Annotated in this window: 39 protein-coding genes (1 of these 39 running past the window's edge); 24 read left to right on the top strand and 15 right to left on the bottom strand. The window is 67.6% G+C overall.

Translation table 11 applies throughout. The features are described from left to right. Positions 1-2,163, top strand: the 3' portion of a protein-coding gene (gene clpA, locus HMPREF3113_RS07025) for an ATP-dependent Clp protease ATP-binding subunit ClpA (RefSeq protein WP_070471583.1). 117 nt of this gene lie to the left of the window's left edge; only the last 2,163 of its 2,280 coding nucleotides appear in the window; the start codon falls outside the window, past its left edge; it ends in the stop codon at positions 2,161-2,163. An 82-nt stretch (positions 2,164-2,245) separates the two neighbouring features. Here clpA and HMPREF3113_RS07020 read toward each other — a convergent pair whose 3' ends face one another. The 5 genes from HMPREF3113_RS07020 to trxB form a co-directional block, all read right to left on the bottom strand. Then, complete coding sequence (locus HMPREF3113_RS07020; protein WP_070471582.1) at positions 2,246-2,608, bottom strand: hypothetical protein; 363 nt, start codon at positions 2,606-2,608, stop codon at positions 2,246-2,248. Between the two features lie 215 nt (positions 2,609-2,823). After that, positions 2,824-3,042 carry a translation initiation factor IF-1 gene (infA, locus tag HMPREF3113_RS07015; protein ID WP_005409596.1) on the bottom strand — a complete coding sequence of 73 codons (219 nt, stop codon included), beginning with the start codon at positions 3,040-3,042 and terminating at the stop codon, positions 2,824-2,826. Between the two features lie 86 nt (positions 3,043-3,128). Beyond that, positions 3,129-3,878, bottom strand: a complete 750-nt coding sequence (gene aat / locus HMPREF3113_RS07010; RefSeq protein WP_070471581.1) for a leucyl/phenylalanyl-tRNA--protein transferase — start codon at positions 3,876-3,878, stop codon at positions 3,129-3,131. Further along, complete coding sequence (locus tag HMPREF3113_RS07005) at positions 3,875-5,002, bottom strand: GNAT family N-acetyltransferase (RefSeq protein WP_070471580.1); 1,128 nt, start codon at positions 5,000-5,002, stop codon at positions 3,875-3,877. The genes aat and HMPREF3113_RS07005 overlap by 4 nt, the downstream gene beginning before the upstream one ends. 114 nt (positions 5,003-5,116) lie before the next feature. Beyond that, entirely contained in the window at positions 5,117-6,079 is a 963-nt protein-coding gene (gene trxB / locus HMPREF3113_RS07000) for a thioredoxin-disulfide reductase (protein ID WP_070471579.1), read from the bottom strand. A 256-nt stretch (positions 6,080-6,335) separates the two neighbouring features. On the opposite strand from trxB, the gene HMPREF3113_RS06995 reads away from it, so the two are divergent. From HMPREF3113_RS06995 to HMPREF3113_RS06970, 6 genes are all read left to right on the top strand, one after another. Next, positions 6,336-8,693 (top strand): DNA translocase FtsK, encoded by a 2,358-nt coding sequence (locus HMPREF3113_RS06995; protein WP_046272445.1) that lies wholly within the window; start codon positions 6,336-6,338, stop codon positions 8,691-8,693. 80 nt (positions 8,694-8,773) lie between these two features. Continuing rightward, positions 8,774-10,756: a DUF3857 domain-containing transglutaminase family protein gene (locus tag HMPREF3113_RS06990; protein WP_070471578.1), complete on the top strand. Its 1,983-nt coding sequence runs from the start codon at positions 8,774-8,776 to the stop codon at positions 10,754-10,756. A 106-nt stretch (positions 10,757-10,862) separates the two neighbouring features. Beyond that, positions 10,863-11,501, top strand: a complete 639-nt coding sequence (lolA, locus tag HMPREF3113_RS06985; protein WP_070471577.1) for an outer membrane lipoprotein periplasmic chaperone LolA — start codon at positions 10,863-10,865, stop codon at positions 11,499-11,501. A gap of 121 nt (positions 11,502-11,622) precedes the next feature. Beyond that, positions 11,623-12,924 carry a replication-associated recombination protein A gene (locus tag HMPREF3113_RS06980; RefSeq protein WP_254665253.1) on the top strand — a complete coding sequence of 434 codons (1,302 nt, stop codon included), beginning with the start codon at positions 11,623-11,625 and terminating at the stop codon, positions 12,922-12,924. Further along, entirely contained in the window at positions 12,924-13,322 is a 399-nt protein-coding gene (gene crcB / locus HMPREF3113_RS06975) for a fluoride efflux transporter CrcB (protein WP_070471575.1), read from the top strand. Before HMPREF3113_RS06980 ends, crcB begins: the two co-directional genes overlap by 1 nt. 95 nt (positions 13,323-13,417) lie before the next feature. Next, positions 13,418-13,690 carry a hypothetical protein gene (locus tag HMPREF3113_RS06970; RefSeq protein ID WP_019184750.1) on the top strand — a complete coding sequence of 91 codons (273 nt, stop codon included), beginning with the start codon at positions 13,418-13,420 and terminating at the stop codon, positions 13,688-13,690. Between the two features lie 75 nt (positions 13,691-13,765). On the opposite strand, the gene HMPREF3113_RS06965 is transcribed toward HMPREF3113_RS06970, so the two are convergent. Both HMPREF3113_RS06965 and HMPREF3113_RS06960 read right to left on the bottom strand, forming a co-directional pair. After that, a complete protein-coding gene (locus HMPREF3113_RS06965) occupies positions 13,766-14,668 on the bottom strand; it encodes a LysR substrate-binding domain-containing protein (RefSeq protein ID WP_070471574.1) in 903 nt (300 codons plus the stop codon). A 51-nt stretch (positions 14,669-14,719) separates the two neighbouring features. Then, positions 14,720-15,715, bottom strand: a complete 996-nt coding sequence (locus HMPREF3113_RS06960) for a helix-turn-helix transcriptional regulator (RefSeq protein WP_070471573.1) — start codon at positions 15,713-15,715, stop codon at positions 14,720-14,722. Between the two features lie 114 nt (positions 15,716-15,829). Between HMPREF3113_RS06960 and HMPREF3113_RS06955 the strand changes: the two genes are divergently transcribed. Beyond that, positions 15,830-16,435, top strand: coding sequence for a glutathione S-transferase family protein (locus HMPREF3113_RS06955; protein WP_070471613.1), 606 nt, complete (start codon positions 15,830-15,832; stop codon positions 16,433-16,435). Positions 16,436-16,546: 111 nt separating this feature from the next. Next, positions 16,547-17,992: an amidohydrolase family protein gene (locus tag HMPREF3113_RS06950; RefSeq protein WP_070471572.1), complete on the top strand. Its 1,446-nt coding sequence runs from the start codon at positions 16,547-16,549 to the stop codon at positions 17,990-17,992. An 89-nt stretch (positions 17,993-18,081) separates the two neighbouring features. On the opposite strand, the gene HMPREF3113_RS06945 is transcribed toward HMPREF3113_RS06950, so the two are convergent. After that, entirely contained in the window at positions 18,082-20,244 is a 2,163-nt protein-coding gene (locus tag HMPREF3113_RS06945; protein ID WP_070471571.1) for a glycoside hydrolase, read from the bottom strand. A gap of 199 nt (positions 20,245-20,443) precedes the next feature. Continuing rightward, positions 20,444-21,037, bottom strand: a complete 594-nt coding sequence (locus tag HMPREF3113_RS06940) for an NAD(P)H-dependent oxidoreductase (protein WP_070471570.1) — start codon at positions 21,035-21,037, stop codon at positions 20,444-20,446. Between the two features lie 119 nt (positions 21,038-21,156). On the opposite strand from HMPREF3113_RS06940, the gene HMPREF3113_RS06935 reads away from it, so the two are divergent. The 7 genes from HMPREF3113_RS06935 to HMPREF3113_RS06905 all read left to right on the top strand — a co-directional run bounded on the left by HMPREF3113_RS06935 (position 21,157) and on the right by HMPREF3113_RS06905 (position 28,099). Continuing rightward, entirely contained in the window at positions 21,157-21,717 is a 561-nt protein-coding gene (locus HMPREF3113_RS06935) for a TetR/AcrR family transcriptional regulator (protein ID WP_237393533.1), read from the top strand. Positions 21,718-21,802: 85 nt separating this feature from the next. Beyond that, a complete protein-coding gene (locus HMPREF3113_RS06930) occupies positions 21,803-22,555 on the top strand; it encodes a hypothetical protein (RefSeq protein ID WP_070471569.1) in 753 nt (250 codons plus the stop codon). Between the two features lie 109 nt (positions 22,556-22,664). Continuing rightward, a complete protein-coding gene (locus HMPREF3113_RS06925; protein WP_139146312.1) occupies positions 22,665-23,672 on the top strand; it encodes an alpha/beta hydrolase in 1,008 nt (335 codons plus the stop codon). Positions 23,673-23,793: 121 nt separating this feature from the next. Beyond that, entirely contained in the window at positions 23,794-25,176 is a 1,383-nt protein-coding gene (locus tag HMPREF3113_RS06920) for a YncE family protein (RefSeq protein WP_046272436.1), read from the top strand. A 69-nt stretch (positions 25,177-25,245) separates the two neighbouring features. Continuing rightward, positions 25,246-26,280 carry a heme/hemin ABC transporter substrate-binding protein gene (locus tag HMPREF3113_RS06915; RefSeq protein WP_083298739.1) on the top strand — a complete coding sequence of 345 codons (1,035 nt, stop codon included), beginning with the start codon at positions 25,246-25,248 and terminating at the stop codon, positions 26,278-26,280. A gap of 11 nt (positions 26,281-26,291) precedes the next feature. Next, entirely contained in the window at positions 26,292-27,335 is a 1,044-nt protein-coding gene (locus HMPREF3113_RS06910) for a FecCD family ABC transporter permease (RefSeq protein WP_070471568.1), read from the top strand. Beyond that, a complete protein-coding gene (locus HMPREF3113_RS06905; protein WP_046272435.1) occupies positions 27,332-28,099 on the top strand; it encodes a heme ABC transporter ATP-binding protein in 768 nt (255 codons plus the stop codon). Before HMPREF3113_RS06910 ends, HMPREF3113_RS06905 begins: the two co-directional genes overlap by 4 nt. Positions 28,100-28,179: 80 nt before the next feature. Here the strand turns inward: HMPREF3113_RS06905 and HMPREF3113_RS06900 are convergent, their stop codons facing one another. Next, the gene (locus tag HMPREF3113_RS06900; RefSeq protein ID WP_083298741.1) at positions 28,180-30,378 is read right to left on the bottom strand and encodes a TonB-dependent siderophore receptor; all 2,199 of its coding nucleotides are present in this window, start codon (positions 30,376-30,378) and stop codon (positions 28,180-28,182) included. A gap of 568 nt (positions 30,379-30,946) precedes the next feature. On the opposite strand from HMPREF3113_RS06900, the gene fusA reads away from it, so the two are divergent. Beyond that, positions 30,947-32,995, top strand: a complete 2,049-nt coding sequence (fusA, locus tag HMPREF3113_RS06895) for an elongation factor G (protein ID WP_070471567.1) — start codon at positions 30,947-30,949, stop codon at positions 32,993-32,995. Positions 32,996-33,160: 165 nt separating this feature from the next. Continuing rightward, positions 33,161-34,087 (top strand): M14 family metallopeptidase, encoded by a 927-nt coding sequence (locus HMPREF3113_RS06890; protein ID WP_070471566.1) that lies wholly within the window; start codon positions 33,161-33,163, stop codon positions 34,085-34,087. A gap of 70 nt (positions 34,088-34,157) precedes the next feature. Here the strand turns inward: HMPREF3113_RS06890 and HMPREF3113_RS06885 are convergent, their stop codons facing one another. Continuing rightward, positions 34,158-35,711, bottom strand: a complete 1,554-nt coding sequence (locus tag HMPREF3113_RS06885) for a thioredoxin family protein (RefSeq protein WP_070471565.1) — start codon at positions 35,709-35,711, stop codon at positions 34,158-34,160. 343 nt (positions 35,712-36,054) lie between these two features. Here HMPREF3113_RS06885 and HMPREF3113_RS06880 point away from each other — a divergent pair, with 343 nt between their 5' ends. Then, positions 36,055-39,048 (top strand): TonB-dependent receptor, encoded by a 2,994-nt coding sequence (locus HMPREF3113_RS06880; RefSeq protein ID WP_046272431.1) that lies wholly within the window; start codon positions 36,055-36,057, stop codon positions 39,046-39,048. A 131-nt stretch (positions 39,049-39,179) separates the two neighbouring features. Next, complete coding sequence (locus HMPREF3113_RS06875) at positions 39,180-39,875, top strand: hypothetical protein (protein ID WP_139146311.1); 696 nt, start codon at positions 39,180-39,182, stop codon at positions 39,873-39,875. Between the two features lie 6 nt (positions 39,876-39,881). On the opposite strand, the gene HMPREF3113_RS06870 is transcribed toward HMPREF3113_RS06875, so the two are convergent. Next, complete coding sequence (locus HMPREF3113_RS06870) at positions 39,882-41,279, bottom strand: sensor histidine kinase (protein ID WP_070471563.1); 1,398 nt, start codon at positions 41,277-41,279, stop codon at positions 39,882-39,884. After that, the gene (locus tag HMPREF3113_RS06865) at positions 41,272-41,946 is read right to left on the bottom strand and encodes a response regulator (protein ID WP_070471562.1); all 675 of its coding nucleotides are present in this window, start codon (positions 41,944-41,946) and stop codon (positions 41,272-41,274) included. The genes HMPREF3113_RS06870 and HMPREF3113_RS06865 overlap by 8 nt, the downstream gene beginning before the upstream one ends. A gap of 62 nt (positions 41,947-42,008) precedes the next feature. On the opposite strand from HMPREF3113_RS06865, the gene HMPREF3113_RS06860 reads away from it, so the two are divergent. Genes HMPREF3113_RS06860 through HMPREF3113_RS06850 form a run of 3 tightly spaced genes read left to right on the top strand, consistent with a single transcriptional unit; the run spans position 42,009 to position 47,535 of the window. Continuing rightward, positions 42,009-43,259, top strand: a complete 1,251-nt coding sequence (locus tag HMPREF3113_RS06860) for a TolC family protein (RefSeq protein ID WP_070471561.1) — start codon at positions 42,009-42,011, stop codon at positions 43,257-43,259. Next, the gene (locus HMPREF3113_RS06855) at positions 43,256-44,434 is read left to right on the top strand and encodes an efflux RND transporter periplasmic adaptor subunit (RefSeq protein WP_070471560.1); all 1,179 of its coding nucleotides are present in this window, start codon (positions 43,256-43,258) and stop codon (positions 44,432-44,434) included. The genes HMPREF3113_RS06860 and HMPREF3113_RS06855 overlap by 4 nt, the downstream gene beginning before the upstream one ends. Next, positions 44,431-47,535: an efflux RND transporter permease subunit gene (locus HMPREF3113_RS06850; RefSeq protein WP_070471559.1), complete on the top strand. Its 3,105-nt coding sequence runs from the start codon at positions 44,431-44,433 to the stop codon at positions 47,533-47,535. Before HMPREF3113_RS06855 ends, HMPREF3113_RS06850 begins: the two co-directional genes overlap by 4 nt. Before the next feature lie 112 nt (positions 47,536-47,647). Here the strand turns inward: HMPREF3113_RS06850 and HMPREF3113_RS06845 are convergent, their stop codons facing one another. After that, a complete protein-coding gene (locus HMPREF3113_RS06845; RefSeq protein ID WP_070471558.1) occupies positions 47,648-47,908 on the bottom strand; it encodes a hypothetical protein in 261 nt (86 codons plus the stop codon). Continuing rightward, the gene (locus HMPREF3113_RS06840) at positions 47,905-56,616 is read right to left on the bottom strand and encodes a glycoside hydrolase family 94 protein (protein ID WP_083298738.1); all 8,712 of its coding nucleotides are present in this window, start codon (positions 56,614-56,616) and stop codon (positions 47,905-47,907) included. Before HMPREF3113_RS06840 ends, HMPREF3113_RS06845 begins: the two co-directional genes overlap by 4 nt. A gap of 179 nt (positions 56,617-56,795) precedes the next feature. On the opposite strand from HMPREF3113_RS06840, the gene HMPREF3113_RS06835 reads away from it, so the two are divergent. After that, positions 56,796-57,581: an EAL domain-containing protein gene (locus HMPREF3113_RS06835; protein ID WP_070471557.1), complete on the top strand. Its 786-nt coding sequence runs from the start codon at positions 56,796-56,798 to the stop codon at positions 57,579-57,581. Positions 57,582-57,671: the final 90 nt, after the last annotated feature.

The following is a 57,671-nucleotide window of genomic DNA, read 5'->3' as shown; positions in this document are numbered from 1 at the left end:
GCCCAAGCCGTTCTCAAGGCCTGCGGTGCGGACGCCGAGCGCCTGCGCCAGGAACTGGAGCAGGCCATCGAGGCATCCGTCTCGCGCCTGGCCGAAGATGATGGGCGCGATACCCAGCCGACCCTGGGCTTCCAGCGCGTGCTGCAGCGCGCGGTCTACCACGTGCAGTCCTCGGGCAAGAAGGAAGTCACCGGCGCCAACGTGCTGGTCGCGATCTTCGGCGAGAAGGACTCGCATGCCGTGTACTACCTCAACCAGCAGGACGTGACCCGGCTGGACATCGTCAATTATCTCTCCCATGGCATTGCCAAGCTGGGCGAGGAGGGCGAAGTGCCGCCCGCCGCCGATGGCGAGGGCCGCGCCGAGGGTGCCGAAGGCGAGGGCAAGGGCGATGCCCTGGCCGAGTTCGCCAGCAACCTCAACGACCAGGCCCGCAACGGCAAGATCGACCCGCTGGTCGGCCGTGCCGATGAGATCGAGCGCACCATCCAGGTCCTGTGCCGCCGCCGCAAGAACAACCCGCTCTACGTGGGCGAGGCCGGCGTGGGCAAGACCGCCATTGCCGAAGGCCTGGCCAAGCGCATCGTGGAAGGGTCGGTGCCGGATGTGCTCGCCGATGCGGTGATCTACTCGCTGGACCTGGGCGCGCTGGTGGCCGGGACCAAGTACCGCGGTGATTTCGAAAAGCGCCTGAAGGGCGTGCTGACCGCGATGAAGAAGCTGCCCAACGCGGTGCTGTTCATCGATGAGATCCACACCATCATCGGTGCCGGGTCCGCCTCGGGCGGCACCATGGATGCCTCCAACCTGATCAAGCCGGCCCTGGCCTCGGGCGAGCTGCGCTGCATCGGCTCGACCACCTTCCAGGAATACCGCGGCATCTTCGAGAAGGACCGGGCGCTGGCCCGCCGCTTCCAGAAGATCGACATCGTCGAGCCGACGGTGGGCGAGACCTACGAGATCCTGCAGGGCCTCAAGCCCAAGTACGAAGCGCACCACGGCGTGACCTATGCCGATGACGCGCTGCAGGCCGCCGTGGACCTGTCGGTCAAGCACATCAACGACCGCCTGCTGCCGGACAAGGCGATCGACGTGATCGACGAGGCCGGTGCCCGCCAGCGGCTGCTGCCGGACGGCGAGCGCAAGGAGCTGATCGACATCGAGGAGATCGAGACCATCGTCGCCAAGATGGCGCGGATCCCGGCCAAGCAGGTCAGCGCCACCGACAAGGACGTGCTCCAGCATCTGGAGCGCAACCTGAAGATGGTGATCTTCGGCCAGGACCCGGCCATCGAGACGCTGTCCTCGGCGATCAAGCTGGCACGCTCGGGCCTGGCCAATCCGGAAAAGCCGATCGGCAACTTCCTGTTCTCCGGCCCGACCGGCGTAGGCAAGACCGAAGTGACCAAGCAGCTCGCGCTGCAGCTGGGCATCGAGCTGGTCCGCTTCGACATGAGCGAGTACATGGAGTCGCATTCGATCAGCCGCCTGATCGGTGCCCCTCCGGGCTATGTCGGCTTCGACCAGGGAGGCCTGCTGACCGAGAAGATCGTCAAGACCCCGCACTGCGTGCTGCTGCTGGACGAGGTGGAAAAAGCCCACCCGGACATCTTCAACATCCTGCTGCAGGTCATGGACCGCGGTGTGCTGACCGACACCAATGGCCGTGAGGCGAACTTCAAGAACGTGGTGCTGGTGATGACCACCAATGCCGGCGCGGCCCAGGCCTCGCGGCGTTCGATCGGCTTCACCCGCCAGGACCATGCCACCGACGCGATGGAGGTCATCCGCAAGAGCTTCACGCCGGAGTTCCGCAACCGTCTGGATGCGATCGTGCAGTTCCAGGCGCTGGGCTTCGAGCACATCCTGCGCGTGGTGGACAAGTTCCTGATCGAGCTGGAAATGCTGCTGCAGGAAAAGCACGTCAGCCTGTCGGCCACCCCGACCGCGCGCGACTGGCTGGCCCACCATGGCTTCGATCCGCTGATGGGTGCCCGCCCGATGGCGCGCGTGATCCAGGACAAGATCAAGCGTCCGCTGGCCGACGAGCTGCTGTTCGGCAAGCTGGTCAACGGTGGCAAGGTCAGCATCGACGTCCGCGACGACCAGCTGTTTGTCGAGACCGAGGCCGAGCCGGAGCGTCTGTTGCCGGCCACGGTGTAATCGGGTCGCAGGTGTTGTCGAGATGAATGCAAAAGCCCCCGAAAGGGGGCTTTTGTTTACGCGGGCGTGGGTGCTTGGCCGATCACTGGCGCGCGCGCGCCTTGCGTGTGAATTCCTCGGCGGTGATCGGATCAACGGCACTGATCGCGCAGCTCTGTCCATTGGTGCGCAGCTTGCTGGCCCCTGCGCCGCAGAGTTGGCCCTCCCGGCCGGGCGTGACAAAGGCGAGCTTCGGCGACATCGCGGCGCTGCTGCAGGAGCGTTCGAAACGCACCAGGTAATGCTGGTCGCCATTGCGCAGCAGCACGTCGCGGTCAGCCCCGTTGCGTACCAGCTGTTGATCCGCAGAGAGCGTGATGCAGTCGCCGGGGGCTGTGGGTTCGGCGGCCTGGGCCGACGCGGCGGCCAGACAGGTGATCAGGAGCAGGGGAGACAGGTACTTCATGGCGGGGGCCATCGGGTCATGATCCGGATTGGATCGACCGCCAGCGTGGACCGTTGCGTGCCAGGGCGAATCTGCATCAAGGCATCCTGACCGACGTCAGGGTGCACTGGGTCAGGGTGTCGCTTGGCAGGGTAAGGCCGCTGCCGGCAGAATGCCGCCCACGCGAAAAGGCCAGCACCTGGCTGGCCTTCTGGCGGGAACAACCCCCGGACCGCTTATTTCATGCGGTAGGTGATGCGACCCTTGGTCAGGTCGTACGGGGTCATTTCGACCTTGACGCGGTCGCCCGTCAGGATGCGGATGTAGTTCTTGCGCATGCGGCCGGAGATGTGGGCGATGATTTCATGCCCATTTTCCAGTCGTACGCGGAAAGTGGTGTTCGGCAGCGTCTCGCTGACGGTGCCTTCGAACTCGATGGAGTCGTCTTTCGACATGTAGTCCTGTGCAGTTCTGTAACCGGCCGAGCTGGCCTGAAGAGCGGGCATTTTACGCGCGTCGGGCGATTGATGCAAAGTTTTGGTTAAGGCCGGTCCGGATCAGCGATTTCGGCGGCGGTCAGTGTGCCGAACAAATCCACCCAATCGCCTGCGGCGGCTGGCTGTTGGACCTGTTCACGGACCAGTGCGAGAAAACGCTGCCGGGGCCAGTGCTCAGCGCCCATGCGCAGGAGATGGTCATTTTCGACCTGCGCATCGATCAGCGGCCACCCCCAGCTGGCCAGCCGATGGGCCAACCCGGCCAGGGCGACCTTGGAGCCGCCCGAGACCGCACTGAACATGCTCTCCCCAAAGAACATCCGCCCGATCGCCACCCCGTAGATGCCGCCGACCAGGGCATCGCCATCGAACACCTCCACCGAGTGCGCGAAGCCGAGACGGTGCAGGTCGACGTAGGCGTCGCGCATGTCGCGCGTGATCCAGGTGCCGTCCTGGCCCGGGCGCGGGCTGGCCGCGCAGGCATCGATCACCTGCTCGAAACAGGTGTCGGCCCGTAGCGTCCAGGCGCTCTGCCGGAGCGAGCGGCGAAAGCGGCTGGACAGGTGCACGCCGTCGGTACGAAACACCATGCGCGGGTCCGGCGACCACCACAGCAGCGGCTGGCCTTCGGAGAACCACGGAAAGATGCCGCCGGCATAGGCGTTGAGCAGCCGCACCGGCGAGAGGTCGCCGCCGAGCGCCAGCAGGCCATCCGGATCGCGCAGCGCGGTCTCGGCGGGCGGGAAGGGAGCGTCCGGCGCATCGTCCAGGCGCCAGGGCAGCCGGCGGGTCATGCCAGGTCGGCCTTGAACGGACTGTGCGACGCCAGTACACGTGCGTAGTGGGCGACCTCGGCGCGCTCCTGTGCGCACCACGCAACCAGTGCCTCGGCAAAGGCGGGCTCGGCGATCCAGTGCCGGCTGCGCACCCGGTGCGGCAGGAAGCCGCGCGCCAGCTTGTGCTCACCTTGGGCGCCGGGCTCGAAGCGGGCCAGTCCTTCGCGCAGGCAGTAGGCGATGCCCTGGTAGTAGCAGGTCTCGAAATGCAGGCCGGGCAGGGTGGCGCCGCCCCAGTAGCGCCCATAGAGCGTGTCCGCGCCACGCAGGCACAGCGCACCGGCGACCGGCTCGCCATCGAGCACGGCCAGGAAGATCACCAGCGCGCGCGGCATCGTGCGGGCGAGATGCTGCAGGAAGGGCAGCGTCAGCGCAGGCGAGTTGCCGTACTCGGCGAAGGTCTGCAGGTAGAAGCCGTGCATGGCGCGCAGATCGGCCTCGGTCGCCTCATCGCCATGCACGATGCGATACGTGACGCCGCTGCGCGCGAGCTTGGTGCGTTCCTGGCGGATGTTCTTGCGGTGCTTGTGGTCCATCGCGCCGAGGAAGTCGTCGAAGGTCTGCCAGCCACCGGGGTTGTGCCACTGGAACTGGATGTCCTCGCGCAGCAGCCAGTCCGGGCTGAAGGCGGGGTCTTCCTCGGCGGGGTGGAAGTTGATGTGGGCCGAGGACCAGCCCAGGCGTGCCACTTCGCCCGCCAGCGATGCCAGCAGCGCGCCGCGATCCTCCGTTGTGCCGGCAAGTAGACGCGGGCCGGTCACGGGCGAATACGGCACCGCGCCCAGCCACTTGGGGAAGTAGTCCAGCCCGTGCTGGGCGTACGCGTGCGCCCAGGCGTGATCGAACACGAACTCGCCGTGCGAGTTGTCCTTGAGATAACCCGGGATCGCCGCGACCAGGGTGTCCCCGTCCCACAGGGTGAAGTGGCGCGGCCGCCAGCCCCATTCGGGGCGCAGGCAACCGTGTTCTTCAAGGCCGGCGAGGAAGGCGTGCGACAGGAACGGGTTGCGGCCGTCGTGCAGGGCGTCCCAGGCGGCGGCGGGGACATCGGACAGGCGATGCAGGAAACGTGGATCGGGCATGGGCAGAGGATAGAGCAGGTGGGACGGGCGCAGGGCGGGCGGAACGTACCGGCCAGTAAAAAGGCCGGTGAATGATTCACCGGCCTTCGTGTGCTGCGCGATTCGGGCGTCAGATCAGCTCGCCTGACCCTTCGCATCCAGATAGCGCTCGGCATCCAGTGCGGCCATGCAGCCGAAGCCGGCCGAGGTGATCGCCTGACGGTAGTGCTGGTCGGCCACGTCGCCGGCGGCGAACACGCCTTCCACCGAGGTCTGGGTGGCGTTGCCGCCCAGGCCCGAGCGGATGTCCAGGTAGCCGTTGTTCATGGTCAGCTGGCCATCGAACAGGCTGGTGTTGGGGTGGTGGCCGATCGCCACGAAGAAGCCATGGGCCTCGATGTCACGGGTGCTGCCGTCCAGCGTGGACTTGACGCGCACACCGGTCACGCCGGCGTCGTTGCCCAGCACTTCGTCCACCTGGTGGTGCCACACGGTCTCGATCTTGCCGGCGGCGACCTTGGCGAACAGCTTGTCCTGCATGATCTTTTCCGCCTTGAGGGTGTCGCGGCGGTGGACCAGGTAGACCTTGCGGGCGATGTTGGACAGGTACAGGGCCTCTTCCACGGCGGTGTTGCCGCCGCCGACCACGACCACGTCCTGGTCACGGTAGAAGAAGCCATCGCAGGTGGCGCAGGCGGACACGCCGCGGCCCTTGAAGGCCTCTTCGCTGGGGATGCCCAGGTACTTGGCGGTCGCGCCGGTGGCGATGATCAGGGCGTCGCAGGTGTACTCGGCGCTGTCACCGATCAGCTTGAACGGGCGCTGGGAAACATCGGCGGTGTGGATGTGGTCGAAGATGACCTCGGTTTCGAAGCGCTCGGCATGCGCCTGCATGCGGCTCATCAGGTCCGGGCCCATCAGGCCGTGCGCATCCCCGGGCCAGTTGTCCACCTCGGTGGTGGTCATCAGCTGGCCGCCCTGCTGCAGGCCGGTGATCACGACGGGCTTGAGGTTGGCGCGCGCGGCGTAGACGGCGGCGGTCCAGCCGGCCGGGCCGGAACCAAGGATCAACAGGCGGGAGTGCTTGGAGTTGCTCATGTAAGCTCGCAATAGAAGGTAGGGCGGGAGTGCCGGCGCAGTGATTGCGCGGCATCCGAGCGAAGTCATAGAGTGGCGGCAGGGGCGGGGCGATTCAAGGCGCGCAGTGGAACGCGGCGACCCGCGCAGCACGACGCCCATTCCGGCGCCGGGGTTTTGACGCTGACCGTGCCGGCCAGCGGCCGGCACCTACCGGGGTGGGGTCCAGTCGTTTATTATCAAGCACTAACAGTGCATTCCCAAGGTGTGGTCTAAGGTGGCGAAACAGGTCCCGGAACGATCCAAGGCGTCCGACAGCAAGGCAGCGCCGCGCAAACCGGCCAGCGTGGACAACCCGCGCCGGCAGCGCCTGTGGCGCGACCTGGGCTTGATCGCGGTCGCCCCGGCGCTGCTGTATCTGGTCGCCAGTCTGTTCACGTATTCGGCCACCGACCCGGGCTGGTCGCATACCGGCAGCGTGGTCGCGCCGGTCCACAACATGGGCGGCCGCGCCGGTGCCTGGATCGCCGACGTGCTGCTGCAGCTGTTCGGCTACATGGCCTTCGTACTGCCGATCGTGCTGGGCGCACTGGCGTGGATCGCGATGTTCGGCCTCAAGCGCGAGGCCAAGGGCGAGCATGACCTGGACCCGGCCCTGCGCCTGGTCGGTCTGGTCGGTTTCCTGATCGCCGGTACCGGCTTCCTGCACCTGCGCCTGTTCGTCGCCGATGTGGCCCACGCCGGCGGCATCCTCGGCAAGCTGGTGGGCAGTTCGCTCAGCGTCGGTTTCGGCGCATTGGGCGCCAACCTGTTCGTACTGGTCCTGCTGCTGGCCTCGATCACCCTGGCCACGGGCATCTCCTGGTTCGTGGTGATGGAGAAAATCGGCAACTGGGTGCTGGCGCTGCCGCCGCTGTTCAACAAGAAGAAGGAGCAGGCCACCGAGTGGCAGCAGACCCGCGCGATGCGCGAGGAGCGCCAGGAAGTGCGCAAGGTCGACGCCGAGGTCCGCGCCAAGCGCGAGCCGGTCAAGATCGAGCCGCGCCCGGAGCCGGTGCTGGAGAAGAGCGACCGCGCCAAGCGCGAGACCCAGATTCCCATGTTCCGCGGGGTCAATGGCGATGGTTCGGATGTGCCGCCGCTGGCACTGCTGGACGATCCCAAGCCGCAGCCCAAGGGCTACGACGAGGGCACGCTGGAAACGCTGTCGCGCCAGATCGAGTTCAAGCTCAAGGACTTCCGTATCGATGCGCAGGTGGTGGGTGCCTATCCCGGCCCGGTCATCACCCGCTTCGAAATCGAGCCGGCCCCGGGCATCAAGGTCAGCCAGATCAGTTCGCTGGACAAGGACATCGCGCGCGGGCTGTCAGTCAAATCCGTGCGCGTGGTCGATGTGATTCCGGGCAAGTCGGTGGTGGGTCTGGAGATCCCCAACGTCACCCGCGAGATGATCTATCTCTCCGAGCTGCTGCGCTCCAAGGAATACGACAAGTCCGCCAGCGTACTGACCCTGGCGCTGGGCAAGGACATCGCCGGCCGCCCGACCGTGGCCGATCTGGCGCGCATGCCCCATCTGCTGGTGGCCGGCACCACCGGCTCGGGCAAGTCCGTGGCGGTCAACGCGATGGTGTTGAGCCTGCTGTACAAGGCCTCGCCGAAAGACCTGCGGATGCTGATGATCGACCCGAAGATGCTCGAGCTGAGCGTCTACCAGGGCATCCCGCATCTGCTGGCGCCGGTGGTCACCGACATGAAGGAGGCCGCCAACGGCCTGCGCTGGTGCGTGGCCGAGATGGAACGCCGCTACAAGCTGATGAGCGCGGTAGGCGTGCGCAACCTGGCCGGCTTCAACAAGAAGGTCAAGGATGCCCAGGATGCCGGGCAGCCGATGATGGACCCGCTGTTCAAGCCCAATCCGGAACTCGGCGAGGCCCCGCGTCCGCTGGAGACGCTGCCGTTCATCGTCATCTTCATCGACGAATTCGCCGACATGATGATGATCGTCGGCAAGAAGGTCGAAGAGCTGATCGCGCGGTTGGCGCAGAAGGCGCGTGCGGCCGGCATCCACCTGATCCTGGCCACGCAGCGCCCCTCGGTGGATGTGATCACCGGCCTGATCAAGGCCAACATCCCGACCCGCATCGGCTTCCAGGTCAGTTCGAAGATCGATTCACGCACCATCCTCGACCAGTCCGGCGCGGAAACGCTGCTGGGCCACGGCGACATGCTGTATCTGCCGCCGGGTACCGCGTTGCCGGACCGCGTGCATGGTGCGTTCGTCTCCGATGAGGAAGTGCACCGGGTGGTCGAACACCTCAAGGCCAGCGGCCCGACCGACTACATCACCGGCGTGCTGGACGAGGTGCAGATGATGGGCGATGGCGTCGTGGTCGGCCCGGGCGGCCTGCCCGAGGCAGGCGGTGGAGGAGGCGACGAATCCGACCCGCTGTACGACGAAGCGCTGCGCATCGTCACCGAAACCCGTCGTGCGTCGATCTCCGGTGTGCAGCGTCGCCTGAAGATCGGCTACAACCGTGCTGCGCGCCTGATTGAAGCGATGGAGGCGGCTGGCGTGGTCAGCCCGCCCGAGCACAATGGCGACCGCAGCGTGCTGGCGCCGCCACCGCCCAAGTAAGGCCGGGTACTGCCCGGCCGTCATTGATCGGCACCCGGCCGGCGACGTCCTCGCCGGCCGCTTCGCACAAGGAACCTGCAATGAAGCCGATGCGCTGGATGATGGTAGGTGCGCTGCTGGTCGCGCCAGTGGTGGCGCAGGCCCAGGCCCAAGCCCAAGCCCAAGCCCAAGCTGCGCCCTCGGCTGCCGAACCGGTCGCACCGGTCGCGCCGGGTGGGCAGGGGGCGGGCACTGAAGCGCAGGCCAGCAACAACTTCAGTTTCGTACGCTATCGTGCCGACTACGTGGTGCGCCCCGATGCGGGCAATACGCAGACCGAAGAGTACGACATCCTGCTCAAGACCAAATCGGCGGTCGAGCAGTTCAGCCAGGTGCGGCTGAGCTACAGCGAGAAGATGGAGACGCTGGAGGTGCTGCAGGCCTACACGTTGACGGCGGACGGCCAGCGCCGCGACGTGCCGGCCGACCGCATCTATACCCAGGAAAGCTATTCCAGCGCGGCCGCGGCGATGTACGCCGACCGCAAGGTGCGCGTGGTGGTCTTCCCGAATCTGGCGCCCGGTACCCGCGTGGTCTACCAGACCCGGCGCACCCAGAACACGCCGTATTTCCCGGGCTACTTCGGCCTGTGGGAAACCTTCAGCGTGTTCACGCCGTATGACGATGCGCGCGTGACCCTCACCGCCCCGGCCAGCCTGCCGATGCAGGTGGAGCAGCGGGGCGTGCGTGGCAGTGAGAAGCCCCGGATCCGCAATGGCCAGGCGCAGTGGGAGTGGACGTACCGCCGCAGTGAGCCGCTCAAGGCGCAGAACTGGTCCGCCGCCGCCTGGGAATACAGCCCGGGCATCATGGCCAGCACGTATCGTGACTGGTCGCAGGTGGCACAGGCCTATCAGCTCAAGGGTGGCGAGGCGGCCGCGGTCACCCCGCAGATCCAGGCGTTGGCGGACCAGCTCACCCGCGGCATCACCGACCGGCGCGAGCAGGCCGCCGTGCTGTACCGCTGGGTCGCCCAGAACATCCGCTACGTGGCGGTCTACCTGGGCAACGGTGGGCTGGAGCCGAACCCGGCGCAGAGCATCCTCGACAATCACTACGGCGACTGCAAAGACCATGTAGTGATCCTGGAGGCGCTGCTGGCTGCACGGGGCATCCAGAGCACCCCGGTGCTGATCGGCGCCGGTGGCGGGCCGACCCTGCCGACCATTCCGCTGCTGGGCCGCTTCAACCACGCGATCACCTATCTCCCCGAGTTCGACCTGTATCTGGACTCGACGACCTCCTACGCGCGCTTCGGCCAACTGCCCGACGCCGATCTCGGCGCACCGGTGCTGCACACCCGCCAGGCCGTGGTGGCGCGCACCCCCGCCAACGATGCCAGCCGCAACGGCACCGGGCTGGAGGCTGATTTCCGCTTCGACGCGGCTGGCAACCTGGTCGGCCAGACCCTGCAGCAGCCCAGCGGCGTGGCCGAGATCGGCATGCGGGCCGCCTTCGCACGGCTCAACGCACAGAACCGGGCGCGGGCGGAAGAATCGATCATGGCCGCCTCCGGTTTCGATGGCAGTGGCGCGCTCACCCTGCTCGGGGATCCGCAGGACCTGACCCGTCCGTTCAACTTCCGCTACGACTTCCAGGCCAGCGACTACGTCGATTTCGCGGTTCTCGGCGGCATGGTGCTGCCCGATGCGCCGGGCGGTGAGTCGTTCCGTGACCTGTACGCCAGCACCTCGGCGCCGGACAACGCTACGCCGTTCTACTGCAACGACAGTCTGCGCGAGGAGCGCTATCGGCTCACCTTCCCGGCCAGCGTGCCGATCGTGGCGATTCCGCGCAGCCAGCAGTTCGACAATGCGGGTGGGCAGTACACGGTGGAGTGGACGCGCGAAGGGCAGGTGGTCAGCGCGCGCCACCGGCTGCATCAACGCGCCGTGCGCGGGGCGGACGCGCTCTGCCAGCCGCAGGACTACGCGGCGTTCCGCGAGCTGTACCAGCAGGTCCGGCGCGGCTTCCGCGGGCAGGTGGTGTACGGCGATCTGAAGACGGTGCAGGCCGGGCCATGAGTACGCTCGGCACACCCGCTTCCAGCGCATAATGCGTCCCTGATCGCCCATTCAGGATTGAATGGGCACACTGCCTCCCATCCTTCCCATTCGCCTGGATACCCGCATGCACACCACTTTCCGCCGCTCCCTGCTTGCTGCCACCCTGGTTGTCGCCAGTGTCGGTTCGGCGTCGGCCTGGGCGGGCGCCCGTGATGAGCTCAACCGTTTCACCCAGGGTCTGAAGGGCCTGGACGGGCAGTTCAGCCAGCAGGTGTTCGACAGCAAGGGCAAGGTCAAGGAAACCACCAGCGGCCGCGTTGCGTTGTCCGCGCCGCGCCTGTTCCGCTGGGAGTACATCAAGCCGCACGAACAGTTGATCGTGGCCGATGGCAAGAAGGTCTGGGTGTATGAGCCGGACCTGGAGCAGGCCAGCGTGCGCCCGCAGGGCCAGGAAGAGCAGAACAGCCCGCTGACCGCCCTGATCAATCCGGCGCTGCTGGACAAGCAGTACGACGTCAGCGAAGAGGCGGCCGTGCGTGATGGCCTGCAGTGGCTGGCGCTGAGCCCGAAGCGTGATACCGATACCGCCTTCCAGTACGCCGCACTGGGCTTCAATGGCCAGGGCCTGGCCCGCATGGAAGTCGTGGATGCGGTTGGCCAGCGCACGGTGATCAGCTTCACTGGCTGGAAGCGCAACCCGAGCTTCGCCTCGGGCACCTTCAGCTTCACCCCGGCCAAGGGTGTGGACGTCATCGGCGAATGACGGTGTAGTGCCGGCCGCTGGCCGGCATGCCCGCTGCAATCTGCCGCGATACACTAGACACGTGGCCAGAAACCGAACGACTTTCAATGGGCCCGATCTGCTGACCGTGGATCGGGACAACATGCGTCCGCTCGCCGAGCGGATGCGCCCGCAGACGCTGGACGAGATGGTGGGCCAGAAGCGCCTGCTCGCCCCGGGCAGCGCGCTGCGCCGGGCGGTCGAGTCCGGCCATGTGCACTCGATGATCCTGTGGGGCCCGCCAGGCTGCGGCAAGACCACGCTGTCGCTGCTGCTGGCGCATTACGCCGATGCCGAGTTCCGCGCGATCTCCGCCGTGCTGTCCGGCCTGCCCGAGGTGCGCCAGGTGCTGGCCGAGGCCGCGCAGCGCTTCGTCGAGGGGCGCCGCACGGTGCTGTTCGTGGACGAGGTGCACCGCTTCAACAAGGCCCAGCAGGATGCGTTCCTGCCGCACATCGAGCGCGGCACGATCGTGTTCGTGGGCGCCACCACCGAAAATCCGTCCTTCGAACTGAACTCGGCGCTGCTCTCGCGCTGCCGCGTACACGTGCTGGAGTCGGTCTCGCCAAGCGACATCGTCGAGGCGCTGGAGCGGGCGCTGCAGGACACCGGGCGCGGCCTGGGCGCCGAGCATCTGCAGGTGGCGCCCGAGGCGCTGCTGGAGATCGCGACCGCCGCTGATGGCGATGTGCGGCGCGGGCTGACCCTGCTGGAGATCGCGGCCGAACTGGCCAGCGGCGATGGCGGGGAGATCAGCCCGGAGATGCTGGTGCAGGTGCTGGCCGACCGCACCCGTCGCTTCGACAAGGGCGGCGAGCAGTTCTACGACCAGATTTCGGCACTGCACAAGTCCGTGCGCAGCTCCAACCCGGATGCCGCGCTGTACTGGCTGACCCGGATGCTCGACGGTGGCTGTGATCCGTCCTACCTGGCCCGGCGGCTGACCCGCATGGCCATCGAGGATATCGGCCTGGCCGATCCGCGGGCGCAGTCGATGGCGCTGGAGGCGTGGGATATCTATGAGCGCCTGGGCAGTCCGGAGGGCGAGCTCGCCTTCGCGCAGCTGGTCCTGTACCTGGCCAGCACCGCCAAATCGAACGCCGGGTATGCCGCGTTCAACAAGGCCAAGCAGGAAGTGCGCGAGACCGGCACCCAGGAGGTGCCGTTGCACCTGCGCAATGCGCCGACCAAGCTGATGAAAGAGCTGGGTTACGGCAAGACCTACCAGTACGACCATGATGCCGACGGCGGGATCGCGCTGGACCAGACCGGCTTCCCCGATGCGATGGGCGAGCGCGTGTATTACGAGCCGGTGCCGCGCGGGCTGGAGATCAAGCTGAAGGAAAAGCTGGACCGCCTGCGTGCCGCGCGCGAACAGGCCCGTGCGGAGAAGGGTCGCGACTGATGGACGGCATCGGCGTCTGGTGGCAGCAGTTGGGCCTGGTGATGGCCGGCGGCGCACTGGGCGCTGCGCTGCGCTTCATGGTGGGCGATGCGATGCTGCGCCAGTTCGGCAATGGCTTTCCGTGGGGCACGCTGACGGTGAACCTGGCCGGTGCGTTCGTCGCCGGTTACGTGATGATCTGGCTGCAGAGTCGTGGCACGGCGGCGCTGTACTGGCGCGCGTTCCTGATCGTCGGGATCGTGGGCGGATTGACCACGTTCTCCTCGATGATGCTCGAATCGCTGGTGTTCACCCGCACCGATCGCAGCGTGATGGTGCCGCTGTATCTGGGCGTGAGCCTCATTGGCGGGATGCTGCTGGTGTGGGCGGGCGCGCGTGTCGCAGAGGCGTGGCGCTGACGCTTGCGTCGCAAATGCAGAAATCCACGGAAAACGCTGGATTAAAGTGATGTCTCACGATATCTTGCGCGCCCCCGTTTGCATCCTCGTCCGTCATGCGCGATGAACAAGACCCCGGAACACTGGAACTGACGCTGCCGCGCAAGCGCGGCCGTCCGCCCACCTTCGGCTACGCGATGACCGATGCACAGCGCGCCGCCCGCTACCGGGCCCGCCGCGCCGGCCAGGCTGGCCACGCCGATGTGCGCAACTGCAGCGACATGGTGCTGCTGGACAAGATCCGCGCCTCGATCACCAGCAAGGACCCGGAACTGACCGGGTTCCTGGTGCACGTGCTCTGGCAGCGCTACCCGCTGCAGCTCAAGTAAGGACAGCCTGCCACGCGTGATACAGCGTGACGTCGTGGTCGATCGACTGGTGCGCGATCCGGATCGATTGCATGCTCAGGCCGACGTGACGTTCTTGCTGGCGCGCTCGTGGTTGAGGAGTTCGCCAAGGCGCATCGCCAGCATCTTGACCAGCGGGTCGGCAGTGGCGCGATGGAGCAGGGCGATCTCGAACGTATCGATCGGTGGCAGGCCTTGTTCGGCGCCCAGCACGGTGTGCTCGCGGCTCAGGGCACGCGCCGGCAGCAGGCTGATGCCCATGCCATCGGCCACCGCGCCCTGGATCCCGCTCAGACTGGAACTGGTGAAGCTGATCCGCCAGCGGCGCCCGAGCGCTTCGATCGCGTCGATGATGTCATCGCGGTAGAGTCCGCGCGGCGGAAAGGTGACCAGGGGCACCGGATCCAGGCCGATGCAGCCATTGCGGGCACTGTCGATCCAGACCATGGTCTCGGGCCAGCAGGCCACCGCGGCACGGCTGTTGCGACGCTGCTTGACCAGGATCAGGTCGAGTTCGCCATGATCGTAGCCGTGGGCCAGGTCGCGGCTGAGGCCGCTGGTGACCTCCAGCTTCACCTGGGGATGTTCGCGGTTGAAGGCGCCAAGCAGCTGGGTGGTCGCGGCGCTGACAAAGTCCTCCGGTACGCCCAGCCGCACGGTGACGGCCACCGTGGTGCCGGCCAGGGCCTCCAGCAGCTGATCGTTGAGCGCCAGCAGTTGGCGCGCATGACCCAGGACGATCTCGCCGGCATCGGTGGGATGCACATCACGGTTGCCGCGCACCAGCAGCGGATGGCCGGCCATTTCCTCAAGCCGGCGGATCTTCTGGCTGATGGTGGATTGGGTGGAATGCAGGCGGGCGGCCGCCGTGGTGAAGCTGGCGCAATCGGCCACCATCACCATGGCGCGCAACAGGTCCAGGTCGAACAGCGTGCGATTCGGTTTTTCACTGGCAGTCATGGCGCCATTGTGAAGCGCAATGACCACGGCCGCTATGGCCATACCCGGTGGCTACACGTCCGCGGGCGTCGGCACGGCGTCGGCGGTGCCGGGGGTCAGGCTGCGCGCCACCCGCTCGCCAGCCGCACGTAGCCGGTCGATCAGTGCGGGTGGCCCCAGCACCTCGAACTCCAGGTCCATGGCCAGCAGCCAATAGATCACCGAGCCCATCGGGTTGGCGCCACAGCGCAGCAGGCAGCGCTGGTCATCCACACCCTCGAGCACCCCGGCCGACGCAGGGATGCGCTGGCGCAGGGCAGCCAGGGGTGCGTGCAGGATGATCCGCGCCTCATCCGGGTACTGCCCGAGCGAGAGCGAGCGGGCCACCCACTGGCGCAGGTCGCCGTCGCCGGGCCCGGCGCGGGGCGCGAAATGCGCGCCCACCACGGGCGTACTGGTGATCCGGTCGATGCGGAAGGTGCGCCAGTCGTCGCGTGCGGGGTCCCAGGCAACCAGATACCAGCGCCGATCGGTGTGCACCACGCCTTGCGGCTCCACCTGGCGAGAACTTGGCTGACCTGTGCGGTCGATGTACTCGAAGGCCAGTTGCAGTTGGTCGCGGCAGGCTGCGGCCAGGGCGGTCAGCCGACCGGCATCGACCAACGGTCCGATCTGATCGGTGGGCAGGATCGCTGAGCGCAGTGCCTCCAGCCGGGGCCGTAGGCGCGGTGGCATCGCCTGTTCAATCTTGACCAGCGCGGTGATCGCGGTCTGCTCGATCCCGCTGATGGTGCCGGCCACCGCCGTGCGCAGCGCGATTGCCGCCGCCAGCGCTTCATCGTCGTCCAGCAGCAGCGGTGGCAGGGCCCGGCCCGGGCGGAAGGCGTAGCCGCCGGCGACACCGGTGCTGGCGTGGATGGGATAGCCCAGCTGGCGCAGCCGGTCGATGTCGCGGCGGAGCGTGCGTGGATGGATGCCCATGCGCTCGGCCAGCATGCCGCCGCCCCAATGCGGGCGCGATTGCAGCAGGGACAGCAGGCTCAGCAGGCGGGCGGAGGCGGTCAGCATCAGGAAAGCGTAGCAGCCATTGCGGGCGGGTTCTGTCCGCAAGGGTGGCTAGCCTTGGGGCCACGGTGCAGGACCGCTTTGGTCGCACCCCTGACCACCCTCAAGGAGTTCCAGATGTCCCTCGTCTTCTATTGGCACCCGATGTCCAGCGCCACCCCGATCGCCTGCGCCCTGGCCGAACTGGCCGTCCCTCATGAGCGGGTCAGGATCGACATCCGCGCCGGCGAGCAGCGCACGGCCGACTACCTGGCCATCAATCCCAACGGCAAGGTGCCGTGCCTGGTGGTGGATGGCACGCCGATGTTCGAAGCCCTGGCGATCCACCTGTGGCTGGGCGAGCACCACGGCGTGGCCAAGGGGCTCTGGCCGCAGGACGGTACACCGGCGCGGCTGGAGGCGATGTCGTGGTGCACGTGGGCATATGTCACCTATGGCGCGGTGATCGGGCGTGTGTGGCTGGCCACCACGGACGATGCGCTGCGCCATGCCGACCATGCCGCAGCTGGCATCCGCGCGGCCAATGAACTACTGGACGTGCTGGAGGCGCGCCTGTCGCAGCAGCCATGGATGTTGGGTGAGGCCTACTCGCTGGCAGATCTCGTGGTGGGCAAGGTGGTCGGCTACGGGACCTTCGTGGGCGCTGCCGTGGACGCGCACCCGGCCGTGGCGGCGTGGCTGGGACAGCTGCAGGCACGGCCGGTGATGCAGGGCGAGATGTGAAACAGCATGCTCATCTGGAATGCACATGACGCGCATTCCAAAATTTAACTGGTGAATGGACCGGGCCCGACCGTAAGGTGGCCCGGTTCTCCATTTTCCGGTGCATTGCCCATGTCCCTGCGTCTTGCCCTTCCGGTGCTGCTTGCACTGGCCCCTTCCGCATTCGCGGCCGAGCAGGCCGACCTGATGATCCGGCATGCGACCGTGGTCGATGTGGAGCATGCCTCCACCGTGCCGGACCAGACCGTCGTGGTACGCGGCCAGGACATCGTGGCGATGGGCAGTGATCGTGCGATGCGCAAGGCGTGGAAGGCCCGCGAGGAGGTCAACGGCAAGGGGCGCTATCTGATCCCGGGCCTGTGGGACATGCACGTGCATTTCGGGGGCGGCCCGGAGCTCATTGAGGAGAACAAGGCGCTGCTGCCGCTGTACATCGCCCATGGCATCACGACCATCCGCGACGCCTCCGGCGATCTGCCCGACCAGGTGCTGCAGTGGCGCGGCGAGATCGCCAGCGGCCGGTTGGCCGGCCCGCAGTTGTTCACCTCGGGTGCCAAGATCGAAGGCATCAAGCCGGTCTGGAAGGGCACCATCGAAGTCGGCTCGCAGGCGGACCTGGATGCGGCGTTCGTGCGCTTGAAGCGCGACCGCGTCGACTTCGTCAAGATCACCGACAGCACCCTGACCCCGGAATTGTTCCTGGCGGCCGTGCGCGGTGCACGCGCCAACGGTCTGCGTGCATCCGGGCATATTCCGATGGCATTGACCGTGCAGCAGGCGGTCGATGCGGGCATCAGCTCGATCGAACACCTGGACTACGCCTACAAGGCGGGCGTCAACGATGAAGCCGCGATCGCCGCGGACTTCGGCGCCAAGCGCATCGATCGCGCGCAGGCCAACGCGCGCTTGGATGCGGGCTTTGACCGTGACACCGCCATGGCCGCCTATCGTGGTTTCGCGGCCAAAGGCGTGTTCGTGACGCCGACCCTCAATGGCGGGCGCATTCTGGACTTCCTGGACCAGGACGACCATCGCAACGATCCCTACCTGGCCTACATCGGCCCGAAGCTGCAGGCCACCTACGCCTGGCGCGTCGAGCGCGCGGCAAAGGCGACCCCGGCGCAGATCGACGCGCGGCACCAGGAGTACCACCAGGTCGCCGCGGTGCTGCCGATGCTGCAGCAGGCCGGCGTGACGATCATGGCCGGTACCGATGCGGGCTTCCTCAACTCGTTCAACTATCCCGGTATCGGCCTGCATGACGAGCTGTCGCTGTTCGTCAAGGAAGGGCTGACCCCGGCGCAGGCCCTGTCCGCGGCCACGCGCGCGGGCCCGGCCTGGTTCGGCACCCTGGATCGTTACGGTGCGGTCGCGCCCGGCAAGGCGGCCGACCTGGTGTTGCTGGAGCGCAATCCACTGGAGGATATCGAGGCCACGCGCGGCATCCAGTACGTCGTGCTGCGCGGCCAGGGCTATGACCGCACGGCGCTGGATGCGCTGTTGACGCAGACCAGGGCCAAGGTCGCTGCGTGGAAGGCGGAAGCGGCGAAGGAGTGACGCCTTGGCGCGCTCACCGGAGCGGTGGGCGCGCACACGTCCGGGGGGGGGGCAGGTCCGCGGGCGCACAGGTCGGGTGGCGTGCCGGCCTACGGCCCCGCCGGCGAAATGAACTCCAGCGTACGGCCGTCTGCCAGGCGGGCGGTCGCGCTGCGCGCCGGAAGCGGACGGCTATCCACCTGTCGTGGTTGATCGGAGAAATTCGCCACGATCACGCTGCCATCGGCAAATGTGGTCTGCTGCACCTGCCCGGCGGCATCGCGCCAGCGGAAGTCGGTCAATGCCTGGTCGAACAAGTGCTCATGCACGGGACGGAAGAACGCGTCCAGCTGGCGCAGGTAGGCGATCCGTGACGGGGCGGTCGCCACGCTGAGGTTGAGCAGGGGTGGTACGTTGTACAGCTGCTGCAGCAGCTCGGTGGTGCTGCGGCTCTCGCGGAACTTGAGGCTGTCCAGGGTCCAGTGATGGGTGCTGACCACGCTGTCGTGGAAGGCCGCCTGCAGCAAGGGCAGGCGACGGGCCGGGTTGAAATAGAGCTGCTGGTAGCGGGGCTTGAGCCGGCTCTGTTTGAAGAAGAAGGCAGGCTGGTGCTCCGGCGCCCACGCCCCGAGGTAGTACGGCGAGTCGCGCTCGCGGCGCATCTGCGGATCGCGCCAGCCAAACCCGGCGGTCTGCGCGCCGTGCGCGAAGACGATATGCCGGTTGACCACGGCCGAGCCGACTTCCGAGCCGACCACCAGTGCCTGGGTATCGGCCAGCCAGGCGAGGGCCGCGTTGCGGTTGGCCGCATCCTGCGCCTGCGGGGTGGGCTTGGCCGGGTCGCTGTCATCGAACAGCATGCCGGTCGCTGCGACATCCAGGAACCAGCTGTTGTAGGGCGTGGTGGCGCGCAGGTCCCGCACCCGACGTTCCATCAATGGCCGGATACAGGCTGCGTTGGTATACACCCCGCTGCCCTGGAACCCTTTGATCCGCTGGCCATCGGGTGTCATGATTCCGCAGCGCTCGAACGCGTCCTGCCCGAGCTGGGCCGACAGCCAGGACGGATTGTCGTTGCCGTCGGGCAGGGCGGTGTCATAGGAATCGTACGGCGCCACCAGGTAGCCGGCCTGTACGCCTGCTTCCACGCCGCCCGGGCTCGCCCAGCCCGCCGTCCAGTCAGGCAGTCCCAGCCACAGGCGCGGCAGGCCCGCGGCCTGCAGGGCGCAGATCATCTGCGGCGACGCACTGTCGCCCCGCAACGCCTCGGGCTGCAGCGCCGTGCCCAGGGTGGCATCCAGCTGGTGCCGGCGCTGCTGCATGGCCTGGGCGGTGTCACCGGGAAACTGTGCCGCCAGCGCGGCATTGATCGCGGCCACCAACACCTGTTGCACATAGGGGCCGCTGTGTGCGGCGGCCAACGCCTCCAACGCCTCGTCATCCTTCTGGATCCACGCGCGTGGCAGCAGCGCCTTCAGCGTCGCCCAGTCGCGTACGTCCTGTTCCACCAGCAGGCGGTCACCCCACAGATACAGGTGGCTGGCACCGATCAGCTTCTCACCGTCCGGCAACGCGGCGAGTTTGTCCTTCAGCGGCACGAAGCCGCCCTGCGCCTGCAGCCACGCCCGGTAACGTTTGGCCGGCGCCAGCCAATCCGGCGCATCCAGGCTGACGATGACGGTATACGGCTCAGACACGTTGAGCGCATTGAAGTGGTGCTCGGCGGCGACCGCGACGCCTGGCCCATCGGCGCTGAAGTGAACGGTGTTGTTGAAGGGTGTCGCGAACAGGATCGACAGCACGCGGTCCGGCCACGCCAGGCCGATCACGGGCAGGGTAAGGTCTTCGGTGGTGTTGATCTCGCCGTAGGCATCAAGCAGTTCATCCCGCCAGACGGTGTCATCGGCGGGAAGGTAGTAGCCCTCGTGCAGCGGCAGCAACAGGGCGTGCGGACCGGCGGGCAGTCGCGGCCAGTGCACGCTGCCCTCGGTGGTCCGGTTGAAGTGCATCTGCAGCGTATCGCCGACCAGCTCGGCCCGTACCTGCGTTGCATCGCCCCATCGCCATCGACCGGTAGCGGCGGTCTGCTTCAGCGCCGATACCGTGCCGGCGTCGCCCGCCGAAGAAATGCGGGTGGTGGTGCCGTCGGCCTGGGTGGCGGTCACCGCCAGCGTTGCAGGATCGATCTCGACGCGCCACGCCGGGTTGGTCAAGGTCAGGGCGTGGCTTTGCGTTGCGGGCAGCAACAGCAACAGAACAAGGAAGTACTTCATGCAGGGTCCGGGCGAAGGTGGCGTGCGGGGCGAGGCGGTCGCCGGAGAGTAAAGCGGCGGCGGTCGCCGGCGCCTGCCGCGCGTCACAGTTGATGCGCGGGGTGCTGTCACGATTCATGAAGCGTGCGGCGCGTCATGCTCGTGTCGGTGCTTCAGCCTCGTCGCACGGCGTGCTGCCTTCTCCGCTACCGCTCACCGCTCACCGCGCTGCCGTTGCGATCCGCTCGCCCAGCGCGAACGCACTGTGCAGGTGGGCCTGAGCATCACCCGTGTCGGTCTCCAGCAGCAGGGTGGACGAGAGCACCGGCGCGCCGCAGTAATGGAAGATGCCGGTGTCGATCTGGGTCTTCATAGCCTCGGAGTAGCCGCGCTTGTGCCAGGTGCGCGCATCGGCGCCCCCCAGGCCGACCAGATGGACGGACAGGTGCCCCAGTTTCTTGAGCACGCCCTGGCCGCTGCTGTCGTCATAGGCCCAGCCGCCCGTGAAGACGCGGTCGATCCAGCCCTTCATCAGCGCCGGCATGCTCCACCAGTAAACGGGAAACACCAGCACGAGTGCGTCGGCGCGGTCCAGGCGGGCCTGTTCGGCCAGTACATCGGCCGGGAACGCGCTCAGGCGGTGGTGGCCTTTCAGGTCGTGCCGGGTGTAGCGGGGGTCGAAGCCCTCGGCATGGAGGTCGGCCAGTTCCACGGTCGCGCCGGGGGCGGTGGATAGGCCGTCCGCGATGCGGCGGGCGACGGCCTGGGTCAGGGCGTCGGGATGGGGGTGAGAGGTGACGATCAGGGTGTGCATGGGCGTCCAAGGGGAGGAGGTTGTATACTTTCGGTAAGTTACGAACTTTAAGTTACGATTGGTATATAGCGATGTCAAGCCCGCTCGACTCTGCCGTTCCGGTGGCGCCTCGCCGCCGCATGACCCGCGACGATCGCCTGCGCCAGTTGCTGGAGGAAGCGTGGCGGCTGGTGCGCGAGGAAGGCACCGACGCGCTGACCCTGGGGCGGTTGGCCGAGCAGGCCGGGGTGACCAAGCCGGTGGTGTATGACCATTTCGGTACGCGGGCCGGTCTGCTCGCGGCGCTGTACCAGGATTTCGATGCGCGCCAGGGCGTGGTGATGGAGGCGCGGTTTGCAGACAGCGGTCCGACGCTCGCCGAGAAGGCGCAGGTCATTGCCGATGCCTACGTCGCCTGCGTCATGAAGCAGGGGCGTGAGATTCCCGGCGTGATCGCGGCGTTGGCCGGTTCGCCCGAACTGGCACGGATCAAGCGCGAGTACGACGTCGTGTTTCTCGAGCAGTGCCGCGCGCTGCTGTCACCGTTCGCACCCTCGGGCGTGCTGGCCCAGGCGGGATTGTGGGGCATGCTGGGCGCGGCAGAAGGGCTCTCCTATGCCGCCACCACGGGCGATATCACCGCGCAGCAGGCCGTGCAGGAGCTGGCGGCGACGATCACCGCGATGGTGACGCGTAGCTGAGCGCTTTGCGCGGTGCAGGGCCATGGGCGTGCGAGTGAGCGATGGCCGGACGCGTATGATGTCCCGCCCTCTTGGACTGGATCCCATGCGCGTTTTCCTGCCTGTGCTTGTACTTGCTGCCGCGATCGGCGCAGCGCTGCCCGCTGCTGCCATGACGATCTCGTTGAACGAGCGTCTGAAGGCGGCGTCGCGTATCGAGGTGAACCAGGTGCCGCCGAGCGGTGCGTCATTGCTGGCCCATGTGCAGCAGTTCCGCAACGGCGACAGCCTGATCAGCCTGGGCGAAGGCGAGGGCACGCCGGTGGTGCTGACGCTGTGCAACGGCAAGGCGCATTTCAATCTGGAGGCAAACTGGCCAGGTGCGCCCGAGGCGAAGACGCAGGAAGAGAAGCAGATGCGTGCGTACGGGATGTACATGGCGGTGATGGGCGGCATAGCGATGGTGCAGGCGGCCGCGGGCGATGCGCTGGTACTGCCTGCCGCAGGACAGACCGCCACCGTGCAGCACGAAACGCCGTGGGCCTATGGCAAGGAGCACTACGCGGTGGCGGTGACCAGTGCGACCAGTGGCGAGCTGCGGATCAGGGCCACCAAGACCGGGACGACCGCCAAGGCGCCCTCCGGGCCGGATGACGTGGTCAGCACCGATGATGACCAGGCCGCGCGGCTGGCCGAGCTGGAGCCGGTGGGTACCTGGCGGGAGCTGGTGATCGGCTCGGCGCCGATGGCGGCGTCGGTGCCGGACAGCTTCCCGCTGAAGGGCTGGATGTCCGTCGCCGGCAAGGGCGGTGCGACGGTGGGTGCGGCGCGCAAGGCGTCGGGCGATTGCGCGCGCTGAGCCCGTGCATGGTGAGCGCGATGGCAGGGCGCTCAGCGCAACGTCAGTGATACCCATTCTCATTTGAGTTACACTGGCGGGATAGCACTGTCTCTCGCTTCGGGTTGTCATGATCGTTTCTTCCTCCCTGATCTCTTCCGTATCGCCGTGGCTGCGCACGCTGGGCGTGGCCACCGCCATCGGCATGGCCGCGTTGTCGCCTGCGGCGGCGCAGCAGCGCAATCCCGAACAGAAGGTTGGCGAGACGGTGCTGGACCAGCCGGCGCAGAGCTATCGCTTTGAACATTTCGTGCTGGACAGCCCCGACAAGGCCCGCCGCTGGCGCGTGAACATCGGTGTCCCGGCCAAGGCGGCCGCTACGCCCGCCCCGGTGCTGTACATGCTGGATGGCAATGCCGCGGCGATGGTGCTGGACCAGGCCATGTTGGCCGACCTGGCCGCGCACGCCGCGCCGGTGCTGGTGTTCATCGGTTACGACAACGACCTGCGCATCGATTCCCCCGCCCGTACCCGCGATTACACCGCATGGATCGACACCGCCGACGATGAGAACGGCACGTCGCAGTCCAGCGGTGGCGGCGCATATGCGTTTCTGGATCTGATCGAGCGCCGGATCAAGCCGGAAGTGCAGCGCCGCGCGAGCATCGATCTGCAGCAGCAGTCGCTGTGGGGCCACTCGCTCGGCGGTCTGTTCGTGGTCAGTACGCTGTATACCCGGCCGGCCGCCTTCCAGCATTACGTGTCGGCCAGCCCGTCACTGTGGTGGAGCCAGGGCGCACCGCTGGGCGACATGGAACGCCAGTTCATCGCCAACAACCAGAGCCAGCCGGCGCAGGTGACGGTGATGCTCGGCGGTGACGAGCGCACGGGCAACCGCGGTGTGCGCGACATGACCAATCCGCGCGTGGTCGCGCACCTGCGCCGCATCGGCGGCGCGACCCCGGATGCCGCGCAGCAGCTGGCCAGCCGGTTGGCGAAAGTGCCCGGCCTGACGGTGCAGTACCGCGAGTTCCCCGGCCTTGGCCATGGGCCGATGCTGCCGGCCTCGCTCAAGGCCACGCTGAGCCAGCTGTACGGCATCGCCGATCGCAGCGGCACGCCCGCGCCGGCGCCCTGATTTTTCGATACCCAGGCAGTTCCGTGGCCTTGTGCCACCGCCGCAACGGACCGCGGCCACGCCAAGGCAAGCACTGTGACAACGCGCCAACCGGCGCGCCCCCAACAGAAGGAGTCTGCTGATGTACACCCTGAAATCCCTCCCGCGTGTCGCCACCCTGGCCCTCGCGCTGTCCCTGGCCAGCCCGTCGCTGTTCGCCCAGCCTGTCTTCGATGCCCCGGCCAACGGCTTCCGCGGCGAAGTGGTCAGCCGCGGCCAGAACGTGGTGCCGGGCAGCGATGCCGAGGTGATCGGCCGTCAGTTCGTGCCGGGCCAGCAGGTCACCCTGCTGCGTGGCGAGACGGTGCTCAATGCCACCCCGTACGTGGTCGATGCCGAGGGCAACTTCAAGGGCAAGGTTGCGATTCCCTCCGATGCGGTGCCCGGCCAGCAGCCGGTGATCGTGCGTGCCAGCCAGCCGTCCGCGGCGACGGTGTTGTCGCTGCGCGTTTCGCCGAACCTGCCGCTGAGCGGCCAGCAGAACTTCAACCAGACCTCGGCCAAGCTGGTCCAGGGGCTGTATCAGTCCGCGTACAGCGCGGCCAGCAACGCGGTGTTCGTCACTGCCGCCGTCGGTCGCCCGCCGGTGACCCAGTCGCAGCTGCTCAAGCTGGACCCGAAGAGCCTGAAGGTCACCGCCAGGATCACCCCGGCTGAAGTTCCGGGTGGCAAGGGCGGTGCGGTGTTCGCGGTGTATGGCGTGGGCGTGGATGATGCCAACGGCAACGTGTGGGTCACCAACACCCGCCAGGACACCGTGGCCGTGTATCGCCAGAAGGATCTGTCGCTGGTGCGCCAGTTCGATGTCGGCGCCGTACCGCATGCCCGCGACATCGTGGTCGATGGACGTCATGGCAAGGTGTTCGCCTCGGCCGCCGGCGAGGATCATCTCTCGGTGTTCGATGCCCGCACCCTGCAGCCGCTGGAGCCGATCACCCTGGCCTCGGGCGTGGACGACAAGAAGTTCGTCCCGATGAGCCTGGTGCTGGATGAAGCGTCCGGCAAGCTGTTCACCGTCAGCATCGGCACGCCCGAAGCGGCCGTGATCGACACCACCACCGGCAAGGTGGAGAAGGTGATCGATCTGGGCAACTCGATCAGCGCCTCCGGCGTTGCCTATGATGCCGCGGCGGGTCGCCTGTACGTGGCCTCGCAGGGCACCGACAACCTGTTGATCGTCGATGTCGCCAGCGGCAAGGTGCTGCACGACGTGCCGGTCGGCGCGGGTGCGCTGAACGTGGCGTTCGAGCCGGTCTCCAAGCTGGCCTACGTGACCAATCGCGGTGCCGGCACGGTGACGGTGGTCGATGGCAACGGCAAGGTGGTCGGCAACCTGGATGGCGGCACCTTCCCGAACCATGTGCGTGAGGATGGCAAGGGCAACGTCTTTGCCGTCAACAAGTCGCGTGATGCCCAGGACCCCAAGGGCGACCGCATCACCCGCATCAGCACCCGCGCGAACTGAGTTCAGCGCACTGCGTTGCTTTGACGGCGGGGCGGACAGCCCCGCCGTTCTGATTGAAGAGGAACTGCCATGAAGTCCAATGATGTCCGCCGCAGCCTGCTGGCCCTGTCCCTGGTCGCGGTGATCGCCGGTTGCTCGAAAGAGCCCGCCGCCCCTGCCGCCGACGCCGCTGCGGCACCCGTCGCGCAGTCCGCCGAAGCACTGCCGGAGGGTTGGCAGCGCGTGGTGGGCGTGGACGTGCCGGACATCGAGGGCGCCACCCAGCAGTTGCCGGCGCAGGTCACCTCCGACGATGGCGTGGCCACGACGGTGATCGATACCTCGAAGATCATCGCCGGTGGGGATGACATCATCGCCGTGCTCGAAGCCCTTGGCCTGGATGATCAGGTGTACGCCGCGCCGCTGCGCTCGGCCACCGAGTCCGGCCGCAAGGCCCCCAAACAATTCCTGTTCAACCGCACCACCGGCGTGGAAGGCGTGTTGAGCCTGCAGGGCACCCTGTTCCTGGGCAACAGCCTGCGTCGCCATTCCGATCTGGCCGCCAAGCTGCGTGGCGCGGGCGAGGCGGCGGTGATCGTCGACGATCTGCAGCCGGCGGCCGACAAGGTGCGCAAGGTCGCCGCGGCGGTCGGCATGGCCGAGCAGGGTGAAGCGCTGGCCTCGAAGGTGCAGTCTCAGCTGGATGCGGCCAAGGCGAGTGGTGCCGCGCTGGCGTGGCATCCGCGCGTGATCCATGTTTCCGCGACCGGTGCCGGCGGGGCGCCGACGGTGGCCGGCTCGGACAGCGCCTCGGGCAAGCTGATCACGCTGGCCGGTGGCATCAACATCGGCGATGAAGCCGGCGTGGCCAACTATTCCGCTTTGAGCAATGAAGGCGTGGTGGCAGCAGCGCCCGACGTGATCCTGGTGACCGAGAACGATCTGGCCCTGTTCGGTGGCCAGGCGGGCCTGTGGCGCGCGTACCCGACGCTGCGCCAGACGCCGGCCGGCGCGGCCAACCGCGTGTGGGTGATGCCGGATGTGGAACTGAAATCGGCCAGCGTCGCTTCCGGCAGTGGCGCGGTCGCGCTGGCGGCCGCCTTCGCCACGGTGCCGCGCCCGTGAGGGCGTAAGGCATGGTGGTGTCGAGTCCTGCGCGTCGCCGTGGCGCGACGGTGTTGATCTGGGCCGCGGTCGGTCTGCTGATCGCGGTGATCGCATCCTTCGCGGTGGGTCCGTTGCGGCTCCCACCGATGGAGGTGCTGCAGGCGATCGGGGGGAAGCTGGGGCTGGGCGATCCGGCCAGCGTCAGCACCCGCGATCTGGCCGTGGTGTGGCAACTGCGGATTCCGCGTGCCTTGCTGGGCGCGATGGTGGGCGCCGCACTGGCGATGGCCGGTGCGAGCCTGCAGGGCCTGTTCGGTAATCCGCTGGCCGACCCCGGCATTGTCGGTGTGACCCAGGGCGCCGCCCTGGGTGCGGTCTCGGCCATCGTGCTGGGTGCCGGTGCTTTCGGCGCGTGGACGTTGCCGCTGGCGGCGTTTGCCGGTGCCGGTGGCGCGATCACGCTGACCTACCTGCTGGCACGGCCGGGGCAGGGCAGCGGCACGGCGACCTTGCTGCTGGTCGGCATCGCGATCGCCGCGTTCTGCTCGGCCGTGATCGGCTTCCTGACCTATATCGCCAGCGAGAGCGAACTGCAGTCGCTGGTGTTCTGGCAGATGGGCTCGCTGGCCCAGGCCGACTGGATGGATGTGATCGCGGTGGCGCCGGTGTTCGTGCTCGGCACGATCGCCCTGTTGCGCCTGGCGACGCCACTGGACATGCTCGCCCTCGGTGAGCGCCAGGCCCAGCACTTGGGCCTGGATGTAAAACGCATCCGGCTCAAGCTGATTGCCTTCAGTGCATTGCTGGTGGGCGCTGCGGTCGCCTTCGCCGGCTCGATTGGTTTCGTGGGTCTGGTCGTGCCGCACGTGGTACGTCTGCTGGTCGGTCCGGGCCATCGCTGGCTGCTGCCGGTCTCGGCCGTGGCCGGTGCCCTGCTGATCGTGGTCGCCGATACCGCCGCGCGCACGCTCGATCCGCCGTCGGAGATTCCGCTGGGGCTGTTCTCGGCCGCGCTCGGCGCGCCGTTCTTCCTGTGGCTGGTGATGCGCCGGCGCCACCGGAGCGGTTCATGAGCGCGCTGCTGCAGCTGCGGTCGGTGCAGCTCAGCCGCGGTGCGCGGCGCATCCTGGATGACATCACGCTGGACTTCCTGCCCGGCTCGGTGACGGCACTGGTCGGTCCCAACGGTGCGGGCAAATCGACGCTGCTGGCGGTGGCTGCAGGTGATCTGGCGGCCGAGCAGGGTGAGGTGCTGCTGCAGGGGCAGCCGTTGGCCGCGTGGAAGGCCAAAGCGCTGGCCCGCGAGCGCGCGGTGATGCCGCAGGAGCATGCGGTCCGTTTTGCCTTCCGTGTGCACGAAGTGGTCGCGATGGGGCGCCTGCCGCATCCGCCGGACCCGGTGAAAGACGCAGCCTGCATCGCCGACGCGCTGGCGCGTGCGGACCTGCACGCCTTGATCGAGCGTGAGGTGGAGCATCTGTCCGGTGGCGAGGCGGCGCGGACGACCTTCGCCCGCGTGCTGACCCAGGACACGCCAGTGCTGCTGTTGGATGAACCCACCGCCGCACTGGATCTGCGCCATCAGGAACGCACGCTGCGCGCGGTCCGTGAACTGGCCGATGCCGGCGCCTGCGTGATCGTGGTGCTGCATGATCTGAATCTGGCCGCCGCCTATGCCGACCGGATCGTGCTGCTCGAACAGGGCCGTGTGGCGGCCGATGGCACACCGACCGAGGTGCTGACCCGTGAGCATATCGAGCGGGTCTACCAGCAACCGGTGCTGGTGCTGCGTCACCCGCAGCGTGATGTACCACTGGTCGTGGTGACCGATCCCTAGCGCCGGGTATTTCTCCCGGCGCGTTGAAGGTATGACGGGCGCCGGCCAGCGGCCGGCACTACCGTTGTCGGGAGGGTCGGTTACCAGCCGAAGCGCGCGGTTGCCATCACGGTGCGGCCGCTGCCGTAGTAGCACGACGACACGCCGGTGCAGGTCGACACGAAACGCTTGTCGGACAGATTGCTGGCATTGAGTGCCAGCTGCACCTGGGTGCCACCGATCTGGCCCACGTCATAGCGGATCGCCGCATCGAACAGGGTGTAGGACGGAATCCGGTACACGTTGGCGCTGTCGCCGTAGCTCACGCCGTTGTAGCGCGCGCCCGCCGCCAGGCTCAGGCCCCGCAGTGCACCCGCCTGGAAGGTGTAGTCCGCCCAGAACGAGGCACTGTAATCGGGCACCATCGCCAGTTCCTTGCCCTTGTAAGGCGCCGAGCGGGTCATTTCCGAGTCCATCCGCGAGGCGGCGCCGATCAGGCTGAAGCCCTCGATCGGCGTGATCCGGCCTTCCAGTTCAATGCCGCGCACCCGTCCTTCGTCGCCCTGGATCGAGCAGGTCGCCGTGCCCGTGGCGCCGCAGTTGCGATGCGACGCCACCGGATCGTCCACGATCATGTTCTGCTGGCGCAGGTCGTACACCGACAGCGTCACCAGGCCGTCCGCCGAGGCGGGCTGGTACTTCAACCCCGCCTCCCACTGCGAACCGGTCACCGGCTCGAACGCGGTCTGGGTGAAGCTGTCCAACGGCGACTTGGTCGAGGGCTGGAACGATTCCGCGTAGCTCACATACGGGGTCAGCCCGTTCTCGAATACGTACAGCACGCCCGCGCGACCGGTGAAGGCCTCGTTCTTGATCACATTGCGCCCGCCCGGCGTGGAGATGCCGGTGGCGATATTGCGGTTGGCGCTGCTGCTGTCGTCCTTGGTCCAGTCGTAGCGGCCGCCCAGGGTCATGCGCCAGTTGCCGAGCGCCAGCTGGTCCTGCAGATACACACCCCTCTGCCGGTTGATGCCGGCGGTCGGGGTTTCCGTGGTCACTGTCGGCCGGTAGGTCGAATAGACCGGATTGAAGATGTCGATCGGGCGCGGGCTGCTCATGGCGCTGCGTACGCCCTCCCAATCCGCACGTTGCCAATCCCAACCGAGCAGCACGGTGTGATCCACCGCGCCGGTACTGAAACGGGCCTGCAGGCGGGTGTCGAAGGTGTCGCCATCGGAGTCGCCGGTGCCCATCACGCCGCGACGGTTCTGGGTGCGGCCATCGGCGTTGAGTGCGCCGAAGGTGACCACGCTGCGGAACAGCGAATCGACATGGGTGCGCCGCGCGCTCTGGGTCAGCGTGAGGTGGTCGTTGAACTGGTGCTCGAACATCCAGCCGGCGGTCCACAGGGTGCGGTCGAAGGTATTCCAGTCCGGCTCACCAATGAAGGTGCTGTTCTTCATGTAGCCCGACGCCGTCGGGTTGAGCGTGCCGGCAGCCGGCAGGAACTGGTAGGTCGAGCCACCATCGTCCTTCTGGTACATGCCCAGCAGGGTCAGGCGGGTACGTTCGGCAAGCTGCCAGGTGTAGCTGGGGGCGAGGAACCAGTGCTGCTGTTCGGTGCGCTTGATCTGGGTCTGGCCGTCGCGATACAGGCCGACCAGGCGGAACAGGTGATCCTCGCCCGCGGTGCCGGCACCGACGTCGAAGGCGGCGCTGTACTGGCCATTCGCATCCACGCCCAGGCGCAGCTGCTGCGCCTGGTCCGGCATCGGCGTCTTGCTGACCTGGTTGACCATGCCGCCGGGGGCCACCTGGCCATACATCACGGCGGACGGACCCTTGAGTACTTCCACGCGTTCCAGATTCCAGCTGTCGAACATGCTGCGGTTCCACTGGCTGCCCTGCGGCGCACGCATCCCGTCCAGGGTGACGTTGTTGGACCAGCTGCCGGCATCGAAGCCGCGGATGCGGAAGTCGTCCACGCGGTTGTCGATGCCCGAGCTTTCCAGGCTGACGCCAGCGACGTAGCGCATCGCATCGTTGAGCGACTGCACGCCGCGGGCGTCGAGCTCGGCGCGCTCGATCACCGACACCGATTGCGGGGTTTCCGCCAGGGCGGTACTGGTCTTGGTCGCGCCGCTGGTGCTGTTGGCGGCGCGATAGGCGTTGACGCGCACGGCATCCAGCTCGGTGGCGGTCTGGGCGTGCGCGGCGGGGACGAGGGCGGCGGCCACGCAGGCCAGGGCCAGCAGGTTGGGGCGCAACCGGCGCGGATTCAGGGGCAGAGAGCAGGACATGGGCAACAACTCGACAACGCGGAGGAAGGGGCGCGGGCGCCGGCTCGATGCCTCATCGGCAGTGCCGGCCTCGCGGGCGTCGCCGAAGCGACGCATAGGCCGCCATTTTAAGGATTTGCGCCGCCTACGCAATTGCGACACATTCGCATGTGCGAACGGGCAGCGACCATTGCCGTCCCATCCATGGCAGGCATGCGGACCAATTAGACTTCATTGTTGCGCCGATGTATCCAATGAGGGCTTGTGGCGACCCGTCAGAGGTCTACAATGCCGGCTACAGCCCAGGTGACCCCATGACTTCGATGCCGCTTCTGACGTTTTTTACCCTGACCCGCGTTTACGCGGCACGGGCGCGTCTGCCAATCGGAGTGCGAGGCTGCTGACCGGAACACCGGTCACCCTGGACCCCGAGCAGAGCGCCCACCGGGCGCTCTTTTCGTTTCCACGTACCAGAACTGTTTGAAGGAGAACGTGCCATGCACCAGATCGCCGAGCCCCAAACCTGGCCGCACGCCCGTTAGCCAACGGCGGCGTGCGGCTCCTCGATGTTGGCAGCGAGACCCATTCCATGAACACCCATACCCCGCACCAGACCCTTTCCCTCCGGCGCAACCTCGGCATCATTGCCCACATCGACGCCGGCAAGACCACGCTTACCGAACGCCTGCTGTGGAAAACCGGCGAGATCCATCGCGTCGGCGAAGTCCACGACGGCGCGGCGACCACCGATTTTTCGGCGATCGAGCGCGAGCGCGGCATCACCATCGGCGCGGCCGCCGTGCAGGCGCATTGGGCGCCACGCGATGAGCCGATCCATCACCTGACCCTGATCGACACCCCGGGCCATATCGATTTCGCGATCGAAGTGGAACGTTCCCTGCGCGTGCTCGACGGCGCGGTGGCGGTGTTCTCCGCCGTGGACGGCGTGCAGCCCCAGTCCGAATCGGTCTGGCGCCAGGCGCGTCGCCACGGGGTGCCGCTGATCGCCTTCGTCAACAAGATGGACCGCACCGGTGCCTCCTTCGAGCGCGTGCTCACGCAGCTGCGCGAGAAGCTGCGCGCCACCCCATGGGCGCTGGGCGTACCGGTCGGCACCGAAAGCCAGTTCAGCGGCTGGGTGGACCTGGTTGACCGCAGCACCGTGCAGTGGGACGACAAGGGCGGCGCCTTGCGTCACGCCTGGACGGCCGATGAGGCTGCCCAGTGGCTGCCGCAGCGCGAGGCCCTGATCGAAGCCGTGGCCGATGCCGATGACGTGCTGGCACAGGCCTGGCTGGAAGGCGAGGCGATCGACAACGCACAACTGCGCGCGGCGATCCGTCGCGGCGCGTTGGCGGGTGCGGGCGTGCCGGTACTGGCGGGCTCGGCGTTCAAGAGCAAGGGCGTGGAGACGCTGCTGGACGCGGTGGTCGACTACCTGCCTTCGCCAGTGGATCGGCCAGCGGTGGTCGCCACGGAGAACGGCACCGACGTGCGGCTGCCGCCCGACCCGGATGGCCCGCTGGCGGCGCTGCTGTTCAAGATCACGCACCAGAACCACGGTGCGCTGAGCTTCGTGCGGGTGTACTCGGGCACGCTGAAGGTGGGCGACGCACTGGCCAGCTCGCAGCACGCACACGGGCGACGCGTCAGCCGCCTGGTGCGGGTGCAGGCCGACCAGACCCACGACATCAAGCAGGCCGTGGCCGGTGACATCGTGGCGGTGCTGGGCTGGAAGGATGCGGTCAGCGGTGAAACGCTGAGTGCGCCCTCGCGCCCGCTGCTGCTCGATACGATCCAGGCGCAGCAGGCCGTGCTGGCGTGGCGGTTGACCGCGGAAAAGGCGTCCGACCTGATCCGCATCAGCCAAGGCCTGGCCAGCCTGGCGCAGGAGGATCCGTCGTTCCGTGTCCAGACCGATGCGGACAGCGGTGAAACCCTGATCTGGGGCATGGGCGAGCTGCATCTGGAGGTCATGGTCGAGCGCCTGCGCACGGAGTGGGGCGTCAACATCCGCACCGGCGAGCCGCGCGTGGCCTACCAGGAAACGCCGAAGCGCGCCGTGCAGCAGGTGGAAGGCAAGGTCGCCAAGCAGACCGGTGGCCAGGGCCAGTTCGCCCAGGTGTTGATCGACCTCGCCCCGCGCGAGGATGGCGAGGTGACCTTCGTCGATCGCACCGTGGGCGGCGCGATTCCGCGTGGGTTCGTCAATGCGGTGGAGAAGGGCGTGCGTGCCGCACTGGGCGAAGGTCCGCTGGGCCATCCGGTGGTCGGTGTCGAGGTGACGCTGGTGGATGGGCAGACCCACGTCAAGGACTCCTCGGACATGGCCTTCCATCGCGCCGGCAGTGAAGCGGTGAAAGCGGCGCTGGCCCAGGCGGGCACGCAGCTGCTGGAACCGGTGATGGAGATTGCCATCCACGCACCGTCGGGCAACGTCGGCGATGTGGTCGGCGACCTCAACCGCCGCAGTGGGCGGGTGGCCTCGATCGAGGACCAGGACGGGCAGGCCGAGGTGCTGGGGTATGCCCCGCTGGCGCGGCTTGGTGGCTATACCACTTCGCTGCGCTCGCTGACCCAGGGACGCGCGTCCAGCGACATGCGCTTGAACGGGTATGAAGCGGCGCAGACGGCCTGACGGCCAAAGCGGAACGGAAAGGGAGCCGGGCAACCGGCTCCCTTTACCTGTCAGCGTTGGGAGTCCGCACAGCTGGATGCACACGGCCACAGATAGAATATCCAGTGCAGTGTCGCTGACGGCGTGAGCTGTCCGGCGACCGGATGACATCCTTGGAGTACCACCATGAGCAATACGCATTTCTATCCCATCGGCACGCCGGGCCAGCCCTGGGGTGACACCGAACGCGCCCGGTGGCGCGCAGGCCAGCAGCGCCAGCGCAGCTACCACGACGATGTCGTGGCCGCGCTCGAGCGCCTGGGCGAGCGTTTCGATGTGGTGCAGTACGGGCAGCTGGACTACGCGCCGGATCATTACCCGCTGTTTGCGGTGGTCAGCCATGAGTGGGATCCGGCACTGACGACCGCGCTGGTGACCGGTGGCGTGCACGGCTACGAAACCAGCGGCGTGCATGGCGCGCTGCAGTTCCTCGATCAGAACGCCGAGGCGTATGCGGGCCGTATCAATCTGATCGTGGCGCCCTGCGTCAGCCCGTGGGCCTATGAGCGCATCCAGCGCTGGAATCCCGATGCGATCGATCCCAACCGCAGCTTCCGTGGTGATGGCCAGATCGAAGAAGCGGCGTCGCTGATGCGCTGGATGGCCGCGCGTGGCGATGACCTGCTGGTGCACCTGGACCTGCACGAAACGACCGACAGCGACCTGCATGAGTTCGATCCGGCGCGCTGCGCCCGCGATGGCATCGCCCTGGTGCCGGACATCATTCCCGATGGCTTCTATGTGATCGGCAACAGCGAAGATCCGCAGCCGACGTTCCAGCAGGCGTTGATCGCCGCAGTGGAGAAGATCACGCACATCGCCCCGGCCGATGCCAATGGCGAGCTGATCGGCATGCCGCTGCAGTCGCCGGGCGTGGTCTGGGGCGAATCGCGTTCGATCGGCGCCTGCGCCGGCTTCACCGACGCGCTGTACGCCACCACCACCGAGGTCTACCCGGACAGCCCGCGGACGTCGCCGCAGGAATGCAACGATGCGCAGGTTGCGGCGGTGTGCGCCGGCCTGGATTTTGCGCTGGCGCATCCGCGCCGCTGATCCTCTCGCTGGAGGTCGCCGCCCAACGACGGGCGGCGCCTTGCTCCTGACGACGGGCTGACCTGCCGGGTCAGCTTTTCAGCCACCGCTCGCAGCCTGCGCTGCTGTCGGTCGAGCTGGCGGCCTTCGCGCAGGTTTCGGTCATCCGTGCCTGCAGCCGGGTCAGGCTTTCCGCGCCGTGATGATCGCGGCTCCACGCCTGCAACGCACTGCCCAACCGTTCAAACCGCTGGCGGGTGCGCTGGTGGTAGCCAGCTGGCTGGGCAGCCAGATCGGCGATGACTTCGGTGGTGGCCGTCTCGATCGCCGGCGCATCGTCCGGGCTCAAGCGCAGCAGCCCCTCAACGTAGAGAACGCCCCACTGCACGCGCGTGGCCGGTCCCTGCGCACCCTGGTAGGCCTTGTGCAGCCAGGAGATGGCAGAAGCCTTGTCGCCACGCTCTTCAGCCAGTTCAGCCAGTTCGGGCATGTAGTAATAGGGTGTCTGGCTGCGGTCCAGCTCGGCCAGCAGGAGCTTCTCGGCCGCGGCATCGTCCTTGATCTGGCGGAGTACATAGACGGCGGTACTGATCGTGGCCTGGCGTTCGTGTGGTGTGGTCGCGGCGGCATCGGCGGCCGCGACACGCTGCTGCGCCTTGGCCTTCAGCGCCGCTGGAATATCCTGGTCGGGATGCTGCTGGCGCTGCAGGGCAAGCTCGGTGATGACGGTGCCGAGCCGCGCATCGGCTTTGTCGCCGAGGGCATGATCGGCGGCATCCAGCGCGCCCAGCAGCTGCGTTCCCAGTTGCTGGGCCTGGTCCGGGGTGGCACTGGCGCGGGCCACCAGGGCAGGGCCCTGATAGCCCAGCAGGTCCCGATTGGCCCGCACTTCCGCAGGGGAGGCGAGAACGGCATCCAGCAGGGAGCGGGTGCTGTCGCGCTGCGCGGCGGTCGGCGCGTTGTCCGGCTTGCCTGCACCGAGCGCCAGCAACGCGAACCGCCGTTGCAGCGCCGGTTCGGGCGCAGCAGTGGCCAATTGCTGCAGCAGTGACGCTGCATCGCGCTCGCCCGCCAGGCGATTGGCATCCACTTCCCAGCCGTAATCGCCGAGCACGCGCCAGTCCTCCGCGCTGACATCCTGTGGTGCCGTCAAGGCATGCTGCAGCACCTCGCTCACGGCGGTGCGACGGCTGGCAGCCAGGGTGAGGGCGCGGGTCAGGGCTTCACTGTCGTTGCCACCGGCCAGGCGGGTGAGCTCGTTGCGCTGCGGGTCAAGCACGATCAGGGTCGGGTAGCCGCGCACGCCGAAGCGCTCGCCCCAGGCCTGTGCGCCTTCCTCGTCCCCATCCAGATAGACGGGCACGTACTGACGGGTCAGCGCGATGAAGGCCGGATCCTTGAACAGCGTGGCCTTGAGCTGGTTGCAGGGCGGGCACCACACCGCGCCCCAGTACAGCAGCACGGGCTTGCCGCTGTCGCGCGCCTCGGCGAAGGCGTCGTCGACGTCGCCATGGCGCCAGGCGATCTCCGCAGGTGCCGGTGCGGTAGCCGCGGGCACCGCAGCGTCGGCGGGAGAGGGGGCCGGCGTGCAGGCCGGCAGCAGGGCAACCACGCCCAGCAGACCAAGGGACAGAGCAAGGCGCATCAGGACATCCAGGCAGTTGGAGAGGGCAGCAGACAGGCTCGATTGTAGGAAGCCGCGCGGCCGCGGATGGCCTGACACTGATGCAGATTACTCATGACGGCAGACCCCGCAGTGATGAGTCACGCGCCGCACGCCTGCGCCCGGTACGCGTAACCAAGCAGAACCTGCCTGCGCGGTGACCCGTGTCATGGTTTCTTCACTGTCGATATCGCCATCGGCAAACACCACATAACGCCTGCGCATTTCTGCATTGGGGCGCGAGCGGGGTTAATGAATGTGCGATGTCCGTTCCGCCCCGAGGCGGTGACAGTCATGGCTTCCCCCACTACCCGTACGACCTTCGATGACGACAGCTCGTTCTTCCCTGCGCCCGCGATTGCTGGCGTTGGCGGTGTTGCTTGCCACCGCCTCCCCGACCCTGCATGCACAGTCCACCACCGGTGCGATCGCCGGCCAGGCGCCGCCATCGGCGCAGCGTATTTTCGTTCGCAGCGATACCGGCCTCACCCGCGAAGTGACCGTCGACGCACGCGGTCGCTATACCATCAGCCAGCTTCCGCTGGGCCGGTATTCGGTCGAGGCGCGCGACGCCGACGGCAAGGTGCTGCAGACCCGCCAGGACGTCGCACTGACGGTTGGTACCAGTACCGAAGTATCGTTCGGCGATGTCACCCGCCTGGACGGCATCCAGGTCAGCGCGGACCGTGCCGCCGCCGCGATCGATGTGAGCAGCGTGGATTCGCGTACGGTCATCACCGCAGAGCAACTGCAGCGGCTGCCGCTGGGCCGTTCGGCCGAGGCCATCGCCCAGCTCGCACCCGGCGTGATCGGCAACAGCGGCAACGGCACCTACGCCGGCCCAACCGGCGCCCAGCTGGTCAGCTTTGGCGGTTCATCCGCAGCGGAGAACGCCTACTACATCAACGGCTTCAACAGCACCGATCCGCTGCGCGGCCTGGGCGGGCTGACCTTGCCGTACGGAAGCATCGACCAGCAGGAGATCTACACCGGTGGCTACAGCGCCAAGTACGGCCGCTCCGATGGCGGCGTGATCAATGCGGTCGGCAAGCGCGGAACGAATCAGTGGCACTTCGGCGGCCAGGCCACCTGGGAGCCGGCATCCACGCGTGCGGACAAGGACGACGTGCGTTATCCCGGCGATGGCGCGCTGTATGCGCCGGAGAGCAAGGACCGCGAATGGGTCAGCACGCAGAGCATCTATGCCGGCGGCCCGTTGATCGAAGACCGCCTGTTCTTCTTCGGCTCCTACGAGCTGGAGCGCCGTGAAGGCACGGATGTCAAGAATGTGGAGGCGACGAATTCCTATTCCCGCTACGAGTACGAGCGCCCCCGCTGGTACGCCAAGGTGGATTGGAACATCACCGACAATCACCTGCTGGAGCTGACCGGCGCCTCCAGCCGCAATGTATACCGTGGCGACATCTTCGCCTATGACTACGACACGCTCACCCGTGGCGCCCAACGTGGCAAGGACGACACCACCAAGACCGGTGGCGACCTGTGGACGGCCAAGTACACCGGCTACCTGACCGACCGGCTCACCGTCAGCGCGCAATACGGCGAAATGCGCACGGATGACTACATCGGCAACCCGGCCTACGACGGCAGCCTGACCTACCTCAACAGCCCCAACCTGCAGAATCCGGCGTTGACCGGTGGCACGCCGATCACCAACGCGCAGACCACCTCGCTGCTGGTCAATCCGGATCGCGGCAACCGCAGCAACAACCTGCGCCTGGATGCGAACTACGTGTGGGGCGACCACAGCATCACACTCGGCATCGACAACCAGAACGCCCGCGCGTTGAACCGCGGTTCGGTCGCCTCGGCCGATGGCTACTACTGGATCTACGGGCAGTCCAACCCGAACGTGCCGATCAATACCGGCCTGGGCGTGCCGGCGACCGGTGGCATCCGCAATGGCGAGGACGGCTATTACGTACGCCAGTATGTCTACAGCGCGCTGGCTTCGGTACGGGCGTCGCAGCGGGCGCAGTACATTGAAGACAACTGGCAGGTCACCGACCGGCTGCTGCTCAATCTTGGCCTGCGGCTGGACCAGTTCACGAATTTCAACCGCGATGGCGACGCGTACATCAAGCAGACCAGCGGGCAGTGGGCGCCACGCCTGGGCTTCAGCTGGGATGTCGACGGTGATGGCCGCTTCAAGGTGTTCGGCAACGTGGGGCGCTATTACCTGGCGCTGCCGCTGAACCCGGCGTTCAACGCCGCTGGCGCGACGCTGGCCACCTCGACGTACTACACCTACGGCGGCATCGACAGCAACGGCTATCCGACAGACCTCACCCGGTTCTCCGATCCTGTTTCGGCCAACAACAACTATGGCCTGCTGCCGGATGCGAAGACCGTGGCCACCTCCGGCATCGAGCCGTCCTACCAGGATGAGTTCATCCTCGGCTTCAGTAAGGCGCTCGGCCAGGACTGGGTGTACGGGGCCAAAGCGACCTACCGCGTGCTGCGCAGTGGCGTGGACGACTACTGCGATATCGATGCGGTGCTCGGCAAGGCCAGCAGCCTGGGCTACAACGTGACCAAGGACAGCAACCCGGTCAGCTGCTGGCTGATCAATCCGGGGCGCGCCAATACCTTCAACCTGGTCGATACCGGCGGCAATTACGTGACGGTTCCGCTGAGCAACGCGGAAATGGGCTTCCCGCAGTTCAAGCGCAACTACTACGCGGTGAACCTCTCGCTGGAACATCCGTTCGATGGCCGCTGGTATGCCCGCGGCGACTACACCTGGTCACGCAGTTACGGGACCACTGAAGGCCAGTTGCTCTCGGGGATCGGCCAGACGGCGGTGTCCACCACGCAGGCGTGGGACTACGCCCAGCTGATGGAGCACACCAACGGGCCACAGAGCAACGACCATACCCACCAGTTCAAGCTGCACGGCTATTACCAGCTCACCCCGGAATGGTTGGTATCGGCCAACCTGAAGGTACTCTCGGGTTCGCCGTTCAGTGCGCTGGGCTCGTACGGGCCGGACTTCGAAGACCCATCCGGCTACGGCATCGCGTATCACTTCTACAACGGCCAGCCGGCGCCTCCCGGGAGCCAGGGGCGCCTACCGTGGCTGAAGCAGCTTGACCTGGGGGTGTCCTACCGCCCGGCAGTGGCCGATGGTCGGCTGGGCTTCAACCTGGACGTGTTCAATGTGTTCAACAGCCAGGTGGCGCTGTGGAAATCGCCGTACGCCGAGCTGGATCCGGGACAGCCGGATCCGCTGTATGGCGCGGCAACCGTGCGTCAGGCGCCCCGTTCGCTGCGGGTCAGTGTGAGTTACGACTACTGAGGGACAGGGCCAGGCGGGTGGGGGAGGGAGCCCCTGCCCGCCGGCAGCCGCACCAACGCGAACGCCCCAGGGCGTGGCACGTCGTTCACGGATCCCGAGGCAGTCTGGGCCCATTCCCAGTGGAGCCTCTCATGCAGACGCAGATCCGAAACAGGGCAGGGTGGATGGCAGCCGGTTTGACGGCGCTGCTGTGTGCCTGCTCGCCGCAGGGCGAGGACGGTGCCGCACCCGTGGCGCTGCCGAGCGGCGCTGATCCGGGCGCGGCGAAGGCCGCTGATCCAGTGCCCGCCGCGGCAGCGGCCGAGCGGCCGTCACCTGTGTATGAGGAAGCGAAGCCGGGCATTGCGGTGGGTCCGGTGGCGGGAGTGCGGGTTGCGCTCGATTTCCAGCGTGACTACCTGGCCTCGCCCAGTTGGAAGCTGTTTGGACCGCCGGACAGCAAGGGGACGCCGCTGGTGGCGCTGGTGCTGGAGGGATCGGATCGGGTCACGGCCGGCGAACTGCGGATCGGCCGCAGTGCTGAAGCAAAGCAGATCACGTCCTGCCTGGAACCACCGGCCGAAGCAACGGGCCCTGCGGCATCGGCCACTGTCGATATCGGCGGCGTGCCGTTCACCCACTTCACGGCCGGTGATGCCGCCATGAGCCATTACGTCAGCGCCGAGAGCTACCGCGCAGTCCATAACGGTGCCTGCTATGCGATCGATCTGGTCGTCGCCGGCACGCGCCCGGACGTGTATGACCCGCCGCGCACGCCACCCTTCAGCCAGCAGGAAGCGGCATCCCGCTTGGCTGAGGCGCTCAAGGCCGTGTACTGGACGCAGTAACGGCGTTCACCCAGGACGCGACGGAAAGGCGAGCGTGACCTGGGCGCCGCCCAGCGCCGAGCGGCCGATGCCCAGCGTGGCCCGATGCCGTTCGGCGATCTCGGCCACGATGGCCAGGCCCAGGCCACACCCGTCGCCGCTGGCATCGCCCCGCCAGAACCGTTCGGTGACCTGGCTGCGCAAAGACGGATCGATGCCGGGACCATCGTCGTTGACGCTCAGGTGCGTCTGGCCCTGTGTGGTTTCCACGCTGACCGTGATCATCCCTTCCAGTGCGCCGTAGCGCAGCGCGTTGTCGACCAGGTTGCTGATCGTCTCGCGCAGCAGCTGTGGCTCGCCAATCACCATGACGCCGGCATCGGGGCCCTCGTAGCCAAGGTCGACACCGGCGACCACGGCGCGGTCCATCAGCCGTTCCAGTTCATCGCGGGCGAGCACGGCAAGGTCCACCGGGCGCATCGCCAGCATCGCGCCGGCGCTGTCTTCGGAGCGGCTCAGGATCAGCAACTGATGGGTGAGATGGCGCAGTCGGGTCAGCCCACGCAGCAGGCCGGCCAGCGCATCGCGCTGTGCTGCGCGATCCTGTTCACGCAGCGCGCTTTCCAGCTCGATCTGGAGGCCGGCCAGCGGCGTGCGCAGCTGGTGCGCTGCGTTGCTGATGAAGCGCTGCTGTGCGTCCTGCATCGCCGAGAGCCGGTTTACCAGCTGGTTGAAGGCATCCACCGCCGGCCACAGCTCGCGCGGCGCGGCCTCCCGTGGATCCAGTGGCGCCAACGCATCCAGGGGCGCGCTGGCCAGCCGTCGCGCGGCGCCGTTGGTGTGCCGCGCCGCTGCGCCCGTGCCCGACCACGCCAGCCATGCCGCCAGCAGCAGGATCGTGCCCTGCAGCGGGATGCTCGCCAGCAGCAGGCGATGCTCCAGGCGCAGCCGCTTGGTGCGGGTCTCGGCCACGCGGATCAGGATCGGTGCGGCAGCGCCGGGGGGTGTCATCGCGACCTGCACAACGCGCACGTCCTGCCCATCGATCACGGCATCGTAGTAAGTGCGGGCCGGGCTGTCGTCGGCGCCTTCGGCCTGCAGCGCGGTGCCACCAGGCAGGACGGCTGCACCATACAGGCGCGTGCCGTCGGCACGGGTTACCTCGCCGTAGATCCGGTCCACGGTGTCCCAGGTGAACATGCGCGAGACGGCGGGCGAGATCTCCATGTGGACGGTGTCGCCGCGGACGTCGGTCAGCTGCGCCAGCGACATGGCCGAGTCCAGCAACCAGCGGTCGTAAACCTGCTCAGCGTAGTGCCTGGCCAATACGAACGAGCCCACGGCACTGGCCAGCAGCAGCACCAGCAGCGGCAGCCACAGGCGCCGCAGCAGCACGCCACGCAGGCTGTAGGGCGCCTCAGTCATCGCAGGCTTCCAGCCGGTAGCCCAGGCCACGCAGCATGCGGATGCCAACCTTGGCGCCGGCTACCTGCAGCTTGCGGCGCAACCGGCTGACGTGGACCTCGATCACCGACAGGCTGGCGTCGTGATCCCAGCTGTAGACCGCATCAAACAGGCGCTGTTTGGCCACGATCCGGCCCGGCTGCTGCAGCAGGACTTCCATGAGCGCGAGTTCACGTGCGGTGAGTTCCAGCGGCTGTTCGCCAACGCGCAGTTCGCGGGTCCCGGTGTCCAAGCGCAGCGCGCCGAGCTGACGCAGGGCGGGGGCGGTGGACTGGCGGCGCGCAAGCGCCCGGAGACGGGCTTCAAGTTCCCCCAGCGCGAATGGCTTGGCCAGATAATCATCGCCGCCGCTGTCCAGGCCGCGGATGCGGTCCTCCACGCCGTCGCGTGCGGTGAGAATCAGCACCGGCACGCTGAAGCCGTCCTGCCGCAGCCGCGCCAGCAGCTCCAGGCCATCGATGTCCGGCAGTGACAGGTCCAGCACGACCAGGTCGTAGCTGACGCTGGCCAGCGCCGACGGCGCGGCCAGGCCGCGGGCGAGAGGGTCGCAGGCGTGACCGGCGCGGGTCAGGGCGCGCACCAGGCCATCGGCCAGTGCGGCGTCGTCTTCAATCAGCAGAATGCGCATTGCAAGGTTGACGCAAGGTTCGGGAAAGTTTGACGAAAGCGCTGCACCTTACCGTGTCGGCAATGAATACCACCACCCGATGTGCCGCGCTGATCGCGGCATTGCTGATCGCGCCTGCCACGGTCTCCGCGCTTACCTTGGCCGAGGCGGAGCGCGTCATGGCGCAGCACAATCCCGACCTGCTGGCCGCTGCGATCGAACTGCGCGGCACGCAGGGCGATGCGCAGAGCGCCGCGCGCCGGCCCAGCCCCGAGCTGAGCGTGGGCACCTCCAAGATCAGCCGCCAGGAAGGGATCGGCCCGGGCCGTTGGAAGGACAAGCGCGTGGATTCCACGCTCGGCCTGGGCTGGACGTGGGAGCGCGGCGGCAAGCGGGGCTGGCGCATGCGCCAGGCCGATGCCCTGGTCGAGGCGGCCCAGCTGAGCCTGCTCGATGGCCGCCGCCAGCAGCAGGTGGCGCTGCGGGAAGCGTACTTCGGGTTGAAGGCCGCACAGGAACTGAGCCGCATCGCCGAGGAAGATCGCCGTGCCTCGGCCGAGAGCCTGGCCGCTGCCGACCGGCAGGTCGCCACCGGCGCCATGGCGCCGATCGAGCGCGCGCGGCTTGCGGTGGATGATCTGAAAGTGGCCGATGCCGCCCGCGAGGCCGCACTGGACCTGCGCGAGGCACGGCATGTCCTTGCGTTGCTGCTGGGCTGCGATGCGGATGAGGCACTGCATGCCGACGACGAGTGGCCACACCCAGCCTCGGCGGCAACCGCTGCGATGGCCACGCTGGACGAGCGCGTTGACCTGCGTGCGGCCGAGGCGCGGGTGATCGCCGCCGATGCCGCGCGAGCCCTGGCGCGCAGCGAACGGCGGCGCGATGTGCAGTTCGGGATCGAAGCCGAGCGCGAGCCGGCCGACATCGGCGGCGTGACATGGGGACTGTCGATGAGTGTGCCGCTGGGCGGCGCCACGCGCTGGCGCGGCGAACAGCAACGGGCGGAGGCGGACTACGACGCCGCCGTGCTGGAACGGCAAGAGCTGCGCCGCGAAGCCGCCGCTGAACTTGACCAGCTGCGGCACGCACTGGCGGCGGCCGCACAACGCCGCACCGCGTACGAACAGCTTCAGGGACCCGCGGCGCGCAAGAGCATGGAGGGTCTGGAACTGGCCTATCGCCGCGGTGCCGCCACGTTGACCGACCTGCTGGATGCGCGGCGCAGCTGGCGCGAATTCGAATCCGACCTGGTCGATGCGCGCCTGGCGCATGCCTCCGCCCTGGCGCGCTGGAACGCGGCCATCTCCGTTTCCGAAGGACATACCCCATGACGTTTTCGCGCACAGCCGGCTCGGCCCGTCTGCTTTCCTTGATCGTCGCCACTGTGCTGGCGGGTGGCTGCGCGCGCGATGCGGGCCCCGAAGCAGCGGCGGCGCCCACGGTGGAGGGCGCAACGATCCGCTTTGCCGCCGACAGCCCCCAACTGAGGGTGCTGCGCAGCGAGACCGTGACCGACGGGGCGGCGTCGGTGCTGCAGCTGCCGGCGCGCGTCACCTGGGATGACACCCGCTCAAGCATGCTGCGCTCGCCGCTGCCGGGGCAGATCGCACGCATCGAGGCGGCGCCGGGCGAGAAGATCAAGGCAGGCCAGGTCCTGGCGTGGGTGACCTCCCCCGAATTCGGGCAGGTGCAGGCGGAAGGTGCGCGAGGCGCGGCCGAGCTGCGGCAGGCGCGCAATGAACTGGCACGGGTACGTGAGCTGCATGAGGCCGGGGTTGCCTCCGGCCGCGAACTGGGCGAGGCCGAATCCGCGCTGGCCGCCAGCGAAGCCGAGCACGCGCGGCTACAGGCACTGACCCGTGGCTTCGGCAGCCGCCGCGGCATCGACCAGCGCATGCCGCTGCGTTCGCCGATCGATGGGATCCTGGTCGAGCGCCGGATGAGCCCCGGCATGAGCGTCTCCGCCGATGCCGAGGTGCCGCTGGCCGTGGTGAGCGATCCGGACCGGCTGTGGCTGATCATCGATGTTCCCGAAGCGCTGGCCAGCCGTCTCACGCCGGGTCTGAAGGTGCGTGTGGCGCCTGGCACTGGTGAGCCCACACAGGGGGTGCTGGGCCACGTCGATGATTACATCGACACCGAGCGCCACGTGGTGCAGGCGCGTGCCGAACTGGACAACCGCGAGCGTCGCTTCAAGGCCGGGCAGTACGTGCGTGCCGAGATCACCGTGCCGATGGACGGTGGAGTATCGGTGCCGGAAGGTGCGGTGCTGCTGCTCGGGCGCGAGCAGGTGGTGTTCGTGGACGAGGGCAACGGGCAGTTCGCACGACGCACCGTGCAGGCCGAGGAGTTGGGCCAGGGCCGCCTGTGGGTAGGGCAGGGGCTGCCCGCGGGGGCCCGCGTGGTAGTGGACGGCGGTCTGCTGCTGCAGCAGGTGCTCGACCAGAACGTTGGCACTGCTGACCGGTCTGCCGGCACTGCCGTGGCAGGCAGGGGCGCCCCATGATCGATCGTCTGATTGCGTACTGCCTGCGCCAGCCGCTGATGGTCATGCTGGCGCTGCTGATCTTCATCGGCGCCTCGTTCGCGGCATTCCGCGAGCTGCCCGTGGAAGCCTTCCCGGATGTCTCCGATACCCAGGTCACCGTGGTGACCCTGCATCCGGGGCGCGCGGCCGAAGAGGTCGAGCGTGAGGTCACCATGCCGCTGGAAGTGGCGCTGTCGGGTATTCCGCACTCGGTGCGCGTGTTCTCGCATACCCAGTTCGGGTTGTCGATGATCATCCTGACCTTCGACGATGGCGCGGATGACTACTTCGCGCGTGCCCAGGTGATGGAGCGACTGCAGGGCGTGGCTCTGCCCGAGGGCGTGCAGCCGGAGATGGAGGCGATGAGCTCGGCGGTGGGCGAGATCTATCGCTACGTGCTGCACGCGCCGCACATGAGTTCCACCGAACTTCGCACCGTGCAGGAATGGGTGATGGAGCGGCGTCTACGCACGGTGCCGGGCGTGGCCGACGTGGTCAGCTTCGGGGGGTTCGCCAGGACGTTCCAGGTGGAGCCGGACCTGGGCAAGCTGCGTGACCGCGGGATCAGCCTGGAGGAATTTGCCGAGGCGCTGGAGCGGGGCAGTGCGAACGCCGGCGGCGGCTATGTGGAGCGTGGGCAGCAGCAGTATCTGATCCGCGGGGTTGGGCTGATGCGTTCGCCGGCCGACATCGGCACCGTTGTCGTGGGAGAGCGGCAAGGCACCCCCGTGCTGGTGCGCGACCTGGCCCGCATCGTCGATACCGGCCTGCCGCGACAGGGCCTGGTTGGCCAGGATGACAACGACGACGCCGTGTTCGGCATGGTGCTGATGCGCAAGGGCGAGAACCCGTCCCTGGTGCTGGATGCCTTGCATGCGCGCGTGGCCGAGATCGAGGCCGATCACCTGCCGGATGGCGTCACGCTTGAACCGTTCTACGACCGCTCCTGGCTGGTCTCGACCACCCTGAAGACCGTCTTCCGCAACCTGGTGGAGGGTGCGGTGCTGGTGTTCCTGGTGCTGTGGCTGTTCCTCTACAACGCCCGTGCGGCGTTGATCGTGGCAGCGATGATGCCGCTGGCCTTGCTGTCGACCTTCCTCGGCCTGCACCTGTGGGGCGTGCCGGCCAATCTGCTCTCACTGGGCGCGATGGACTTCGGCATCATCATCGATGGTGCGGTGATCGTGACCGAGCATATCGTCTCGCGCATGTCGAAGATGCCGCCCGGCAGCACCCGGCGCGAGCGCATGGCGACGGTGTTGTCGGCTGCGTCGGAGGTGGGGCGGCCGACCTTCTTCTCGATGCTGATCATCATTGCCGCGCACATCCCGATCTTCACCCTGCAGCGCCAGGAAGGCCGGATGTTCGCCCCCATGGCCTATTCGGTGACGTCGGCGCTGATCGGCGCACTGATCCTTGCCCTGACCGTGGTGCCGCTGCTGTGCTTCTGGTGGCTGCGGCGCGAGCGGCTGAAGGGCGAGAACCCGGTGATGAACCGGCTGGTCGGCTGGTACCGCCCGTGGCTGGAGGGGGCGATGGCGCGGCCCCGTGCGGTGGTGCTTGCGGCAGTGGCCATGCTGGTGGTGACGCTGGCATTGGGCACGCGGTTGGGCTCGGAATTCCTGCCCGAACTGGACGAAGGCTCGATCTGGCTGACCGCCACACTCGACCCCAGCACCAGCCTGGCCGAGGCGCAGGCCCAGTCCCGGCGCATCCGTGACCTGGTGCGGACGTTGCCCGAGGTTTCGACGGTGGTGGCCAAGCTCGGTCGCCCCGAGGATGGCTCCGATGCCAAGGGCGCCAACCAGATCGAAGCGCTGGTGGCGCTCAAGCCCGAATCCGAATGGAGCCGGAAGATCGACAAGCGCGAGCTGGTGGCGCAGATGCAGCGCATGCTGGAAGCGCGTATTCCCGGCCCCGAGTTCTCGATCTCCCAGCCGGTGCGCGACAACATCCTGGAAAGCATTTCCCAAATCAAGGGCCAGGTGGTGATCAAGGTAAGCGGCGAAGATCTGGACGTGCTGACCGGCCAGGCCCAGGCGATCCTGGCGCAGGTCAGAGGCGTGGAGGGCGTGGAGAGTGCTTTCATCGACCGCGACGGCAGCCTGCCGCAGCTGCGCATCGATATCGATCGTGATCGCGCAGCGCGCTACGGCCTCAACGTGCAGGATATCGATGCCGTGATCGAGACCGCCATCGGCGGCAGCGAGGTCGGCCAGCTGTGGGAGGGCGAGCGCCAGTTCCCGATCAGCCTGCGCCTGTCCGATGCCGACCGCGATCTGCAGCGCCTGCGCACCGTGCCGGTGGGTACGGCCTCAGGCCAGACGGTGACACTGGGAGATGTGGCGGACTTCAACATGGCCAGCGGTGCGATCAACATCTCGCGTGAGAACGCCCAGCGCGTCAAAGCTGTGAGCATCTTCATCGCCGGGCGCGACATGGGCAGCGTGGTGGCCGACATGCGCCGGCAGGTCGACGCGACCATCGATCTGCCGGAGGGCTACCGGATCGACTGGTCCGGCGAGTTCGAGAACCAGCAGCGCGCCATGGCCCGTCTGGGTTGGGTGGTGCCGCTCTCGGTGCTGATCATCTTCGTGCTGCTGTTTGATGCCTTCAAGGACGTCACCAGCGCCGCGCTGATCCTGGCCAACGTTCCGCTGGCGATGATCGGCGGCATCCTGGCGTTGCTGCTGACCGGGATTCCGCTGTCGGTGTCGGCGGCGATCGGCTTCATTGCCTTGTTTGGGCAAGCGGTACTCAACGGCGTGATCATGTTGACGCGATTCGGCCAGCTGCGCGAGCAGGGCATGGCGCTCTACGACGCCGTGGTGCAGGGCGCACTGCAGCGCCTGCGGACGGTGCTGATGACGGCGCTGTTGGCGATGTTCGGCTTGCTGCCGATGGCGACGTCGCATGCGATTGGGGCTGAGACCCAGAAGCCGCTGGCGGTGGTGGTGATTGGCGGGCTGCTATCGGCGATGCTGCTGACCCTGCTGGTACTGCCGACGCTGTACTACTGGGTGCATCGCCGGCGTGAGCAGCGGCGGGGTGGGGCAGCGATGGAGGTCGAGGCGGTGTAGGGGGCGCTGAGTGGCTGGGCAGTGTGGCGAGGCGCCATTGCCCGGCCGATGGCGCTGGAAGGACGGCAATGCGACGACGCCATCCGACGGGGCGCTGCGATCGTTCGCGCCATCAGGCTCCCGGCGTCCCCGGCGGCAGCGTGTCGTCCCGTTCGTGCCAGGATGGGAGTTCCAGCGCATGGTGTTCGAGCATGGCCTGTATAGACGCACGCGCATGGTCCCTCTCCGCGTTCGCGCATTGGTCGAGAATCTCACCAGTCAGCTGTTCAAACTGCGGCCAGAATTGCGCTGGGTGGCGCACTCGCGCCACCCAGTGGTCCAGCTTGTCGGCCAGCGCATCAAGCTGCACCTGTATGTCGGGACGAACGCTCATCCCGGAGGTGCACCCAGATCAAGCGCGACACGGTAGTAATGGCCGTCGTCGCGGAGCAGGACGGTCAGGTCCGGCTGCAGGACGTCATCCACATGCAGGGTCGGCTGACCCTGCGCAGTGCGGGTCACCACGAACTCGTACAGGCTGCGCCCGAAGCGGTAGCTCAGTTCGAAGGACGGCCAATGATCGGGCAGGCAAGGTTCAAGCGAAAGACGATCGCCGTCGCGACGGATGCCGAGCAGGGATTCCACCAGCAGGCGATACATCCAACCGGCCGACCCGGTGTACCACGTCCAGCCGCCTCGCCCGACGTGCGGCGACACGGCGTAGACATCGGCAGCCAACACATAGGGTTCGACGCGGTAGGTCTGGACCGCCTCGGCGTCCAGCGTGTGGTTCAGGGGGTTGATCATGCCGGCCAGCTCCCAGGCACGCACTGCATCGCCCTGTTGAGCAAATGCCATCGCCGCCCACACCGCCGCGTGGGTGTACTGGCCGCCATTCTCGCGCACGCCCGGTACGTAACCCCGAATGTAGCCGGGGTCCTCGGTGGTCTGGTCGAAGGGCGGGTCGAGGAGCTGGATCAGCTTGGCGTCCTTTCGCACCAGATGCGTGTACAGCGAATCCAGGGCTTGCGTGGCACGCTCAGGCGCGGCCACGCCTGACAGCACCGACCAGCTCTGGGAGATCGAATCGATGCGGCACTCCTGATTCTGTGACGAGCCCAATATGGCGCCGTTGTCGAACCAGGCACGGCGATACCACGCGCCGTCCCAGGCATGCTGTTCCAGATTCTGGCGCAGGCGTTCGGCCTGTTCTTCGCACCATTGCGCACGGGCGGCATCGCCACGCGCGTTGGCCAGCCCGATGAAGCGGCGAAGCGTGTCATGCAGGAAGAACCCGAGCCACACACTTTCACCGCGCTGCTGGTCACCGACGCGGTTCATGCCATCGTTCCAATCGCCGCTGCCCATCAACGGAAGCCCGCGTTCGCCGAGCAACCGGCACCCGCGTTCCAGCGCGACGACGCAGTGTGCATAGAGTGTGCCGCGCTGTGCCGAAAGGGTGGGCATGTCGTAGTAGCCTTCCTCCTCCGGCGTCACCGCGCGGCCCTCGATGTAGCCAACCACTTCGTCCAGCACGCTGGCGTCGCCGGTGACCTCCAGGTAGCGGCATGCGCCTTGGGGCAGCCACAGATAGTCGTCCGAGCAGCGGGTGCGCACGCCGCGACCTTGCGGCGGGTGCCACCAGTGCATCACATCGCCTTCGGTGAACTGGTGTGCCGCGCAGAGCAGCAGGTGTTCGCGGGTCAGGTCCGGGCGCGCGTGTACGAGGGCGAGCGCGTCCTGCAGCTGGTCACGGAAGCCGAACGCGCCGCCGGATTGATAGTAGCCACTGCGTGCCAGGTAGCGGCAGCCCAGGGTCTGGTAGACCAGCCAGCCATTGGCGAGTGCGTCGAACGCCGGATCCGGCGTGCGGACCTGCACCGTGGCCAGTACATTGCGCCAGTGGATCCGCAGGGCATCCAACGCATCGATGGCTTCCTGATTGCCCTGGCGGCTTCTTGCCAATGCCAGCGTTTCCTCGCGGTCGCGCCCCGCGCCAAGGCGGAACGTGGTTTCACTGCGGTCGCCCGGCGCCAGCTCAAGCGGCACCTGGATCGCCGCGCAGGGATCCATGCCCGCACCGGCCCGTGCATCCAGACGCTCGCGACGCAACGCCGCAGGGGCGTGCAATCCGCCGTTGCGGCCGATGAACTCCAGGCGGTCACAGGTCCAGCCGCAGCCCTCGGCATCGGTGTCGAAGAAGGCCATCCGGCCGCCGAACTCGGTGCTGTAGCTGTTGCGCGCCAGCAGCGCCCCGGTCTGCGGGTCGCGTTCGGTGACCACGTGCATGCGCGACTTCGGGCGCAGGTCACCCATGACCCATTCCACGTAGCCGATGGCCGACAGCCGCCGTGGCCGGCCCGACAGGTTGTGCAAGCGCAGGACCGAGAACTTCAGCGGCGCAGTGACATCGACGAAGACCCACAACTCGCTGGCGATGCCGTCTTCGATGTGCTCGTAGACCGTGTAGCCGAAGCCATGGCGGGTACGGTACGCACCGGTGCCCCGGCATGGCAGCGGCATCGGCGACCAGACACGGCCGGTGTCCTCATCGCGCACGTAGAAGGCTTCGCCGCCGGTATCGGACACCGGATCGTTGAGCCAGGGCGTCAAGCGGAATTCGTGTGCGTTTTCGAACCAGGTGTAGCCCGGTGCACTCTCGCTGACGACCGTGCCCAGACGGGCGTTCGCGATCACGTTCGCCCATGGGGCCGGGGTCGGGGCACCTTCGCGTACCACCGCCACGTACTCGCGGCCGTCCTCGCTGAAACTGCCGGTGCCGTTGTCGAATCGGCCGGCGCCGCGATACGGAAGGAACGGCCACGGGTCGTCCACCTCTTCGTCGTGCTCAACACCTGGGGGCAGTCCGGGTTCGGGTCCCGGGTCGGCGACGACGGGCAGCCCGGGCTTCTCTTCCATCGCCAGGGCCAGTTCCTGCTGCTCCGCCTGCGGCACCAGGGCCGGAATGCGCCGCACGGGCAGCGGTTGGCGCCCCACCTGCGCCGCCAGCGTGCCGTCCTCGTCACTGAGCACCACCCGTGCCACCGCCTGCAGCAGAACGCGGTCCTCGTGGCTCATGTTCTGCACCGGCCGCACGAAAATGCCGCCGGGGCGATCGAGCAGGCCCGTCTCCGAACTGGCGGCCACCATCCCCAGGATCTGATCCTGCAGTTCCTGCCGATAGCCGGCCTTGCTGTCGTTCCAGATGACCAGATCGGTGTTGAGTCCCTTCTGGCGCCAATACGCGTGCGCCTGCACCAGCTGCCTGACCAGTTCCACGTTCTCCGCGTCGGCGACCTTGAGCAGCACGATGGGCAGGTCGCCGGAGATGGCATGGCCCCACAGCCCGGATTGTCCGCGCTGGTTCTGCTGCAGGACGGCGTCGCCCGCGCGCAGCAGCGGATTGGCATACAGCACGTGGCTGGCCAGGCGCTCGTACAGCGAGGCCTCGGCCTGGCTGGCGTTGATCTGCCGGCGCACCACCTGGCTGTGTGTCCAGGACAGGTCGAAGACGCGGTCTGCCAGGCGACGATCACGGTACTTGTCGACCATCGCCTCGCACCCGGTGCGGTCGGCGCCGATGCCAAACACCATGTCCAGCTGCACGGTCTGCTCGGGCTCCAGCACCACCCGCACGCGGATGGCCACGATCGGGTCGAGCACCGAGCCGCCCGTGCCGGAGAGGTCGATATCGGTGGTCAACGCCTGCGGGGTCCGCGGCGTGTTGCCACGCCCCAGGAAGCGCGCACGGTCGGTTTCGTAGGAGATCGACACCACCTCGGCGTCATGCACCGCGACCAGATGGAACATCCACGGTGGCACTTCGTCGTGCGAACGGGGCCGGCGCGTGCAGAGCACGGCCTGCTTGGCGGCCAGGATCTCGCTCTGCACGAAGAGGTTGCTGAAGGCCGGATGCGCATCGTCGGACGCTGCGGGCGCCAGCACCACTTCGGCATAGGTGGTGATTTCCACCGTGCGCTGGCGACGGCCGCGGTTGGTCAGGCGCAGGCGCCTGAGCTCGATGTCGTCCTCGGCGGAGATGGCGACCTGCAGGTGGCTCTCGCAGCCGCGGCGGGTACCGCGGAACTCCGCCTTGGCGTCGGAGAAGATCGCCTCGTAATGGTCCAGCGCCACGCAGGTGGGCTGGTAGGCGGCAGACCAGAACTCGCCGCTGTCCACGTCGCGCAGGTAGCAGAACGACCCCCAGGCATCGGTGGTGCCGTCTTCGCGCCAGCGGGTGAGCGACAGGTCGCCGTGGCGGCTGTAGCCGCCGCCGGCATGGGTCAGCATGCCGTGGTAGCGCCCGTTGGAAAGCAGCTGCACTTCCGGGCGCGGGCCCGCCGGGTCGCGCAGGACGCGCAGGGAGGTCTCGTGCTCGGCCATGGCCGAGTGCTCGCCCAGGGCTTCGACCTCATGCGGATGGAACACGCCGATGCGCGGAATGCGTTCCTGCAGCAGCAGCAAGGTCGCCTGGAACTCGGTATCGGCAACGAAACGGCGCTGCATCGGCTGGTCGCGCAACAGGTAATCCAGCGACAGCAGGCCCATGCCCTGGTGGTGGGCCATGAACGAACGCAGCAGCACGTGTTCCTGCCCCGGCGGCACCCGGGCGGGGGTGTAGTCGATCGCCTCGTACATACCGAAGCGCCCGGAGAACCCCAGCCCTTCGAGTGCCTGGAGGTTCTGGCACGCCGCCTCCGGCGCCACCATCAGCGCCATCATGCTGGCATAGGGCGCAATCACCCGATCCTGGCCCAAGCCGCGCTTGAGCCCCAACCCGGGCACACCAAACGCGCGGTACTGGTAGTTCAGGCGCGCATCCACAGCGTTATAGCCCGACTCGGACACGCCCCACGGCAGATTCAAGGTGCGGCCGTAGACGATCTGCGCCTCCACCGCATGCCGCGCGGTCTGGTCGAGCAGCGTGTCCGGATAGCTGGGCATCACCAGCTGCGGCATGAGGTACTCGAACATCGAGCCACTCCACGACAACAGCGTCGGTGTGCCGTTGACCTCGGTGAGCATCCGCCCGAGCGCGAACCAGCTCTCCTGCGCCAACTGGCCCTGGGCGATGGCGACGAAGGCACACAGCCGCGCTTCGGACGCCAGCAGGTCGTAGAAACTGTTGTCCAGGCGATGGTCGTCGACGTTGTAGCCGATCGAGAGCAGGTTGCGGGTGCGGTAGAACAGGAAGCCGTATTCCATCAGCGAGAACTGCCCGGCGCGGTGCGCCAGCGCCTGCAGCTGCTCGATGCGCGCGCGCGCGTCCGCACCGGCGGAGCCGGGCAGGGCGGCCAGCTGGCGCAGGCTCGGTACTGGCGCCTCGTCGTCCGCGCCGGCATCGGCCGGGAGGTTGGCAAGTGTCGCGTGCGCGGCGTGGCATTCGGCAGCGAACAGGGCCGGCCAGTGCAGCGCACCTTCCTCGGGCGCTGGCGGTGCCGGCCATTGCGACAGCACGGCATCGGCCAGACCGGCCAGCTCCTGCAACCGGGCGAGCAGCTGCGCCGTCCCACGGGGTGGGTCGGTACGCGTTGAGGCCAGGCGCTGGCGAAGGTGGTTGAGTGCCTCGCCCAGTGGCGCGTCAGCAGAGCGATGACGCTGCCGTTCCTCTTCCAGCACACCGAGCGTATCGGCCAGGCCGTCGAAGGTGTGCGGCGCCAGTACCGGCGCGTCCACCAGCGCGAGCAGGCCTTGCCGCAGGGTCAGCAGGTGGCCGGCCAGGTTGCCGCTGTCCACGGTGGAGACGTAGCGCGGCGGCAACGGCGCGAGGGTTTCGGTGTCGTACCAGTTCAGGAAGTGGCCGCGATGGCGCGGCAGCTGGTCCAGCGTATCGAACGTGAGCGCGGTACGTTCGGCGACCGCGCCCAGCTGGAGCCAGCCGAAATCCCATGCAGACAGATTGGCCAGCAGCGACAGGCCGATGTTGGTCGGCGAGGTGCGCCGCGCCACCACCAGCGAGGGATGCTCCTGGATGTTGTCCGGCGGCAGCCAGTGATCCTGCTCGCGCACCCACGCCTGGAAGAACGACCAGGTGCGCCGCGCCAGCCGGCCCAGGAATGCCCGCTGGGTCACGGACAGTTCGGCCACGCTTGCGGCCGGCGGCCGGCCCAGCCACGCCATCAACGCGGGCGCGAAGGTCCACGCCAACAGCAGGGGCAGGGCGACAGGCAGTGCCTGCGGAGCCACGCTGGCCACGACCGCCGCCAGCGCAACCGCCAAGACCGACGCCGGCGCCATCACCCGCCATTCCGCGCCGCGGTCGCTACCGAGGCGGCGCTCGACTTCGCTGGAGGGGTTCCATTGCAGCAGATGGCGGCGGGTGACGGTCATGCGCCAGAGCGTGCGCAGCACCGCGCCACCGGCCAGCAACGCTTCGTAGGGCAGACACGCGACCTGGGTGGCCGCGCGCAGCAACGACTGCAGCGTGCCGCGCCCGACCATGATGTAGTGCGCTTCCAGCGGCGTGTCGTCCGGAACGCTCAGCGCATCGCGCAGCATGCCGATCAGCGGCGGCGCGAACCACAGCGCCAGCACCCATGCCGTCCACGCAGCCGGGTTTTCGGCATACAGCCAACCCGCCACCAGCAAGGCCAAGGCGGCGATCGGCACCAGGCTCCGGCGCAGGTTGTCCAGCAACTTGCCGCGCGACAGCAGGCTGAGCCGGTTGCGTTCCCATCCCGATCCCGGGCGCGGTGTCCACGGCATCAACCAGGGCAACAGCTGCCAGTCGCCGCGGATCCAGCGCGCACGGCGCTTGGCATCGGCGGCGTAGCGTTCGGGGTAGTCCTCGTACAGGCGCACATCGCTGACCAGGCCAGCACGGGCATAGCAGCCTTCCAGCAGGTCGTGGCTGAGGATGCGGTTCTCGGGCAGGCGGCCCTCGAGCGCATGCTCGAACGCTTCGACGTCATAGATGCCCTTGCCCACGAACGAGCCTTCGTCGAACAGGTCCTGGTAGACATCCGAGACCATGCGCGAGTACGGGTCGATGCCGGGCTCGCTGCCGAACATCCGCGCAAACCGCGAGGTGCGGCGCGTGCCCAGACTGGTGCCGACGCTGGGCTGCAGGATGCCGTAGCCCTCCACCACGCGTTGCAGCGCCGGATCGAAGCGCGGGCGGTTGAGCGGGTGCGCCAACGTGGCGACGAAGGCGCGTGCGGCATCCCGCGGAAGCTGCGTGTCCGAATCCAGGGTGATGACGTAGCGGACGCCGACCAAGGCGGCCGTGTCACCGACGGTGCGCATGAATGCGGCTGCATCGCCCTGGCGGAGCAGGGCGTTGAGCGCTGCCAGCTTGCCGCGCTTGCGCTCGTGCCCCATCCACACCCCTTCGCCCGGGTTCCATTGCCTGGGGCGCTGCAGCAGGTAGAAGCGATCGCCGCGCTCGGCCGCGTAGCGACTGTTCAGTTCCTCGATGCGCTCCACGGCGTGCGCAAGCAGGGTGTCGTCCGTCGGCGTCTCGGCGGCCGCGGCGTCGAGGAAGTCCGTCAGCAGCACGAAGCGCAGCTGGGGATCGCGGTTGGCCAGGAAGCGGACCTCCAGCGCCTCGGTCAGCACATCGATGCCTTCGATACTGGACAGCATCGAGGGGACCGCGACCACGGTGGAGCAGGCGGCGGGGATACCTTCGCTGAAATCGAGCTTGGGCAGCGGCCTGGGCGTGACCAGTACCGTCGCCGTCCAGTTCACCAGGACGATGCCCAGCTCGCTGAACACCAGAAGCCCGAGCAGCGCGGCCAGCCAGATGGGCACCGCGCCACTGCCCGATGCCAGCAGGCCGCCGGTGGCCACCACCGCCAGCAGGGCAATCGGCAGCAGGTACAGGGCAAGGGGCACGCGGTGCGCCAGTCGCCGGGCCTTGCGGTGCCGTGGCGCTGCCTCGGCCACTGCGTCGACGGTGGCCGAGGCGCCTTCGCCCACGAGCCAATAGCCCACGTGCGCACGTGGCCCATCGTGCGGCGCAGCCGTGCGTGCCAGATCCAGCGCGATGGTCGCAACGCGTTCTTCCGCAACGCGGCTCCCGCGCGCGATCTTCTCTACGACATGGCGATAGGCATCGCGGGTGCCGAAATCCATCTGCGGATAGACGGCCATCGGGTCTTCCCGCAGCCGCTGCTCGACCACACTCATGTCTTCGACAAAGGTGCGCCAATCCATGGTGGAGAGGAAGCGCAGGCTGCCGATGCTGTTGCCGATGGAGACCTGGTCGGCCGCCTGCTGTTGGCCCTCGGCGGCGACCAGTTCATCGATGCGCTGACCGGCCGCGGCGGCCCACTGTTCCAGCCAGGCGATGGGCATGGCCCACGCGCCGCCGCGCCCCTGCAGCGAGCGGGTCAGCTCGGCGATGAAGGCACCGGTCAAGGGCGGCTCGGAGCGGGCCATGTCGGCCACCACCAGGACCACCTCGGTCGGGGTGTCGGACGCCGCGCGATTGAGGTCCTCAGCCCATTGCGCCGCCAGGCTGCGGTCCGTGCCATCGCGCATCACCCGGGCGGCCATGCGCCGCAGATTTTCGAGCAGCGCCAGGCGCAGCATGATGGGGACCGCCCACAGTTCACCCAGGCTCAGGGGAGCAAGCGACTGGTAGGAGGCGATGAAACGGCCCAGGGTATCGGCGTCGATGCGACCGTCGCCGTGCGCGATGGCCTGCATCGACAGTTCATACACACGCGGCAGGCCGGCCGAGGGGCCGGCGACAAGTGAAGGCAACTGACGGCTGTAGCCGCGCGGCAGATGGCGTCGCGCGGTCTGGATCTGTTCTTCGATCAGGTAGTAGTTGTCGAGCAGCCATTCCCCGGCGGGGGTGACCGGCCGCTGTTCACGCACCACGCTGCTGAGCAGCGTGTTGGCGTCTTCCAGGACACGCTCGTTGGCCTGCAGGCGATCGAGCAGGCGCTCTGCGCCAGGCCGCATCCGCACCCGGTGCTGGCGCGCAAGGGCGCGGCCGTACACCTCCATCTGTTCAACGCTGTACAGCGCGGCGCGCAGGGGGCCCTCGGTGGCCTCGATGGCCGGCGCCGAGGCCTGGCGCTCCCGCCAGCGCCAACGGACAAGACGACGCAGACGCAGCCAACGGCCAAAAAGACGACGAAGGTGGGGCATAGGTTACCGATGGGGGGCAGGTCGCGGCCCTCATAGTTGCATTGGGGGTGCCGTGGTAGCTGTGAAGGCCACCCTTCCCGCAGGAGGCGCCAGGGCGGTGGGATGCTCGCCCAGGCGTCGACGCGGTCCTGACACGCATCGGCTATGCTCGCCCGCCATCGCGTGCAGGAACCCAGCGCATGCCCTCCGCCCAAAAGCGCACCCAATGTGCGCTGTGTCGTGACGCCGAGCCGCTGTCGTTCGCGTTCAGCTATGCGTTCCAGCCCATCGTCGATATGCGCACAAGACAGGTCTTCGCCCATGAGGCCTTGGTGCGCGGCCCGGCAGGCGAGCCGGCCAACTCGGTGCTGTCCCGGGTGACCGCCGATAACTGTTACGTGTTCGACCAGGCATGCCGTGCCAAGGCTATCGAGATCGCCGCCCGGTTGAAGATGCCCTCGCATCTGTCGATCAACTTCCTGCCCAACGCCATTTACCGGCCCGAACTGTGCATCCGCTCCACCCTGGAGGCTGCGCGACGACACGACTTTCCGGTCGAGCGGATCATCTTCGAAACCGTTGAAGGCGAGCAGATCAACGACGGCAAGTGGCTGGCCGAGATCCTCACCGAGTACAAACGGATCGGCTTCAAGACGGCCATCGATGATTTCGGTGCCGGCTTTGCCGGCCTGAACCTGCTGGCCGATTTCCAGCCCGACATGGTCAAGCTGGACATGGGCTTGATCCGCGGGGTTGACCGGAGCGCCTCACGGCGCGCCATCGTTGCCGGTGTGGTGTCCATGTGTGCAGCGCTGGAAATTGACGTGATCGCCGAGGGGATAGAAACCGCTGACGAGGCGCGCTGCCTTTCCGATCTCGGCATCGAGCTGATGCAGGGATACTGGTTTGCTCGTCCGCGCTTTGAAGGGGTAGTGGCCGAGGATGAGCTTCCCGGGGCGATGTGGCTGGAAGCGGATATGACGTAATTACGGTCCGGATGTTGTGCTCGTTGAGGAACACATTCATCCGAATGTCGACGCCTTGCAAAGCGGACACCACGGGCGACGACTCAGCGC

The organism is Stenotrophomonas sp. HMSC10F06, from assembly GCF_001807865.1.
GTDB classification, from domain to species: Bacteria; Pseudomonadota; Gammaproteobacteria; order Xanthomonadales; family Xanthomonadaceae; genus Stenotrophomonas; species Stenotrophomonas bentonitica_A.
The sequence above is the reverse complement of the archived record's forward strand: the minus strand, read 5'-3'. Positions and strand labels throughout refer to the sequence as shown.

Coding starts and splice junctions, on each gene's coding strand:
- HMPREF3113_RS07020 (WP_070471582.1), bottom strand. CDS start 2,608: ATGAAGTACCTGTCTCCCCTGCTCCTGATCACCTGTCTGGCCGCCGCG.
- infA (WP_005409596.1), bottom strand. CDS start 3,042: ATGTCGAAAGACGACTCCATCGAGTTCGAAGGCACCGTCAGCGAGACG.
- aat (WP_070471581.1), bottom strand. CDS start 3,878: ATGACCCGCCGGCTGCCCTGGCGCCTGGACGATGCGCCGGACGCTCCC.
- HMPREF3113_RS07005 (WP_070471580.1), bottom strand. CDS start 5,002: ATGCCCGATCCACGTTTCCTGCATCGCCTGTCCGATGTCCCCGCCGCC.
- trxB (WP_070471579.1), bottom strand. CDS start 6,079: ATGAGCAACTCCAAGCACTCCCGCCTGTTGATCCTTGGTTCCGGCCCG.
- HMPREF3113_RS06990 (WP_070471578.1), top strand. CDS start 8,774: ATGAAGCCGATGCGCTGGATGATGGTAGGTGCGCTGCTGGTCGCGCCA.
- lolA (WP_070471577.1), top strand. CDS start 10,863: ATGCACACCACTTTCCGCCGCTCCCTGCTTGCTGCCACCCTGGTTGTC.
- HMPREF3113_RS06980 (WP_254665253.1), top strand. CDS start 11,623: ATGCGTCCGCTCGCCGAGCGGATGCGCCCGCAGACGCTGGACGAGATG.
- crcB (WP_070471575.1), top strand. CDS start 12,924: ATGGACGGCATCGGCGTCTGGTGGCAGCAGTTGGGCCTGGTGATGGCC.
- HMPREF3113_RS06970 (WP_019184750.1), top strand. CDS start 13,418: ATGCGCGATGAACAAGACCCCGGAACACTGGAACTGACGCTGCCGCGC.
- HMPREF3113_RS06965 (WP_070471574.1), bottom strand. CDS start 14,668: ATGACTGCCAGTGAAAAACCGAATCGCACGCTGTTCGACCTGGACCTG.
- HMPREF3113_RS06960 (WP_070471573.1), bottom strand. CDS start 15,715: ATGCTGACCGCCTCCGCCCGCCTGCTGAGCCTGCTGTCCCTGCTGCAA.
- HMPREF3113_RS06955 (WP_070471613.1), top strand. CDS start 15,830: ATGTCCCTCGTCTTCTATTGGCACCCGATGTCCAGCGCCACCCCGATC.
- HMPREF3113_RS06950 (WP_070471572.1), top strand. CDS start 16,547: ATGTCCCTGCGTCTTGCCCTTCCGGTGCTGCTTGCACTGGCCCCTTCC.
- HMPREF3113_RS06945 (WP_070471571.1), bottom strand. CDS start 20,244: ATGAAGTACTTCCTTGTTCTGTTGCTGTTGCTGCCCGCAACGCAAAGC.
- HMPREF3113_RS06940 (WP_070471570.1), bottom strand. CDS start 21,037: ATGCACACCCTGATCGTCACCTCTCACCCCCATCCCGACGCCCTGACC.
- HMPREF3113_RS06935 (WP_237393533.1), top strand. CDS start 21,157: ATGACCCGCGACGATCGCCTGCGCCAGTTGCTGGAGGAAGCGTGGCGG.
- HMPREF3113_RS06930 (WP_070471569.1), top strand. CDS start 21,803: ATGCGCGTTTTCCTGCCTGTGCTTGTACTTGCTGCCGCGATCGGCGCA.
- HMPREF3113_RS06925 (WP_139146312.1), top strand. CDS start 22,665: ATGATCGTTTCTTCCTCCCTGATCTCTTCCGTATCGCCGTGGCTGCGC.
- HMPREF3113_RS06920 (WP_046272436.1), top strand. CDS start 23,794: ATGTACACCCTGAAATCCCTCCCGCGTGTCGCCACCCTGGCCCTCGCG.
- HMPREF3113_RS06915 (WP_083298739.1), top strand. CDS start 25,246: ATGAAGTCCAATGATGTCCGCCGCAGCCTGCTGGCCCTGTCCCTGGTC.
- HMPREF3113_RS06910 (WP_070471568.1), top strand. CDS start 26,292: ATGGTGGTGTCGAGTCCTGCGCGTCGCCGTGGCGCGACGGTGTTGATC.
- HMPREF3113_RS06905 (WP_046272435.1), top strand. CDS start 27,332: ATGAGCGCGCTGCTGCAGCTGCGGTCGGTGCAGCTCAGCCGCGGTGCG.
- HMPREF3113_RS06900 (WP_083298741.1), bottom strand. CDS start 30,378: ATGTCCTGCTCTCTGCCCCTGAATCCGCGCCGGTTGCGCCCCAACCTG.
- fusA (WP_070471567.1), top strand. CDS start 30,947: ATGAACACCCATACCCCGCACCAGACCCTTTCCCTCCGGCGCAACCTC.
- HMPREF3113_RS06890 (WP_070471566.1), top strand. CDS start 33,161: ATGAGCAATACGCATTTCTATCCCATCGGCACGCCGGGCCAGCCCTGG.
- HMPREF3113_RS06885 (WP_070471565.1), bottom strand. CDS start 35,711: ATGCGCCTTGCTCTGTCCCTTGGTCTGCTGGGCGTGGTTGCCCTGCTG.
- HMPREF3113_RS06880 (WP_046272431.1), top strand. CDS start 36,055: ATGACGACAGCTCGTTCTTCCCTGCGCCCGCGATTGCTGGCGTTGGCG.
- HMPREF3113_RS06875 (WP_139146311.1), top strand. CDS start 39,180: ATGCAGACGCAGATCCGAAACAGGGCAGGGTGGATGGCAGCCGGTTTG.
- HMPREF3113_RS06870 (WP_070471563.1), bottom strand. CDS start 41,279: ATGACTGAGGCGCCCTACAGCCTGCGTGGCGTGCTGCTGCGGCGCCTG.
- HMPREF3113_RS06865 (WP_070471562.1), bottom strand. CDS start 41,946: ATGCGCATTCTGCTGATTGAAGACGACGCCGCACTGGCCGATGGCCTG.
- HMPREF3113_RS06860 (WP_070471561.1), top strand. CDS start 42,009: ATGAATACCACCACCCGATGTGCCGCGCTGATCGCGGCATTGCTGATC.
- HMPREF3113_RS06855 (WP_070471560.1), top strand. CDS start 43,256: ATGACGTTTTCGCGCACAGCCGGCTCGGCCCGTCTGCTTTCCTTGATC.
- HMPREF3113_RS06850 (WP_070471559.1), top strand. CDS start 44,431: ATGATCGATCGTCTGATTGCGTACTGCCTGCGCCAGCCGCTGATGGTC.
- HMPREF3113_RS06845 (WP_070471558.1), bottom strand. CDS start 47,908: ATGAGCGTTCGTCCCGACATACAGGTGCAGCTTGATGCGCTGGCCGAC.
- HMPREF3113_RS06840 (WP_083298738.1), bottom strand. CDS start 56,616: ATGCCCCACCTTCGTCGTCTTTTTGGCCGTTGGCTGCGTCTGCGTCGT.
- HMPREF3113_RS06835 (WP_070471557.1), top strand. CDS start 56,796: ATGCCCTCCGCCCAAAAGCGCACCCAATGTGCGCTGTGTCGTGACGCC.